Origin of the sequence: Novosphingobium lindaniclasticum LE124 (assembly GCF_000445125.1) — a bacterium.
Classification (GTDB): domain Bacteria; phylum Pseudomonadota; class Alphaproteobacteria; order Sphingomonadales; family Sphingomonadaceae; genus Novosphingobium; species Novosphingobium lindaniclasticum.
Window position 1 is genome coordinate 1 of sequence record NZ_ATHL01000155.1, and the last position, 56,698, is coordinate 56,698.

The 56,698-nt window shown below is 65.4% G+C and carries 53 protein-coding genes and 2 tRNA genes; 32 read left to right on the plus strand and 23 right to left on the minus strand.

Annotated features, from left to right (window positions below):
* Position 1 precedes the first annotated feature (1 nt).
* Together L284_RS46210 and L284_RS46215 are read left to right on the plus strand one after the other, a co-directional pair.
* A tRNA-Asp gene (locus L284_RS46210) sits at positions 2 to 78 on the plus strand.
* A 64-nt stretch (positions 79 to 142) separates the two neighbouring features.
* Positions 143 to 219, plus strand: a tRNA-Asp gene (locus tag L284_RS46215).
* A gap of 103 nt (positions 220 to 322) precedes the next feature.
* Here L284_RS46215 and L284_RS46220 read toward each other — a convergent pair.
* The 4 genes from L284_RS46220 to L284_RS46235 all read right to left on the minus strand — a co-directional run bounded on the left by L284_RS46220 (position 323) and on the right by L284_RS46235 (position 2,089).
* Positions 323 to 538: a DUF2842 domain-containing protein gene (locus L284_RS46220; protein ID WP_021236248.1), complete on the minus strand. Its 216-nt coding sequence runs from the start codon at positions 536 to 538 to the stop codon at positions 323 to 325.
* 1 nt (position 539) lies between these two features.
* Positions 540 to 1,088, minus strand: coding sequence for a 5-formyltetrahydrofolate cyclo-ligase (locus L284_RS46225; protein ID WP_235054618.1), 549 nt, complete (start codon positions 1,086 to 1,088; stop codon positions 540 to 542).
* 361 nt (positions 1,089 to 1,449) lie between these two features.
* Positions 1,450 to 1,806: a cell division protein ZapA gene (locus tag L284_RS46230; protein ID WP_021236250.1), complete on the minus strand. Its 357-nt coding sequence runs from the start codon at positions 1,804 to 1,806 to the stop codon at positions 1,450 to 1,452.
* A gap of 4 nt (positions 1,807 to 1,810) precedes the next feature.
* Entirely contained in the window at positions 1,811 to 2,089 is a 279-nt protein-coding gene (locus L284_RS46235) for a hypothetical protein (RefSeq protein ID WP_152524793.1), read from the minus strand.
* Positions 2,090 to 2,231: 142 nt separating this feature from the next.
* Here L284_RS46235 and tkt point away from each other — a divergent pair, with 142 nt between their 5' ends.
* From tkt to L284_RS46265, 6 genes are all read left to right on the plus strand, one after another.
* Positions 2,232 to 4,220, plus strand: a complete 1,989-nt coding sequence (tkt, locus tag L284_RS46240) for a transketolase (protein WP_021236252.1) — start codon at positions 2,232 to 2,234, stop codon at positions 4,218 to 4,220.
* 16 nt (positions 4,221 to 4,236) lie between these two features.
* Complete coding sequence (gene gap, locus L284_RS46245; RefSeq protein WP_021236253.1) at positions 4,237 to 5,244, plus strand: type I glyceraldehyde-3-phosphate dehydrogenase; 1,008 nt, start codon at positions 4,237 to 4,239, stop codon at positions 5,242 to 5,244.
* 75 nt (positions 5,245 to 5,319) lie between these two features.
* The gene (locus tag L284_RS46250) at positions 5,320 to 5,739 is read left to right on the plus strand and encodes an MOSC domain-containing protein (RefSeq protein ID WP_031343298.1); all 420 of its coding nucleotides are present in this window, start codon (positions 5,320 to 5,322) and stop codon (positions 5,737 to 5,739) included.
* Positions 5,736 to 6,935, plus strand: coding sequence for a phosphoglycerate kinase (locus L284_RS46255; protein WP_021236255.1), 1,200 nt, complete (start codon positions 5,736 to 5,738; stop codon positions 6,933 to 6,935). The genes L284_RS46250 and L284_RS46255 overlap by 4 nt, the downstream gene beginning before the upstream one ends.
* A 172-nt stretch (positions 6,936 to 7,107) precedes the next feature.
* Positions 7,108 to 8,196: an acyltransferase family protein gene (locus L284_RS46260; RefSeq protein ID WP_021236256.1), complete on the plus strand. Its 1,089-nt coding sequence runs from the start codon at positions 7,108 to 7,110 to the stop codon at positions 8,194 to 8,196.
* An 82-nt stretch (positions 8,197 to 8,278) separates the two neighbouring features.
* A complete protein-coding gene (locus L284_RS46265) occupies positions 8,279 to 9,190 on the plus strand; it encodes a fructose bisphosphate aldolase (protein WP_021236257.1) in 912 nt (303 codons plus the stop codon).
* A 67-nt stretch (positions 9,191 to 9,257) separates the two neighbouring features.
* On the opposite strand, the gene L284_RS46270 is transcribed toward L284_RS46265, so the two are convergent.
* Complete coding sequence (locus tag L284_RS46270) at positions 9,258 to 9,824, minus strand: hypothetical protein (protein ID WP_040714449.1); 567 nt, start codon at positions 9,822 to 9,824, stop codon at positions 9,258 to 9,260.
* Positions 9,825 to 9,988: 164 nt separating this feature from the next.
* On the opposite strand from L284_RS46270, the gene thiE reads away from it, so the two are divergent.
* Together thiE and L284_RS46280 are read left to right on the plus strand one after the other, a co-directional pair.
* Entirely contained in the window at positions 9,989 to 10,627 is a 639-nt protein-coding gene (gene thiE, locus L284_RS46275; RefSeq protein ID WP_021236259.1) for a thiamine phosphate synthase, read from the plus strand.
* A 121-nt stretch (positions 10,628 to 10,748) separates the two neighbouring features.
* Positions 10,749 to 11,606: an arylamine N-acetyltransferase family protein gene (locus L284_RS46280; protein WP_407635862.1), complete on the plus strand. Its 858-nt coding sequence runs from the start codon at positions 10,749 to 10,751 to the stop codon at positions 11,604 to 11,606.
* A 136-nt stretch (positions 11,607 to 11,742) separates the two neighbouring features.
* Here L284_RS46280 and moaB read toward each other — a convergent pair whose 3' ends face one another.
* The 3 genes from moaB to L284_RS46295 all read right to left on the minus strand — a co-directional run bounded on the left by moaB (position 11,743) and on the right by L284_RS46295 (position 14,918).
* Entirely contained in the window at positions 11,743 to 12,270 is a 528-nt protein-coding gene (gene moaB / locus L284_RS46285) for a molybdenum cofactor biosynthesis protein B (protein ID WP_021236261.1), read from the minus strand.
* Positions 12,260 to 14,077 carry a lytic transglycosylase domain-containing protein gene (locus tag L284_RS46290; protein WP_021236262.1) on the minus strand — a complete coding sequence of 606 codons (1,818 nt, stop codon included), beginning with the start codon at positions 14,075 to 14,077 and terminating at the stop codon, positions 12,260 to 12,262. The genes moaB and L284_RS46290 overlap by 11 nt, the downstream gene beginning before the upstream one ends.
* Positions 14,078 to 14,144: 67 nt before the next feature.
* Positions 14,145 to 14,918, minus strand: a complete 774-nt coding sequence (locus tag L284_RS46295; protein ID WP_021236263.1) for a uracil-DNA glycosylase family protein — start codon at positions 14,916 to 14,918, stop codon at positions 14,145 to 14,147.
* 92 nt (positions 14,919 to 15,010) lie between these two features.
* On the opposite strand from L284_RS46295, the gene L284_RS46300 reads away from it, so the two are divergent.
* The 7 genes from L284_RS46300 (at position 15,011) to L284_RS46330 (ending at position 23,564) form a co-directional block, all read left to right on the plus strand.
* Positions 15,011 to 16,660 carry an electron transfer flavoprotein-ubiquinone oxidoreductase gene (locus L284_RS46300; RefSeq protein WP_021236264.1) on the plus strand — a complete coding sequence of 550 codons (1,650 nt, stop codon included), beginning with the start codon at positions 15,011 to 15,013 and terminating at the stop codon, positions 16,658 to 16,660.
* A 188-nt stretch (positions 16,661 to 16,848) separates the two neighbouring features.
* Positions 16,849 to 17,661 carry a 4-(cytidine 5'-diphospho)-2-C-methyl-D-erythritol kinase gene (locus L284_RS46305; RefSeq protein WP_031343305.1) on the plus strand — a complete coding sequence of 271 codons (813 nt, stop codon included), beginning with the start codon at positions 16,849 to 16,851 and terminating at the stop codon, positions 17,659 to 17,661.
* Positions 17,658 to 18,410, plus strand: coding sequence for an N-formylglutamate amidohydrolase (locus tag L284_RS46310; RefSeq protein WP_021236266.1), 753 nt, complete (start codon positions 17,658 to 17,660; stop codon positions 18,408 to 18,410). Before L284_RS46305 ends, L284_RS46310 begins: the two co-directional genes overlap by 4 nt.
* Before the next feature lie 158 nt (positions 18,411 to 18,568).
* Positions 18,569 to 20,425, plus strand: coding sequence for a dihydroxy-acid dehydratase (gene ilvD, locus L284_RS46315; RefSeq protein ID WP_021236267.1), 1,857 nt, complete (start codon positions 18,569 to 18,571; stop codon positions 20,423 to 20,425).
* Positions 20,426 to 20,534: 109 nt separating this feature from the next.
* Entirely contained in the window at positions 20,535 to 20,915 is a 381-nt protein-coding gene (locus L284_RS46320; RefSeq protein ID WP_021236268.1) for a hypothetical protein, read from the plus strand.
* On the plus strand, positions 20,887 to 22,305 hold the full coding sequence (locus L284_RS46325) for an NAD(P)H-hydrate epimerase (RefSeq protein ID WP_031343308.1): 1,419 nt from the start codon (positions 20,887 to 20,889) through the stop codon (positions 22,303 to 22,305). The genes L284_RS46320 and L284_RS46325 overlap by 29 nt, the downstream gene beginning before the upstream one ends.
* Positions 22,302 to 23,564: a class I SAM-dependent RNA methyltransferase gene (locus tag L284_RS46330; protein ID WP_021236270.1), complete on the plus strand. Its 1,263-nt coding sequence runs from the start codon at positions 22,302 to 22,304 to the stop codon at positions 23,562 to 23,564. Before L284_RS46325 ends, L284_RS46330 begins: the two co-directional genes overlap by 4 nt.
* A gap of 18 nt (positions 23,565 to 23,582) precedes the next feature.
* On the opposite strand, the gene L284_RS46335 is transcribed toward L284_RS46330, so the two are convergent.
* The 5 genes from L284_RS46335 to L284_RS46355 all read right to left on the minus strand — a co-directional run bounded on the left by L284_RS46335 (position 23,583) and on the right by L284_RS46355 (position 27,142).
* The gene (locus L284_RS46335) at positions 23,583 to 23,846 is read right to left on the minus strand and encodes a hypothetical protein (protein ID WP_021236271.1); all 264 of its coding nucleotides are present in this window, start codon (positions 23,844 to 23,846) and stop codon (positions 23,583 to 23,585) included.
* 75 nt (positions 23,847 to 23,921) lie between these two features.
* Positions 23,922 to 24,152 carry a hypothetical protein gene (locus tag L284_RS46340; protein WP_152524795.1) on the minus strand — a complete coding sequence of 77 codons (231 nt, stop codon included), beginning with the start codon at positions 24,150 to 24,152 and terminating at the stop codon, positions 23,922 to 23,924.
* A gap of 101 nt (positions 24,153 to 24,253) precedes the next feature.
* The gene (locus L284_RS46345) at positions 24,254 to 25,237 is read right to left on the minus strand and encodes a threonine ammonia-lyase (RefSeq protein WP_021236273.1); all 984 of its coding nucleotides are present in this window, start codon (positions 25,235 to 25,237) and stop codon (positions 24,254 to 24,256) included.
* Positions 25,238 to 25,252: 15 nt separating this feature from the next.
* Positions 25,253 to 25,897 (minus strand): class I SAM-dependent methyltransferase, encoded by a 645-nt coding sequence (locus tag L284_RS46350; RefSeq protein ID WP_021236274.1) that lies wholly within the window; start codon positions 25,895 to 25,897, stop codon positions 25,253 to 25,255.
* A gap of 9 nt (positions 25,898 to 25,906) precedes the next feature.
* The gene (locus tag L284_RS46355; RefSeq protein ID WP_021236275.1) at positions 25,907 to 27,142 is read right to left on the minus strand and encodes a DUF3419 family protein; all 1,236 of its coding nucleotides are present in this window, start codon (positions 27,140 to 27,142) and stop codon (positions 25,907 to 25,909) included.
* A gap of 284 nt (positions 27,143 to 27,426) precedes the next feature.
* Between L284_RS46355 and L284_RS46360 the strand changes: the two genes are divergently transcribed.
* The 5 genes from L284_RS46360 (at position 27,427) to L284_RS46380 (ending at position 32,294) form a co-directional block, all read left to right on the plus strand.
* Positions 27,427 to 28,638, plus strand: coding sequence for a saccharopine dehydrogenase family protein (locus tag L284_RS46360; RefSeq protein ID WP_031343310.1), 1,212 nt, complete (start codon positions 27,427 to 27,429; stop codon positions 28,636 to 28,638).
* Positions 28,638 to 29,060, plus strand: coding sequence for a hypothetical protein (locus L284_RS46365; protein WP_021236277.1), 423 nt, complete (start codon positions 28,638 to 28,640; stop codon positions 29,058 to 29,060). Before L284_RS46360 ends, L284_RS46365 begins: the two co-directional genes overlap by 1 nt.
* 6 nt (positions 29,061 to 29,066) lie before the next feature.
* A complete protein-coding gene (locus L284_RS46370) occupies positions 29,067 to 29,417 on the plus strand; it encodes a DMT family protein (RefSeq protein WP_021236278.1) in 351 nt (116 codons plus the stop codon).
* Positions 29,418 to 29,511: 94 nt separating this feature from the next.
* The gene (locus L284_RS46375; RefSeq protein WP_021236279.1) at positions 29,512 to 30,690 is read left to right on the plus strand and encodes a carboxynorspermidine decarboxylase; all 1,179 of its coding nucleotides are present in this window, start codon (positions 29,512 to 29,514) and stop codon (positions 30,688 to 30,690) included.
* A gap of 380 nt (positions 30,691 to 31,070) precedes the next feature.
* Complete coding sequence (locus tag L284_RS46380; protein WP_021236280.1) at positions 31,071 to 32,294, plus strand: type III PLP-dependent enzyme; 1,224 nt, start codon at positions 31,071 to 31,073, stop codon at positions 32,292 to 32,294.
* Positions 32,295 to 32,402: 108 nt separating this feature from the next.
* Here L284_RS46380 and L284_RS46385 read toward each other — a convergent pair whose 3' ends face one another.
* The 4 genes from L284_RS46385 to murI all read right to left on the minus strand — a co-directional run bounded on the left by L284_RS46385 (position 32,403) and on the right by murI (position 36,602).
* Entirely contained in the window at positions 32,403 to 33,503 is a 1,101-nt protein-coding gene (locus L284_RS46385) for an NADH:flavin oxidoreductase/NADH oxidase (RefSeq protein ID WP_021236281.1), read from the minus strand.
* Positions 33,504 to 33,661: 158 nt separating this feature from the next.
* Positions 33,662 to 34,876 (minus strand): 5-aminolevulinate synthase, encoded by a 1,215-nt coding sequence (gene hemA / locus L284_RS46390; RefSeq protein WP_021236282.1) that lies wholly within the window; start codon positions 34,874 to 34,876, stop codon positions 33,662 to 33,664.
* Positions 34,877 to 34,926: 50 nt separating this feature from the next.
* Positions 34,927 to 35,811 (minus strand): hypothetical protein, encoded by an 885-nt coding sequence (locus L284_RS46395; protein ID WP_021236283.1) that lies wholly within the window; start codon positions 35,809 to 35,811, stop codon positions 34,927 to 34,929.
* Positions 35,808 to 36,602: a glutamate racemase gene (murI, locus tag L284_RS46400; RefSeq protein ID WP_235054619.1), complete on the minus strand. Its 795-nt coding sequence runs from the start codon at positions 36,600 to 36,602 to the stop codon at positions 35,808 to 35,810. Before murI ends, L284_RS46395 begins: the two co-directional genes overlap by 4 nt.
* Positions 36,603 to 36,879: 277 nt before the next feature.
* Here murI and plsY point away from each other — a divergent pair, with 277 nt between their 5' ends.
* The 4 genes from plsY to L284_RS46420 all read left to right on the plus strand — a co-directional run bounded on the left by plsY (position 36,880) and on the right by L284_RS46420 (position 41,577).
* Entirely contained in the window at positions 36,880 to 37,467 is a 588-nt protein-coding gene (gene plsY / locus L284_RS46405) for a glycerol-3-phosphate 1-O-acyltransferase PlsY (protein ID WP_021236285.1), read from the plus strand.
* Positions 37,467 to 38,618 (plus strand): DNA-processing protein DprA, encoded by a 1,152-nt coding sequence (gene dprA, locus L284_RS46410; RefSeq protein ID WP_407635863.1) that lies wholly within the window; start codon positions 37,467 to 37,469, stop codon positions 38,616 to 38,618. The genes plsY and dprA overlap by 1 nt, the downstream gene beginning before the upstream one ends.
* Positions 38,619 to 38,785: 167 nt before the next feature.
* Positions 38,786 to 41,401, plus strand: a complete 2,616-nt coding sequence (gene topA, locus L284_RS46415) for a type I DNA topoisomerase (RefSeq protein ID WP_021236287.1) — start codon at positions 38,786 to 38,788, stop codon at positions 41,399 to 41,401.
* Positions 41,398 to 41,577 carry a hypothetical protein gene (locus tag L284_RS46420; protein ID WP_021236288.1) on the plus strand — a complete coding sequence of 60 codons (180 nt, stop codon included), beginning with the start codon at positions 41,398 to 41,400 and terminating at the stop codon, positions 41,575 to 41,577. Before topA ends, L284_RS46420 begins: the two co-directional genes overlap by 4 nt.
* A 3-nt stretch (positions 41,578 to 41,580) precedes the next feature.
* Here L284_RS46420 and L284_RS46425 read toward each other — a convergent pair whose 3' ends face one another.
* The 5 genes from L284_RS46425 to lepB form a co-directional block, all read right to left on the minus strand.
* Positions 41,581 to 42,828, minus strand: a complete 1,248-nt coding sequence (locus L284_RS46425) for a glycosyltransferase family 39 protein (RefSeq protein ID WP_021236289.1) — start codon at positions 42,826 to 42,828, stop codon at positions 41,581 to 41,583.
* Between the two features lie 191 nt (positions 42,829 to 43,019).
* Complete coding sequence (locus L284_RS46430; protein WP_021236290.1) at positions 43,020 to 44,108, minus strand: SGNH/GDSL hydrolase family protein; 1,089 nt, start codon at positions 44,106 to 44,108, stop codon at positions 43,020 to 43,022.
* Complete coding sequence (era, locus tag L284_RS46435) at positions 44,108 to 45,001, minus strand: GTPase Era (protein WP_021236291.1); 894 nt, start codon at positions 44,999 to 45,001, stop codon at positions 44,108 to 44,110. The genes L284_RS46430 and era overlap by 1 nt, the downstream gene beginning before the upstream one ends.
* Before the next feature lie 122 nt (positions 45,002 to 45,123).
* A complete protein-coding gene (gene rnc / locus L284_RS46440; protein WP_021236292.1) occupies positions 45,124 to 45,792 on the minus strand; it encodes a ribonuclease III in 669 nt (222 codons plus the stop codon).
* The gene (gene lepB / locus L284_RS46445; RefSeq protein ID WP_021236293.1) at positions 45,793 to 46,665 is read right to left on the minus strand and encodes a signal peptidase I; all 873 of its coding nucleotides are present in this window, start codon (positions 46,663 to 46,665) and stop codon (positions 45,793 to 45,795) included.
* Between the two features lie 189 nt (positions 46,666 to 46,854).
* On the opposite strand from lepB, the gene pgi reads away from it, so the two are divergent.
* Positions 46,855 to 48,375 carry a glucose-6-phosphate isomerase gene (gene pgi / locus L284_RS46450; RefSeq protein ID WP_021236294.1) on the plus strand — a complete coding sequence of 507 codons (1,521 nt, stop codon included), beginning with the start codon at positions 46,855 to 46,857 and terminating at the stop codon, positions 48,373 to 48,375.
* A 156-nt stretch (positions 48,376 to 48,531) separates the two neighbouring features.
* Here pgi and L284_RS46455 read toward each other — a convergent pair whose 3' ends face one another.
* On the minus strand, positions 48,532 to 49,194 hold the full coding sequence (locus L284_RS46455) for an RBBP9/YdeN family alpha/beta hydrolase (RefSeq protein ID WP_021236295.1): 663 nt from the start codon (positions 49,192 to 49,194) through the stop codon (positions 48,532 to 48,534).
* A gap of 274 nt (positions 49,195 to 49,468) precedes the next feature.
* Between L284_RS46455 and gor the strand changes: the two genes are divergently transcribed.
* The 5 genes from gor (at position 49,469) to scpA (ending at position 56,625) form a co-directional block, all read left to right on the plus strand.
* The gene (gene gor, locus L284_RS46460) at positions 49,469 to 50,815 is read left to right on the plus strand and encodes a glutathione-disulfide reductase (protein WP_031343314.1); all 1,347 of its coding nucleotides are present in this window, start codon (positions 49,469 to 49,471) and stop codon (positions 50,813 to 50,815) included.
* Between the two features lie 272 nt (positions 50,816 to 51,087).
* Positions 51,088 to 52,614, plus strand: a complete 1,527-nt coding sequence (locus tag L284_RS46465) for an acyl-CoA carboxylase subunit beta (RefSeq protein ID WP_021236297.1) — start codon at positions 51,088 to 51,090, stop codon at positions 52,612 to 52,614.
* 101 nt (positions 52,615 to 52,715) lie between these two features.
* Positions 52,716 to 53,897 (plus strand): beta-ketothiolase BktB, encoded by a 1,182-nt coding sequence (bktB, locus tag L284_RS46470; RefSeq protein ID WP_031343315.1) that lies wholly within the window; start codon positions 52,716 to 52,718, stop codon positions 53,895 to 53,897.
* The gene (mce, locus tag L284_RS46475; RefSeq protein WP_021236299.1) at positions 53,894 to 54,331 is read left to right on the plus strand and encodes a methylmalonyl-CoA epimerase; all 438 of its coding nucleotides are present in this window, start codon (positions 53,894 to 53,896) and stop codon (positions 54,329 to 54,331) included. The genes bktB and mce overlap by 4 nt, the downstream gene beginning before the upstream one ends.
* Positions 54,332 to 54,474: 143 nt before the next feature.
* Positions 54,475 to 56,625, plus strand: coding sequence for a methylmalonyl-CoA mutase (scpA, locus tag L284_RS46480; protein WP_021236300.1), 2,151 nt, complete (start codon positions 54,475 to 54,477; stop codon positions 56,623 to 56,625).
* The last annotated feature ends 73 nt before the right edge of the window (positions 56,626 to 56,698 follow it).

Consider the following 56,698-nt stretch of genomic DNA (forward strand, 5'->3'; position numbering starts at 1 on the left):
CGCGGGTGTAGCTCAGTTGGTTAGAGTGCCGGCCTGTCACGCCGGAGGTCGCGGGTTCGAGCCCCGTCACTCGCGCCACTTGGGAAAGATGCTGGTAATCCAGCGACTTGAGGTAGTCTGAAAACCTCACATACATTGCTGCGCGGGTGTAGCTCAGTTGGTTAGAGTGCCGGCCTGTCACGCCGGAGGTCGCGGGTTCGAGCCCCGTCACTCGCGCCACTTCCTTCAGGGAAGTGGAAAGCAATGAACGAAAAAGGCCGGGTCGACGCCCGGCCTTTTCTTTTGCCAGCAGCACATGACCGCAAATGTAAACGCCGGGGAATCATCCCCAGCGCCCGGTCTCCATCCAAATTAAGAACCGTTTCAGCGGCAAGATCCAGATCACCCCCAGCGCGAGGTAGATCGGCGCCTGGAGCAGCACATGCCATCCCCCGATCACCGGCGGCAGGTATCGCGCGATCAGCAGACCGTAGACGCACAGGGCGAAGAGCAGGCCGAGCACCCCGATGGGGATTCGCCAGGTCGGGGTCTCGCGCAAGTCAGATCTCTCCCTCGTAGATGCGCGTAGGCGTCACGATGGCGTCGAGAATACGGTCGTGCGGCTCCACGGGCAGACTGTCGGCCAACTGGCAGTCCCAGGCAAGGCCGATGGCGGGAACGTCGGGATTGGCTTCCAGCCAGCGGTCGTAGTGACCGCCGCCCTGGCCGAGCCTATGCCCTTCCGCCGTGAAGGCGATCAGCGGCACCACGACGATCGCGGGCACCACGGGTTTTGCATCCGCAAGCGGCTGGAGTGCGCCCCAGGGGCCGATCGTGAGCTGTTCCTCGTCGAAGGGATTGCCCCATTCACGGAATTCCATGGCGCTGTCCTTCGCGGCGAACCAGGGGAGCGCAATGCGGCGGTCGTGCTCGGACAGCCAGCGGGCCCAGCCGAAGGCAGGCGCTTCATCGCCGACGGGCGCGTAGAGGCCGATCGTCAGGCCTTCGGGCATCATCTCCGCCACGGGGGCGGGTGGCCGGTTGAGCACGAGGGCGCGCATGCCTTGCGGCAGCGAAGCGACGTGCTCCGCACGCGCGGCCCGGTGCATCTTGCGCAGAACGCTTTTTTCGGATGGCGGCGAGAGAGGAGGCGACGAATCCACCGTGGGTCCCATTCCTGCAGAATCTGGTCAGGGCCGCGACAATAGCACCGAAGGTCGTTCGCGGCATGTCGGAATTCCGGCACTGCTCATGCCGGAAAGATAAAGGCCGGAAGAATCCTTCCGGCCTGGAATGTGGGTGACGGGCCCACCATGGGTCGTTTGCTCGAGAAATCCTCTGACGCCTCGACGTCAGGTGGGGACCATGTGCGTCGGACCACGGTCCGGGCAGGGACAGCCCCCATTGGATTGCTTATAGCCTCAGGGATGTTCTAACGGCTCGTGCCGGGCAGTTCCCGTCACCCCCTAGTTAGGCATTCGGAGCGGGCTGCTCAAGGAGGTCGGCAAGATTTTCGACATGATCGGCGATCCGCGCGAGTACCTCGACCAGAACCGGGGGAATGACTTCGACGGGCTCTGCCGGGGCGGGGGCAGGCGCAGGAGCTGCTGGAACCGGTTGGGACTCGCGCTGGCGCAACTCGTGCAGTTCATCCGCCAGCATGAGCGAGGCGAACAGCAGCATGCGCGGCTCGGTCTGGCCGACGACCCCGGCCTGGGCGAGCTTCTCATCGATCATCTGCGCGAGCTGGGTGACGTGGGCTTCCTCGCCGTCCGCGCAGGCGAGCATGAATTCGCGCCCGCCGATCGTCAGGGTGACATTGGCCATCGTTTCAGGATTTCCCTTGGGCAAGGAGGGCGTCGATCTCGCCGAGCGCGTCCTCGACGGTGCCGCGCAGGCGCTCGTGGCGTTCCTGAAGATCGCGGCTCTGCAATACCGCGCGTTCCAGCCGGGCGAGGGCCGCTCTTATTCTGTCGACTGCCTGCTCGGTCGCGGCCTCGTTGGTCACCTTGTCCATCGCCGTTTCGCTACCGTGAAATGACCAAAAGGCAATCAATCGAGGCGCCTTGTTCACAGGGCTTTCGATCAGACGAGCGGAATGTGCCACCATGCGAAGGACGTCCATATGTACAAGCCCCGATATATGCAGCAGGCCAATCACCCTTAGGCGAACTTGACGGGAGACGGCCTCGCCCTAAAGGGGGTCGGCAAGTTCGAATCGTCCCATTCCTTCCGTTTCCGGAGCTTTCACGATGACCCTTGCTGCTGACCGTCTCGCGCCGATGGCCAACGCCATCCGGGCGCTGTCGATGGACGCTGTCCAGGCGGCCAACAGCGGCCACCCCGGCATGCCCATGGGCATGGCCGACGTCGCCACCGTTCTGTTCTCGAAGTTTCTCAAGTTCGATCCCGCACAGCCCAAGTGGGCCGACCGCGACCGCTTCGTGCTGTCCGCCGGGCATGGCTCGATGCTGATCTATTCGCTGCTCCACCTGACCGGCTACGCCAGCCCGACGATGGACGACATCCGCAACTTCCGCCAGCTTGGCTCGGTCTGCGCCGGTCACCCCGAAAACTTCCTGATCGAAGGCATCGAGTGCACCACCGGCCCGCTCGGCCAGGGTCTGGCCATGGCGGTCGGCATGGCGATGGCGGAGCGCCAGCTCAACGCCACCTTCGGCGACGATCTGGTCGATCACAAGACCTGGGTGATCGCCGGCGACGGCTGCCTGATGGAAGGCATCAACCACGAAGCCATCGGCCTGGCCGGCACGCTGAAGCTCGGCCGCCTGAAGGTGCTGTGGGACGACAACAAGATCACCATCGACGGCGACACCTCGCTTTCGACCAGCGAAGACATTCCCGCGCGCTACCGCGCTTCGGGCTGGGCCGTGTTCGAGTGCGACGGTCATGACTTCGCCGACATCGAACGCGCGCTGGCCGAGGCCGCCGCTTCGGACAAGCCCACGCTCGTCGCCTGCAAGACCGTGATCGGCAAGGGCGCCCCCAACAAGCAGGGTGGCCACGACGTCCACGGCGCCGCGCTGGGCGAAGCCGAAGTGGCCGCCGCGCGCGAGTATCTGGGCTGGACCTCGGCTCCGTTCGAAGTGCCTGCCGAAATCCTCGCAGACTGGCGCTCGCTCGGTGAAAAGGGCGCCGCTGCCCATGCCGAATGGTTCGCCCGCCTGGCCGCATCGGACAAGGGCGAGGAATTCGGCCGCCGCATGGCCGGCGAGCTGCCGGAAACGGACGCGATCCGCGCCAAGCTGGCCGAGTGGCTGGAAGGCGACTCCACCGTCGCCACCCGCAAGGCTTCGGAAAACTGGCTGAACGTGCTGGCGCCCGCGATTCCCGAGATGATCGGCGGCTCGGCCGACCTCACCGGCTCGAACAACACCAAGGCCAAGTGCCAGGAACCGTTCATGCCCGACAACTACGGCGGCCGCTACGTCTACTACGGCATCCGCGAATTCGGCATGGCTGCAGCTCTCAACGGCATGGCGCTGCACGGCGGCGTGATCCCCTACGGCGGCACCTTCCTGATCTTCTCCGATTACTGCCGCAACGCGATCCGCCTTTCGGCGCTCCAGCAGACCCGCGCCATCTACGTGCTGACCCATGATTCGATCGGCCTTGGCGAAGACGGCCCGACCCACCAGCCGGTCGAGCATATCATGTCGATGCGCCTGATCCCGAACCTCTACGTGTTCCGTCCGGCCGACGTGATCGAGACGGCGGAGTGCTGGAACATCGCCCTCGAATCCGAGGACACGCCTTCGGTCCTGGCGCTGACCCGCCAGAACCTGCCCCAGCTGCGCAAGACCGGCGACATGCTCTCGGCCCGCGGCGCCTACACGCTTCGCCATGCCCAGGCCGAGCGCAAGGTGATCCTGATCGCCACCGGCTCGGAAGTTGAATTGGCCGTGAGGGTGAAGGACGAACTGGAAGCGCAGGGCATCGGTGCCGACGTCGTCTCCATGCCGTGCATGGAACTCTTCGCCGCCCAGGACGAAGCCTACCAGCATGAAATCCTGCCCCATGATGCGTCGATCCTGAAAGTTTCGATCGAAGCCGGAACCACCATGGGTTGGGAGCGCTACACCGCACAGAGCCGCAATGGCGGCCTGAACATCGGTCTCGACCGCTTCGGCGCCTCGGCCCCGGCCAAGGACCTGTTCGCGCGCTTCGGCTTCTCGGTCGAAGCTATCGTTCCGAAGATTCTCAACAAGCTCAGCGTTTAAAGAGGAGAATATTGCAATGGCGACCAAGGTTGCGATCAACGGTTTCGGGCGTATCGGGCGCAATGTCGCTCGCGCCATTCTCGAACGCACGGACCATGACCTCGAGCTGGTTTCGATCAACGACCTTGCCGACGCCAAGGCCAATGCTCTCCTGTTCAAGCGCGACAGCGTCCACGGCACCTTCGAAGGCACCGTGGAAGTCGACGGCACCGACCTCGTCATCAACGGTAAGCGCATCCATGTGACGGCCGAGCGCGATCCCGCGAACCTGCCGCACGCCGCCCAGGGTGTGGACATCGTGCTCGAATGCACCGGTTTCTTCACAAACAAGGAATCGGCCTCCAAGCACATCGACGCGGGTGCCAAGCGCGTCCTCGTCTCGGCGCCTGCCAAGGGCGTGGATCTCACGGTCGTCTACGGCGTGAACCACAAGGAACTGACCGCCGATCACGTCGTCGTGTCGAACGCCTCGTGCACGACCAACTGCCTGGCGCCCTTCGCCAAGGTCCTGCACGAGAAGATCGGTATCGAGCGCGGTCTGATGACCACGATCCACTCGTATACCAACGACCAGAAGATCCTCGACCAGATCCACAGCGATCCGCGCCGCGCCCGCGCCGCCGCGATGAACATGATCCCCACCAGCACCGGCGCTGCGGTGGCCGTGGGCCTCGTTCTCCCGGACCTCAAGGGCAAGCTCGACGGTTCGTCGATCCGCGTGCCGACCCCGAACGTCTCGGTCGTCGACCTGACCTTCGTGCCGAAGCGCGACACCACTGCCGAGGAAGTCAACGCGCTGCTCAAAGAAGCGGCCGAGGGCGAACTCAAGGGCGTGCTCGGTTACACCGAGGAACCGCTGGTCTCGATCGACTTCAACCACGACGCCCATTCGTCGACCATCGACAGCCTCGAAACCGCCGTGCTGGAAGGCAAGCTGGTTCGCGTCCTGTCGTGGTACGACAACGAGTGGGGCTTCTCCAACCGCATGGTCGACACGGCCGGCGTGATGGCGAAGTTCCTCTGATGCGCCTGCTCTGAGGACTTGATGGAGGCGGGCCAGCTCATCGGCATCGCGCGGCGTAAGCGGTCGCGCGCACCGATGGAAGAATTGCAGTCCGCCGCCGTAACCGTGGCCGCGGGAGTCCAGGGGGACTTTCGCGGCGCGGTGCGTCCGGGACGCGTGCCTCGCCGCCAGGTCTCGCTGCTCGCAGCCGAGGATTGGCTGGCGGCCCTGTACGATCTGCGACTGGCGGAAGGCGAGCGGCCGCGCTGGCTTGCGCGCCGCGCGAACCTTCTGGTCGAAGGGCTGCGCCTCCCGCGCGACAAGGGCAGCGTGATCGCGATCGGGCAGAGCTTGCGGATCGCGGTAACCATGGAATGCGACCCATGCAGCCGCATGGATGAAGTAGTACCCGGGCTCATGGCCGCCCTCCTGCCGGACTGGCGGGGCGGCGTGCTGGGCACGGTACTGACGGACGGCGCGATTGCCGTCGGCGACGAGATAAGGATCGAGCAATGAGCGCTTTCAAGACCCTGGACGATCTGGGTGACGTGACGGGCAAGGTTGCGCTGGTGCGCGTGGACCTCAACCTGCCGATGAACGATGGGCAGGTCACCGACGATACCCGCATCCGCGCCGCCGCGCCGACCGTGCTGGAACTCGCGGAGAAGGGCGCCAAGGTCCTCCTGCTCGCCCATTTCGGCCGCCCGAAGGGCGAGCGCGTCTCCACCCAGTCGCTGTCGATGGTCGTCGGCGCCGTCGAAAAGGTACTCGGCAAGGAAGTCATGTTCGTGCCCGAGATCGCCGGTGACGTAGTCGGGCAGTCGGTCGGCATCCTGCGCGCGGGCGACATCGCGATCCTCGAGAACACCCGCTTCTGGAAGGGCGAGGAAAAGAACGACCCCGAGCTGGTGAAGGCCGTCGCCGCCAACGCCGACTTCTACGTCAACGACGCTTTCTCCGCCGCCCACCGCGCCCACGCGACGACCGAAGGTTTGGCCCATGTGCTTCCGGCCTATGCGGGGCGTTCGATGCAGGCCGAACTCGAAGCGCTCGACAAGGCGCTCGGCACCCCGGAAAAGCCAGTCGCGGCGGTTGTCGGCGGCGCCAAGGTTTCCTCCAAGCTGGACGTGCTCAAGCACCTCGTGACCCAGGTCGATCACCTGATCATTGGTGGCGGCATGGCCAATACCTTCCTCGCCGCCAAGGGCGTGGACGTAGGCAAGTCGCTCTGCGAGCACGATCTCACCGGAACGGCGAACGAAATCCTCGAAACGGCCGACCAGGCGGGCTGCACCGTGCACCTGCCTTACGAAGTGGTGGTCTCGAAGGAATTCGCCGCCAATCCGCCGAGCCTGCGGACCTGCAACGTCCATGAAGTGGCGGCGGACGAGATGATCCTCGACGTCGGTCCGCTCGCGGTGGAAGCTCTGAGCGACGTGCTCAAGACCTGCCGCACGCTCGTGTGGAACGGCCCGCTCGGTGCTTTCGAAACGGTTCCCTTCGATGCGGCAACGGTCGCTCTCGCCAGGACGGCAGCGGCACTGACGCGCGAAGGATCGCTCGTCTCGGTGGCCGGCGGCGGCGACACCGTGGCAGCGCTCAACCATGCCGGCGTGGCGAACGACTTCTCGTACATCTCGACGGCGGGCGGCGCCTTCCTCGAATGGATGGAAGGCAAGGAACTTCCCGGCGTGGCCGCGCTTTCGGCCTGAGTATTTATCTCCGTCGTCGTCCCGGACCTGATCCGGGACCGCTGGCCATGAACAACCAACTTTGCGTCGAAGCTCTTTAACGCAACGGCGCGCCTGAAGAACTGTCAGCGGTCTCGGATCAGGTCCGGTGACGACGGTGGGAAGATGTCCGTCAGGAACGGACGAGAGGAAGATGTTCACCAAGACTGCCCACCCACCCTGGCATGGCCGTTATGTGACGCTTGACGGCATGCGCGGGATCGCCGCGATGGCGGTCGCGTTGTTCCACTTCAACATCTCCCAGGCGCCGCATGGCTATGTTGCGGTGGACTTCTTCTTCGCTCTTTCGGGTTTCGTGCTCTGCACCAGCTACCTGCCCCGCTGGCAGGCCGGGATGCGCGCCGGGGACTTCATGACGAAGCGCCTGGTACGCCTTTATCCGCTATTCCTCGTCGGCATCGCGCTAACCACGACGGTGGGCCTGGTACGCCACTACACCGGCAGCGATGCCTCCCTGAAGCTTTCCACGATCGCCGTCAGCACCGTGTTCAACGCGCTGATGCTGCCATCGCCGCTCACGGGCACGCTGTTTCCGCTCAACGTGCCGGCCTGGTCGTTGTTCTACGAACTTATCGCCAATCTCGTGATGATCGCGGCGCTGTTCCGGCTTCCGCGTCTTGCGCTTGTGGCGGTCTGCATCGCATCGGCCTGGTGGTTCGCCCCAGCGGTAGTGGACAACGGTTCCGGCAATATCGGCGCGATCTGGAGCGAGTGGTCTCTTGCCTTGGCGCGGACGCTCTACTCCTTTTGCGCGGGCATGCTCATCGCCAAAATGCGCCAACCTGCGCACCGGCCGGCGACGCTTGGCGGTCTCATCTGCCTGGCCGCCATCGCCGCGATGCTCCTGGCCGACCCGCAGTGGATCGGCGTGGCTTACTACGACCTGGCCTGCACGCTGGTGCTCTCGCCGCTGCTCGTGTGGTTCGGCTCGCGCGTCGAACCCTCGCGGAAGCTGGCGCCTGCCGCCTGGTTCGTGGGCGAGGTTTCCTTCGCGCTCTATGCCGTGCACTGGGCGCTGATAGAGCCCATGCGCTACTTCAAAGACGATCTGCAGTACGACGAAGTGCTGATGGCTTTCGTCTTTCTCGGTGCCTGCCTTGCCACCGCATGGTTCTGCGTGCGTTGGATAGACGTGCCCGCCCGCACCCTGATGTCCGACATGCTGCGCCGCCGAAAGGAGGCGCGTCTCTTCGCCGGAACGGATCGCTCAACGGACGGATAGCCTTTTGCCGCAGTTGCGAAACGGAGCCTCGAAGAATAAGCCCGTTTCACGATTGCTAACCCAATCCAGGAGGAGAAAAACCATGGAATTTACAGAGATGACGGCCAAGATGGCCGGCGGCAACGGCTTCATCGCCGCGCTCGATCAGAGCGGCGGTTCGACCCCGAAGGCGCTCAAGGGCTACGGCATCGAGGAAGGCGCCTGGTCGACCGAGGAAGAGATGTTCGGTCTCATCCACCAGATGCGCGCCCGCATCATCGCTTCGCCGGCCTTCACCGGTGACAAGGTGATCGGCGCGATCCTGTTCGAGCGAACCATGGATGGCGAAGTCGCCGGCGTGCCCACTCCGCAGGCGCTGATCGCCAAGGGCGTGGTTCCCTTCATCAAGATCGACAAGGGCCTCGAAGACGAAGCCGATGGCGTGCAGCTGATGAAGCCGATGCCGACGCTCGACGCCCTGCTGGAACGGTCGAAGGCGCTTGGGGTCTACGGCACCAAGGAGCGCTCGGTCATCCACTCGGCCAATGCCGAGGGCATCGCCGCCGTCGTCAAGCAGCAGTTCGAGATCGGCCGGCAGGTTCTCTCGCACGGCATGATGCCGATCATCGAGCCCGAAGTGAACATCAAGAGCGAGACGCGGGCCGCCTGCGACGAGCTTCTCCTCGCGGAGATCCTCAAGAACCTCGACGCGCTGCCGGAAGGTACGCGGGTCATGCTCAAGCTCTCGCTGCCGATCGTGCCGGGAACTTTCGATCCGCTCGTCTCGCACCCCAAGGTGCTGCGCGTCGTCGCGCTTTCGGGCGGCTACGAGCGTCCCGAGGCCTGCGTCGAACTGGCGAAGAACAAGGGCATCATCGCCAGCTTCAGCCGCGCGCTGCTCCAGGACCTGCGCGCGCAGATGAGCGATGCCGAGTTCGATGCCGCGCTCGGCGACGCGATCGACGAGATCTACAAGGGCTCGACCGAAAAGGCAGGCGCTGCTGCGGCTGCCTGATCCGCAGTTTGCAGCTTTTCGCTTCAAGGAGAGGGCGGTGCCGCGAGGCGCCGCCCTCTCTCGTTTCTCAGAGGCCGCCCATGAAGCGGAAGCCGAACTGATAGGCCAGGGGCGCAGGCTTCTTGCCGCCGACGGGGTGGGGCAAAGCGTCGAGCAGATCGAGCTGACCGTCTGCGACTTGCACGGGCTGGCCCAGCGTCATGTCGATCTCGCGGGGGCCGGAGCCCAGGCCCACGCGGACCCGCACGCGCAAGCGTCCGGCCCAGACGCATTGGGTTCCTTCGGCGCAGCGGCTGTCTTCCAGCAGGGCCAGAGGCGTTATCTCCGGCCCATCGACGGAGATGGTCTCGCCGATGCGGGTATAGGCCAGAGGCGGGCCGTCGTAGGGGGCGGGTGGAGGTGATGGCGCTGGCGATTGCGGCGTGTAGAAATCCGTCGGTGGTGGGCCTTCAGGCTGCGGTTGCGGCGACAGAGTGCGGGGATCGGGGCCGCGCACGTCAGGTTCTGGCGGGAGCGGCGCCTCCACCGGCCGGGAAGGTGCTCCACCCGGGGCTTCGGGAATGATCCGGCAGGCGGAAAGCGCGACGAGGGCGGTTACGAGCGAAAGGGCGGTCGATAAGGCGCGTCGTCTCATGATCCTCACTCTGCTTTTGGTCTGCTGGCGAAAGGAGCGCAGCGCGCCTGAACCTCGTCCTAACTATCGCCTCCGCACCGAGGAGAAAGCCTTTTCCTCGTTTGCGGCATTTCCGGGCCGCCAGGTGATTTCACCAAGGCGGAAAATGCTCTAGGGCGTCGGCCATGGACGATATCGAACGCGAACCGACGCAGCTTTACCTGATCTCGCCGCTGGACGTGGCCGGCGCCTTTCCCGAACGCCTGGCGCGCGCGCTCGATGCGGCGCCGGTCGCGGCGTTCCAGTTCCGGGTCAAGGACCTCGACCAGCATGAGGCCGCACGCCTGGCCGAGCCCTTGCAAAAGATCTGCGGAGACCGAGGCACGGCCTTTATCGTCAACGATTCGATCAGCCTTGCGAAGCGTCTCGGCGCCGACGGCGTGCACATCGGCCAGGAAGACGGCACGGTAGAGGAAGCCCGCAAGGCACTGGGCCGCGAGGCGCAGATCGGCGTGACCTGTCACGACAGCCGCCACCTGGCGATGGACGCGGGCGAGGCCGGCGCAGACTACGTCGCCTTCGGCGCCTTCTTCCCGACGACCACCAAACAGGTGAAGCACACGGCGGGGCTGGACCTGCTCGAATGGTGGCAGGCGATCTTCGAAATCCCCTGCGTCGCCATCGGCGGGATCACGCCGGAGAATTGCGGTTCGCTTGTCGCGGCAGGCGCGGACTTCCTTGCGGTGTCGGGCGCCGTCTGGAACGGCGACGAGGTGGCGGCGATCAAGGCCTTCCACGAGGCGATGGCTGCTGTGCAGGGTTGATGGCTACGGCGGACTGCTGCGGGAAATCCACAAGCTTTCCCGCCGTGATCCACCAACCTTCCACAAGCGCTCCACGCGATCTGAACAGCTTATCCACAGGGTTGTCCAGGTGCACCGATCGGTGCAGACACGGTTGATGGACCTCGATCGCTACTTCGCCCGTATCGGCCTTTCGGCGGCGCCTGCGCTTTCGCCTGACGGACTGGCCACTCTCCAAGGCGCGCATCGGCGTGCGATCGGTTTCGAAAACCTCGCGATCCCGCTGGGCGAGGGAATCTGCATCGACAGCAAAAGCGTATTCGAGAAGCTCGTGTTGCGCGGGCGCGGGGGCTATTGCTTCGAGCAGAACCGCCTGTTTTCCGATGTCCTATCCACCTTGGGACTGGTCAACCGGCCGTTGCTGGCGCGCGTGCTGCTGGGGCTGGCGGAGGGCGTCGTGCCGCCCCGCACCCATACCCTGCTCTTGGTCAATCTCGGAGGGGCGGCCTGGATTGCCGATGCCGGGTTCGGCGGCTCCTACGTCCCGCCGCTCCCGCTGGAAGACGGCGCCCAGGTCCAGACCGGCGACGGGGCCTGGCACCGTCTGCTGCGCAGTGGGGAGCGGGGGTCGCTCGGCGGCGAATGGCGGTTGGAGCGGGCGGGGCCGGCAAGCGCCACCGACGGCCGCGCGGCGCCGCATGGAGACTGGCAGGCGCAGTACGTGTTCGATCTTGGCGAAGTGGTGCCGGACGATCTGGAGATGAGCAACCATTGGACTGCGACGCGGGCCGGAACGCGGTTCACGAGCTTTTGCGTGGCCAGCGTGGTGCTGGAAGACGGCTTCGCTTCGCTCAGCGATCGTCAGTTCACGCGCAGCTGCACCGGCGTCAGCGAGTTTCGGCAGATCGAGTCCGCCGCCGAATATGCCAGTCTGCTCAGTGAGACGTTCGGCATCGCGCTGAGCGAGGATGAGGCTGCAAGGCTGCCGATTTTCCGCTGATCGTCTGCGTATTGCGACCTCGCCCTTACGAGCGAAATCTACGCACGAATGGAGAGGGGGGTATGGAAGGTGTGGGCCGGAAGTGACAGAGCGGCAAGCCTAAGCGACCAGCCTCAACAACCGACCTGAGCTGCCCTTACTTCTCCCGAAGCCTCGGCATCAGTTCCACGAAGTTGCAGGGCCGGTTGCGGCTGTCGAGCTGCTCGGCGAGGATACCGTCCCAGCCGTCCTTCACCGCGCCGTTCGAGCCGGGCAGGGCGAAGATGTAGGTACCGCGCGCAACGGCGGCACAAGCGCGGGACTGGACCGTCGACGTGCCGATGGTCCTGTAGGAAAGCCAGCGGAACAGTTCGCCGAAGCCTGGAATGTCGCGCTCCTTCACCCGGTCGATCGCCTCCGGCGTGACGTCGCGCCCCGTCAGGCCCGTGCCGCCGGTGGAGACGATCGCATCAACATGGGGATCGTCGATCCAGGCGTTCAGCCGCGCCGCGATCACCTCGGCATCGTCGCGCTCGATCGCGCGGTCGGCCAGCTTGTGACCGGCATCGAGTACGCGTTGGACGAGAATGTCGCCCGAGGTATCGTTCTCCGGTCCCCGGGTGTCGGAAACGGTCAGGACGGCAATCTGGATCGGCTTGAAGACACGCTCAAGATCAATGGCCACGCAATATCGCTCCGTTCGCGGACATGCGAACGGCCTGCGAACCGGAAAGTCCCGGGAACGTCGGCCACATGTCCTGCACGAGCGCCATGCGGCTTTCGGACTGACCGCCGGCCTGCCGCTCGTACATCCAGTAGTTGCGCAGCACTATGTTCACGTAGCCGCGCGTTTCCCAGTAGGGCAGCGATTCGATCCACAGCAGCGGATCGCCCTGGCAGTTCACTTCGGTATTCCAGCGCCGCACCGGCAGCGGCCCGGCGTTGTAGGCGGCCATGACCTTGGGCAGCAGGCCCTGGGTGCCGGGATCGCTCCGCAGCGTTTCGAGATGGCGCTGGCCGAAGGCGAGGTTCACTTCCGGCTTGTTGAGATCGGAGGCATTGCCGTTGTAGCCGAGCGAGCCGGCATGGTCGCGGGCCGCGGCGGGCATGATCTGCATCAGGCCGCGCGCCCCGGCCGGGCTGACGACGCTTGTCTGGAAGATCGATTCCTGGAGGGCATGGGCGTAGACCAGCGCCGGATCGACTCTCCAGCCGCCGACCGGCGTCCACTTCGGTGTCGGGAAGCGGCTTGCGGGCTCGGGCTTGCCACCGAAGGGCGCGTTGTAGGCCATCCACAGCTGGGTCGAAGGCAGGCCGAGATCGCGGGCGAGGCGCGTGATCGAGGCGTACTGGTCGGGCGTGCCGATCCGGGCCTGGTGGCGCAGCACTTCGTCGGCAAGGCTGTCCTTGCCGATTTCGGCCAGTTCCACGGCGGTGCGAACATTGGTGTTGCCGCGCAGCACCTGCCAGTCGTTCTGGGTGAAGTCGGCGGCGGCATGCTGCTCGGGCAGCTTCATGCCGAGCTGCTCGGCGGCGAGCATGCCGTAGAGCGTCTCGTCCCGCGCGGCGGCGAGGCGTAGCGCCGCCGAGGCGTGTTCGGGCTTGCGGCAGCGGATCAGGGCGCGACTGCGCCAGTAATGCGCGGCGCTGGTCAGTTCGGCGTTCTCGGAAGATTTGGCGGTCCTGTCGAAAGCATCCGCCGCGCCGTCGCAGTCGCCCAGGCGCCAGGCCGCGAGACCGGCCGTCCACCAGGCCTCGCCCACCCAGGGGCCGGTCCCCATCGCGGCAAGTTGCGCCATCTGATAGGCCTGCGCGTCCTGGTTCTCGATATAGAAGCTCCAGGCCACCTTCTGGCGCCATTCGGCCCGCGACGAGGGGCTGAGCCCGGCGTCGATGCCGTCAAGCAGCACCCGCGCACCCGTGGGATCGTCGGCCTTGATCCGGTCGTTGATGCCGCTGGCGATCATCGCCGGCATGGAGCCGTCGTCGATCGAGGAAGGCCGGACGCGCTTCACCATCGTCGGCAGGCGGGCGAACTGCTGCTCGGCGGGAAGCGAAGGAACGCTGACCGCGCCGCGCTTCAACGCAAGGCGGCTGATCTGGTCGGCGCCCGGCAGCTCGGTGCCCTGCGCCAGCCACGACTGCAGCGCGGGAAGCTCGATCTTGGGCGAGCCCGCCGCAAGGTAATAAGCCGCGCGCAGCTGCTGGTGGAGCGGCCCGTCCGCCCGGTCCGAGAGCATGCGCTGCACGGTGGACCAGTCCTTGGAATCGACCGCGTCGAACGCCTGCTTGTAATAGGTGCGGTCGTCCTGGCTCAGCAGCGAGGGAACCGCCGTATTGTCCGCGCGCGAGCGGAAGTATTCCACGGCGGCGCTGTTGGCGAAAGCCGGGCTTACGCCTGCGGCGGATAGGACGGCGAGAACGGCAAGGGCGGCGCTGACGCGACCTGCTTCCTTGCGGTTTCTCTCCCTGCCGGATCGTTTCAAATTCATTCCCCGCATGGTGCGACCGCTTGCCGTCGAAGATCGCCCGTTCAGGACGTCCAAGCCTTCGGCACGGTTAATTTCTTGTGTCCGTTTCAGACTTTGTCCACTCCAGCCAGGCGTTCCAGAAGCTCGCCTTCGCGCGCGGTTGTTGCATCAGCGCGGCGAGACCCCACCCGGCCAGAAGCGGTATAACATGTCCTTCATGCTGAAATTGTCTTAAAACGGCAGCGCGTTGCGGCAATTCGTGGCCGATGAGCGACAGGACGTTTCCGCCGAGCACCACGAGCCGCTCCGGCGAGACAAGGTTAACGTGACGCACGAGCGCATCGCCCAGGCCCCGACTCTCCGCACCGCGCCAATCGGGCAGGGGGTCATGACGGGGCAGGGCACTGGCGATATAGACATCCTCGCGCCGGGTACCGAAGGCGCCGAGCATGGCATCGAGCAGCTTGCCCTGCGGGCCGGTCAGCAGGTCATCCCGATCCTGCGGCTCGGGAGTTTCGACCACGATCATCAGCGCGGCTCCGGCTTCGCCGCGCGGGGCGATGCGGCCGGCCGGGCCGCTGTCGTCGAGCAGCGATTCGCGCAGCCACCAGTCGCGGAAGGCGGGAAGGTCGGCGGGCAGCAGGGCTGGGTCGATGCGCGTGGGCATCGGGGGGGGCGCCTCTACCTCCACCGGCGGCCGGCGGCGCGGCGGCAGGCGCTCGCCGTTCTCGTCCTGCTCGTCGGCGGGCACGATCCATTGGCGGGGCGCGTCGAGGAAGTCGAAATCGACTCCCGCCTCGCGCCACCAGTTCAGCGCACCTGTGATATCGTCCAGAATTTGCCGATTTGGAACCTGATCCATCGGCGGGGTCTTGACCTCTTGCCTTCCACCAATCAAGGCAATTCGAAGAAATTAATCGAGCGACTAAATTAGGGGCCGGCTCAGTGGACACCATGATTGAACGCGAAGAGATGCCGTACGACGTTGTCGTCGTGGGCGGCGGGCCTGCGGGACTGGCCACGGCGATCCGGCTGAAACAGGTCGATCCGGAGCTTTCCGTCTGCGTGCTGGAAAAGGGCTCGGAGATCGGCGCACACATTCTTTCGGGCGCGACGATCGATCCCAAGGCGCTCGACGAACTGCTGCCGAGCTGGCGCGAGGACGGCTGCCCGTTGGCCGAGACGCCGGTGACGGACAACTGGCACTGGCACCTCACCAGGAAGAAGAAGTTCGCGCTGCCGCATCTGGTGATGCCGCCGTTCATGTCGAACGACGGCAACTACACCGGTTCGCTGGGCAACCTGTGCCGCTGGCTGGCCGAACAGGCCGAGGCGCTGGAGATCGAGATCTTTCCGGGCTTCCCGGCCGCCGAGATCCTCTACGACGAGGCAGGCGCGGTCATCGGCGTGCAGACCGGCGACATGGGCATCGATCGCGAGGGCAATCCCAAGGGCGACTTCCAGCCGGGCATGAACCTGCTCGGCAAGTATACCGTGTTCTGCGAAGGGGCGCGCGGCCACCTGACCAAGCGGCTCAAGGCCAGGTATGATCTGGAGGCCGAGTGCCAGCCGCAGATCTATGGCCTCGGCATCAAGGAACTCTGGGACGTTCCGGCCGACAAGCACGTCCCCGGCCGGGTGATCCACACTCAGGGCTGGCCGATGAGCGAAACCGACAGCTGGGGGGGCGGCTTCCTCTACCACCAGGCCAACAACCAGGTGGCGCTCGGCTTCGTGACCGCGCTCGATTACAAGAACCCTTACGTCTATCCCTTCGAGGAATTCCAGCGTTGGAAGCAGCACCCGGAGATCCGCGCGATCCTGGAAGGCGGCAAGCGCGTCGCCTATGGTGCGCGCGTGATCAACGAGGGCGGCTGGCAGTCGGTGCCGATGCTCGCCTTCCCCGGCGGCGTTCTGGCGGGCTGCTCGGCCGGTTTTGTCAACGTGCCGCGCATCAAGGGCACGCATACCGCGATGAAGAGCGGCATGCTGGCGGCCGAGGCCATCGCTTCGGCAATCAAGGCCGGACGCGAGCAGGATACGCTGGGCGAATACGATACCGCCGTGCGGGAAAGCTGGATGGCCAAGGAACTGAAGCTGGTCCAGAACGCCGAGCCGATGGTCGCCAAGTGGGGCGGCGAGATCGGCACGGTTCTGGCGGGCGCCGACATGTGGCTGCGCACGCTGTTCGGCTTCGGCCTTGCCAAGCCGATGAAGCATCACACCGATGCCTCGACGCTCCAGCGGGCCGACCTCTACCAGCCGATCGCCTATCCCAAGCCCGACGGCGTGATCAGCTTCGACCGCCTGACCAGCGTGTCCTACTCCTTCACCAACCACGAGGAAGACCAGCCGGTCCATCTGAAGCTCAAGGATGCCGCCGTTCCGACCGCGATCAACCTGCCGCTCTATGCCGGGCCGGAAGCGCGTTATTGCCCGGCGGGTGTCTACGAATTCGTCGATCCCGACGGTTCGGGCATGAAGCTTCAGATCAACGCGCAGAACTGCGTCCACTGCAAGACCTGCGACATCAAGGATCCGACGCAGAATATCGAATGGGTCACGCCGGAAGGCGGCGGCGGACCGAACTATCCGAACATGTGAACGGCTGAAGCTGGCGCCGTCCCGGACTCGATCCGGGACCGCTGGCCGAGCCGCGCCTTGCTCGCCATGTCGTGCCTGAAGGATTGCCAGTGGTTCCGGATCGATTCCGGGACGACGTCATGGCCTTACCCAAGGTTGCTGGCGCTATCGCCTTGCCTCTCCGCTCGCGCCGCGCCATGGACGGAGCGATGATTTCCGAAACCGCCTATGCCAAGATCAACCTCGCGCTTCACGTCAGAAGGCGTCGCGAGGACGGCTATCATGAGCTGGAAACCCTGTTCGCCTTCGTCGATGCCGGGGACCAGCTGACGGCCACTCCGGCCGAAGCGGATCGCCTGACCACCCACGGCGAGTTTGCCGCGAAGATCGACGATCCTTTCGGCAATATCGTCGCCAAGGCGCTGACGGCGCTTCCGCGCGGGAAGGGCTGGGCGGTCGATCTCGAAAAACGCCTGCCGGTGGCCGCCGGTCTCGGCGGCGGCTCGGCCGATGCCGGCGCGGTGTTCCGCATGGTCGAGCGTGCGCACGGCCTTCCCGACGATTGGCATGACCGCGCCGCGCGGCTGGGCGCCGATGTGCCGGCCTGTGTGCTCTCGCGGCCCTGCATCGGCACCGGCACCGGCACCGATCTCGCGGAAGTGGCCCAAAACGATCTCGAAGGATGCCCGGTGCTGCTGGTCAACCCCCGCTTGGCGGTGCCGACCGGGCCGGTGTTCAAAGCCTGGGACCAGCGCGATCGCGGCCCCATGCCGACCGGAACATTGCGGGACATCGCGCTGGCGGGACGCAACGACCTGGAGGCTCCGGCCATCGCCATCTGCCCCGTCATCGCCGATGTGCTTGCGGCGCTGCGGGCGACAGCGCCGTTCCTGGCCCGTATGTCCGGCTCCGGAGCGACGTGCTTCGCGCTTTACGAGAGTCAGGAAGCCTTAAGCCTTGCTGCGGCAAGTATCGCGGCGAAGTACCCTGCGTGGTGGCAATTATCCGGGAAACTGCGTTGACGACCGCTGTAACGACCCCTTCCGCGACGAAGACCGAACTTTACAGGTTGCTCGGCACGCCGGTGAAGGGCGGCGTTCTGGTCATCGCGGACCACGCCTCGAACCATGTGCCGGAAGGGATCGATCTTGGCATCCCCGCCGAGTTGATGAACCAGCACATCGCCATCGACATCGGCGTGGCGGAAGTGGCGGAACGCATGATGGCGCCGGGCACTGCGGCGTGGCTCGCGGGGATCAGCCGTCTCGTCTGCGATCTCAATCGCGACGTCGGCATGCCCGGCATGTTCCCCCAGGTTTCGGACGGCTATGCGATACCGGGGAACCGGATTGGCGACGAAGGCCGGGCAGCGCGCGTGGCGGAATATTTTCATCCCTACCACGCCGCGCTCGAAAGCTTGCTGGCAGAAACGACGCCCGCGCTGATCGTCTCGCTCCACAGCTTCACGCCGGGTCTTGCGACCTGCGACAAGCCGCGTCCGTGGGAAATCGGCATTCTCTACAACAAGGACGAACGCGCCGCGCGCATCGCCATACCGCTGCTGGAAGCGGAAGGGCTGACCGTAGGCGATCAGGAGCCTTACTCCGGCCGCGTTCTCAACGCGTCGATGAACCGGCACGCCGAACAGCATGACCGAGCCTACCTCAGCATCGAGATCCGACAGGACCAGATCGCGGATGCTGCCGGCCAGGCGCTCTGGGCCGATCGGCTGACCAGGCTGTGCCGCGCCGTAGTTTCCAAGCTGGACTGATTTTTCAGCCGACCGGTTCGGTTTGCGCATGATCATAAAAGTGAAAAGCGCATTTCTGGAAATTTTATACCTCGCAAAAGCCGCATTCTTGGCGTAGGGGCGCGACGAGGCGACGCTCGCGCAGCGCCGCGCCCATGACAAATCCCGGAGTTCGCACAATGCCCGCCTATCGTTCACGCACTTCCACCCACGGCCGCAACATGGCGGGCGCGCGTGGCCTCTGGCGCGCGACGGGCATGAAGGATGCGGACTTCGGCAAGCCGATCATCGCCGTGGTGAACTCGTTCACGCAGTTCGTGCCCGGCCACGTCCACCTCAAGGATCTGGGCCAGATGGTCGCCCGAGAGATCGAGGCGGCCGGCGGCGTTGCCAAGGAATTCAACACCATCGCGGTGGATGACGGCATCGCCATGGGTCATGACGGCATGCTCTATTCGCTGCCCAGCCGCGACCTGATCGCGGACAGCGTGGAATACATGATCAACGCCCACTGCGCCGATGCCATGGTCTGCATCTCCAACTGCGACAAGATCACCCCCGGCATGCTGATGGCCGCCATGCGCATCAACATTCCCGTCGTCTTCGTCTCGGGCGGGCCGATGGAAGCGGGCAAGGTGGTGCTGCGCGGCAAGGAACAGGCGCTCGACCTGGTCGACGCCATGGTCGCCGCCGCCGACGAGAGCTACACCGACGAGGAAGTCCAGGCGATCGAGCGTTCGGCCTGCCCGACTTGCGGTTCGTGCTCGGGCATGTTCACCGCCAATTCGATGAACTGCCTCACCGAAGCCCTGGGCCTCTCGCTGCCGGGCAACGGCTCCACCCTGGCGACGCACTCCGACCGCCAGCGCCTTTTCCTGGAAGCGGGCCGTCTGGTGGTGGACCTCTGCCGCCGCTACTACGAGCAGGAGGACGAGAGCGTCCTGCCGCGCTCCATCGCCAGCTTCGGCGCGTTCGAGAACGCCATGAGCCTGGACATCGCCATGGGTGGTTCGACCAACACCGTGCTGCATCTGCTGGCCGCCGCCGTCGAGGCCGGGGTGGACTTCACCATGGAGGACATCGATCGCCTCAGCCGCAAGGTGCCGTGCCTGTCCAAGGTCGCGCCGGCGAAGAACGACGTGCACATGGAGGACGTCCACCGCGCCGGCGGCATCATGGCGATCCTCGGCCAACTCGACCGGGCGGGCCTGCTGCATACCGACCTGCCGACCGTTCATGCGCGCACCCTGGGCGACGCGCTGAACCATTGGGACATCTCGCGGACCAACGCGCCTTCGGTGCAGGAATTCTTCAAGGCCGCGCCGGGCGGCGTGCCGACGCAGACCGCGTTCAGCCAGAGCCGCCGCTGGGAGGAGCTCGACCTCGACCGCGAGAACGGCGTCATCCGCAGCAAGGAACATGCGTTCAGCCAGGATGGCGGCCTTGCCGTGCTCTACGGCAATATCGCGCTGGACGGCTGCATCGTGAAGACGGCGGGCGTGGATGACAGCATCCTCAAGTTCACCGGCACAGCGCGCGTCTACGAATCGCAGGATGCAGCGGTTGCGGGCATTCTCGGCGGACAGGTCGGCGCCGGTGACGTCGTGGTTATCCGCTACGAAGGACCTCGCGGTGGGCCCGGCATGCAGGAAATGCTCTATCCCACCAGCTACCTCAAGTCGAAGGGCCTGGGCAAGGCTTGCGCGCTGCTGACCGATGGACGTTTCTCGGGCGGCACTTCGGGTCTTTCGATCGGCCATGCCTCGCCGGAAGCGGCCGAAGGCGGCGCGATCGGTCTGGTCGAGAACGGCGACACGATCGAGATCGACATCCCCGGCCGCACCATCAACCTGATGGTCTCGGACGAAGTGCTGGCTCACCGCCGCGCACAGCAGGAGGCGCGCGGCGCCGATGCCTGGTCACCGGTCCACCCGCGCCCGCGCAAGGTGTCGGCAGCGCTCCAGGCCTATGCGGCGATGACCACCAGCGCCGCCAAGGGCGCGGTGCGTGACGTGACCCAGCTCAGGCGCCGCTAAGCAGCCGGATATTCGTCGTCCCGGATCAGGTCCGGCACGACGGTGTCCCATTTTGGCTTGCCTTGCACTTGGCGTTGGCGCCGGGCTCAAGCCGCCTGTAGCAGGGCGCATGGCCACAAAACTTCTCATCGTCCTGCCGCTCGCCCTAGCCGCGGCCGCCTGTTCGTCCGACAACGCGGTGCCGGAGCGGGCGGAGGGCGGCGAACACATTGATTGCGCCGTGGCCGGTTCGGCACAGCTCAAGCCGGTCTGCGCCGTGGAGAGGGTAGAGGCCGAGGGCCGGCTCGAACTCGTGGTCCATCACCCTGACGGTGCGTTTCGCCGGTTCTCCGTGATGACCGACGGCAGCGGGCTGGTGGCTGCCGATGGCGCCCAGGCGGCGATAACAAGGCTGGACGGAGACCGGCTCGACGTTACCCTTGGGGCGGACCGTTATGTGTTCCCCGCCAGGAGGAAGCCCGATGCCCGAGAGCCCAAGCCCGCACGATAATCAGATCCTCACTGCCGCGCAGATGCGGGGTGCGGAAGAGGATTTGATCGCGGCGGGCTCGTCGGTCGATGCCTTGATGCAGCTTGCAGGAAGCGGCGCGGCGGAGTGGATCTGGCGGCTTTGTGCCGGGGGCAAGGTCACGGTGCTCTGCGGGCCCGGCAACAATGGCGGCGACGGCTACGTCCTAGCAGAATGGATCCGCGCGCGAGGGGGCCATGTCACGGTTATCGCGGCGGGCGATCCGAAGACGGATGCGGCGCGCAGCGCGCGAGAACGATATCAAGGGCCGGTCTCAGGGCCGGAGAGCGCCGATTTCTCCGGCGGTCAGGTCTTTGTCGACTGCCTGTTCGGCAGCGGCCTCGCTCGCCCGCTCTCGGCCGAACACGTCTCGCTCCTCATCCGGCTTGCCGAGGCGCATCGGCAGCGCGTCGCGGTGGATCTGCCGAGCGGCGTGCAGTCCGATACGGGCATGGTGCTGAACGAAGTGCTGCCAGCCTACGATCTGACCATTGCTCTGGGCGCCTGGAAATATGCGCATTTCCTGATGCCGGCCTCGGCAAAGATGGGAACCTTGCGGCTGGTGCCGATCGGCGTCGGTGCCGTGGAGGGCGCAGCATATGCCGTCACCCGGCCTCGGCTCTCGCTGCCCGCTGCCGACAGCCACAAGTATCGGCGCGGATTGCTGGCGGTGGTAGGCGGGGCAATGCCGGGAGCGGCGGTTCTGGCCGGCCTTGCCGCGCAAGGGGCGGGCGCGGGTTACGTCAAGCTCTTCGCCGACAGCAAGCGCAACGTGCCCGCCGATCTCGTGGTGGATCAGGGCGCGCTCAGCGAGGTGCTGACGGACGATCGCAATACGGCGGTGCTGGTCGGGCCGGGACTGGGCCGCGATTCCGTTGCGAGGGAGCGACTGGCGATCGCCCTGGCCGATGCGGCTCCGGTCGTCATCGATGCCGATGGCCTTGTCCTGCTCGGCCCGCGTCTTCTGGCGGAGCGAAAGGCGCCGACCCTGGTGACGCCGCACGATGGAGAGCTGCTGGCGCTGGAACGCGCGTTCGGATGCGGCGGCAGCGGGAGCAAGCCGGATCGTGCCCTGGCGCTTGCCAAGGCGGGCGCCATGGTCGTCGTGGCGAAAGGGCCCGACACGGTGATCGCTGCGCCCGATGGTCGTCTGGGCTGCGCGCCGCGCGCCACGCCATGGCTTTCCACGGCGGGGACCGGCGATGTCCTTGCCGGCTGTATCGCCAGCCGGCTCGCCACCGGCGCCGACGGATTTGCCGCCGCCTGCGAGGGCGTGTGGCTCCATGGCGAGGCGGCGCGGCGCTGTTCGCCTGCCTTTACCGCCGGCGAGCTTGGACAAATGGTGCCGGCTGCGCTAGCGGCCTGCCTGTGACTACCGGAACCGAAGAAATCCTGAGAATCGCCTCCAAGGGCGACGGCGTAACTGCGAGCGGCCGCTTCGCCTGGGGCGCTGCGCCGGGCGACCTCCTGCACGAGGACGGTACGCTCGAATGGGGGCCGCACCATGTGCAGTCGGCCTGCACGCATTTCGGCCGTTGCGGCGGCTGTCAGCTTCAGCAGCTCGACGAGGAGAGCCTGACGGCTTTCGTGGAAGGCCGCGTGGCCAATGCCTCGGCTTCGCAGGAGCTTGGGGCGGAAACGATAACGCCGCCGTACCTCTCGCCGCCGGGCGCACGCCGGCGGGTGTCGCTGCGCGCGGAGAGTTCGGGCGGCCGCGTGGTCATCGGTTTTCGCGAGGCGAAGTCGCACCGGCTGGTCGAGCTGGCGGAATGCCCGGTGATGGCGCCGGAACTGTTCGCGGTGCTGAACCCGCTGCGTAAGCTGCTGATCACCATGGGCAAGGCCGCGCCCGCGAAGAAGGGCGGCCGCCCCGGCAAGTCGAACAAGCACCAGCAGGCGCGCATGGCCGCCGATATCGAAATGACGCTCACCGACCAGGGCGTGGACCTGGGCGTGAAGGGCCTCACCGCCGAGGGTCTTGCGGCGACCGAGGCCATGCTGGATTTTGCGCGCGAACATGGCCTCGCCCGTCTGACGATGGACGGCGGCTACGGCTTCGAAACGGTGTGGGAGCCGGTGCCGGTGACGATCACTCTCGGCGGCGTCCAGGTGCCTTTTCCGCCCGGCTCGTTCCTTCAGGCCACGCGCGACGGCGAGGAAGCCCTCGTGGAAGCGGCTCGCGGTTGGTTGCACGGTGCGGCCACCGTGGCGGACCTGTTTTCCGGCCTGGGCACTTTCGCGCTGGCTCTGGCCGGGCCGCAGACCCGCCTGTTCGCCGCCGAAGCGGCGCGCGACACGCATCTGGCCTGCAAGGCCGGCGCCGACCGGGCGCAGTTACCCGTGTTCTGCGCGCACCGCGACTTGTTCCGCAATCCGCTCCAGCCCGACGAACTGAGCAAGTTCGACGCCGTCCTGCTCGACCCGCCGCGCGCCGGCGCGCGCGAGCAGGTGGAGTGCATCGCCAATTCCTCGGTGAGCCGCGTCGTCTACATCTCGTGCAATCCGTCGAGCTGGTCGCGCGATGCGGCCCGCCTGGTGGAAGCGGGCTTCAGGCTGGTGGAGCTGCGACCCGTCGGCCAGTTCCGCTGGTCCACGCATGTGGAACTGGCGAGCTACTTCGAGCGCGATTGACGCTCCAGGGCGAGAGGATCAGCCCGCGTCCTGCGCCTTGGCCATCATGTCCATGAAGTCACGCGCGGCCTCGCGGTCGTCCTCGTCCTCAAAAGCGATGTCGAGATCCGGCGACGCGTTGAAGAGGTAGAGCAGCGACCACAGGGCGAAGCGGCGATTGCGATCCTCCTCCATGCCGAAATCGACACGCATTCGCTCGATGCCGGCCTCCAGCGCGGAGGGCGCGATCGTCGAAAGGTCGTCGGTGCCGAAATAGCGGCGGAACTGATCGTCTAAGTCCATCTGGCAGCGCTAGAGCATTTTCCTCTTCGGTGGAATTGTGAAGGCGCAAAAATGCACGGACGGAGCGGGTGTGCGTCAGGATCCCTTGTCGCGTTCCGCCAGCTGGGCCGCGACAAGCTGGTAGATGACGAGCGCCCATAGGCTGCCGATCATGCCTACGAAGAACGTGGACCAACTCAGGCCCCAGTCAGTGTCGAGCAGATTGTCAGCCAGCGCCGCCAGAGTGAGCAGCACGAGCAGGGTTTCCAGCACCACAAAACCCCACCGCATCGAAGAGACCGAATGTGACATGGGATGGCTGCTCATGCTTTCCCTCTCGCCCGGATTTATCGCCTTTCGTGCAAGAATAGTACAAGAAGCTCGGTCCAGCCATATGGAATATCGAGACCTCATATCGATCCGAAAGGCTATCGCTCTAGTCGTGACTCCAGCACCTTCGCGAACGCACCAGGATCGGTGTTGCCGCCTGACAGGATCACGGCGGTACGATCCGTTAGCTGAATTTTACCCGCAAGCACTGCAGCAAGCGCCGCCGCGCCGCCCGGTTCGACGACCAGCCTCAATCTGTCGAATGCAAGGTTCTGTGCCGCGCGAACTTCAGCGGGTGTCGCCACCAGGCCGAAGCGGCAGCGCTCTTTCAGGATCTCGAAGTTGACCGGCCAGGTTGCCGGCGTTTGCAGCGCGTCGCAGGAAGTGGGCGGGGCATCGTCCGCCACGCGCAGGATTTCGCCGGCTTCCAGGCTGCGGCGCACATCGTCCCAGCCTTCCGGCTCCACCGGGATCACGGTAGCGTGCGGAAGCGCCAGCGCTAGGCCGGCTGTCAGTCCGCCGCCGCCGCAAGGGACGACGACGAGGTCCGCTCCGCCGAGGCCCATCTCCGCCATCTGCGCGGCGATTTCAGCCCCGCAACTGCCTTGTCCCTCGATGATCCAGGGGTCGCCGAAAGCATGGACGAGTGTGGCGCCGGTATCCGCACAGAGCCTTGCCGCCACTTCGTCCCGATCCTCGCCGCCGGGACGGTCGTAAAGCACGACGTCCGCGCCCATAGCACGGGTGTTGGCCAGCTTCACGGCAGGCGCATCGACCGGCATCACGATCCTGGCTGCAATCCCCAGCCGCCGCGCCGCCCAGGCGACGCCTTGGGCATGGTTGCCGCTGGACACGCCGACGATGCCTCGCGCGCGCTGCGCTTCGCTGAGTGCCGTGAGGCGATGCCAGGCGCCGCGTATCTTGAAGGAGCCGACCGGCTGGAGGCTTTCAGCCTTGCACCAGACGGTGCGGCCTTCCACTTCGAGCGGAAGCAGCGGGGTTCGCGGCAGGATCTCGGCGATCTTGCGCGCGGCAAGCGCGACGCCATCGGCGGTGGGGTGGTGATCGGTACTCTGCGTCATGCCTGAGGCATAACCTCAGCGGGTCAGGCGCACCATCTGATAGTAGCCGAGCGGTCCACGCCGGCATTCGAACCGCAATCCGTTATCCTCCGCCAGTTGGGCGGCGACAGCCGGCAGGTCTGGACGCGGGCTGACATGGAACTTCGCCAGCCACGCGCGCAGACCGGCTCGCAAAGGGGAGGGCAATCCCGCGAGGTCGCCAAAATCGACGACGTTAAGCACGCCGCCGGGGGCAAGGGCTGCCGCAGCCCGTTCCAGCGCGTCCTGCCAGCCGGGGATCATCGAAAGCGTGTACGATAGTACGACACGGTCGAAACCGGAGCGGCCGAACAGAGCGTTCGAATCGAAGCGGGTGGCGTCGCCCAGGGCAAGTCGCGCCTCATTCCCCAGGCGCGCGCCCGCGCTCTTGAGCATCTCGCCGGATATGTCGAAGCCGTGGCACTGCACATCCGGCCAGGCCCGAGCGATCCGTTCGAGATTGCGTCCGGTGCCGCAGCCCACTTCCAGCACGCCCATGCCGGGCGCCGCATCCAGTTCGCGAATCAGGCGGTCGCGGCCGAACAGGTAGTATTTGCGGGTGAAATCGTAGATGTGGCGCTGGCCGCGATAGACTTTGTCCATCAGCGCGGCATGGTCGTGCGATACGGCGGTTCCGGTCACGGGGCAGCCTCAGCGCAGCACGTAGAGGTGAACGCCGCCGTAGATCGACGAGCGATCCGCGCGCGTCGCCGCCAGCGATTCCGCCTCGCGGTACTCCCAGCGTGCCAGCACGTCTTCGGGTACGCGGCCTGGCAGGAGCGTCGGCTCGGCGGCGGTGCGGAAAAGGACCCGAGAGCCGGGGCGGGCAGTGCGCGTGATCTCGCTCCAGAGTTCGGTCAGTTGGGCGTCGCTCATCCAGTCCTGCGCGTCGAGCAGGATGTAGCGGTCCAGCGAGGCCTCGGCGCTTTCCTTGAGAACCTGGGTGAAGTTCGCATGGCGCAGATTGAGACGGTTCAGCCGCTCGCGGACGAGCGGCACATTGGCCTCCTGGAGATAGGGCGGCAGCGGCGCCTGGGCCTGGCGGCCATAGCCGCGCCCGAAAGCCTGCCAGGCGAAGTAGTTGTCGCCCAGCGGGAAGTGGCAGGCAAGCTTCTCAAGCCGCGCGCGCAGGACGTCCGCCATGCGATTGCCGCCAGCCAGGGCGTCGTACTGGGCGGGCGGAATGCCGAGGCCGAACAGCGAGGCGGGCTGATCGGTCAGCCAGCGCACCAGCTTGCGCTCGAAAATCGGGGCGAAGCGCTCGTCGAAAACGCGGCGCTGTTCTTCCAGGGTTTCCGCGCCCAGGATCTCGCTGGGATCGATCTTGTAGAGCTTGGCGAGCACATGCGCGGCGCCGATGAAGTGGCCGAGCAGGCCCTGCTTGTAGATGCCGCGCGCGAAGCCGCGGATGCGGCGACGTCCGACCAGATCGCGGCCTTCCCAGTAGCGGCGAGTCGCCTCGTCGAGATGCGGCGCAAGGCGGTCACGATAGGTCTCCAGATTGCCGGGTTGGTCGGCCTCGGCAATGAAGCGGCGCAGATCGGCGTAGTCCGTGAGGTTGTGGATAGCGGCGATCTTGAGGCGGCCGAGCGCGATATGCGCGGTGTTGAGATCGACGCAGGTGATCGCCGCCGGATCGGCGGTGAGATAGGAAAGCGCGTTGCAGCTTCCGCTGGCGATCGTGATGATCCGGCTGTCCGGTCCGATCTGGAGCGCTTCCATGTCGGCTACCGGATCTTCCCAGATCTGCGCATAGACTAGCCCCTTGAAGGCGAGCGCGAAGGCCTTGTCGAGCAGGCGGGCGCTGCGGCTCGTCTCGTGGCGGACGACTGCCTTGCCGATGAGGTCGGACGCAGGCCTCGCGTGAGGGTGCTGAGCAGGAGGCATCGGAAATTCCTTGGCCGCGAGGAAAAGGTTTAGGTTCGTCGCATTGCCTCCGCCGGGTGACCGCCCGATGACGGGACGATGGCGGATTATGACACTCTTGGCCGAGTGCGCTCGTCACATCCGTGACGAGCTTGCGGCCGGTGCCGCACAAAAACGGGCGGATGCCCGTTTTTGCCCGACCGTCAGGTTCGGACGAACGAATCAACGAAACTCGAAGAGTTGAGTTGTCACACAGGGCCTCTATATGCGGCTGCTCGCGAGCATCGCGCTAAGGAGACAGATTGGTGAGCAAGGTTCTGGTGATCGGCGCAGGCGGCGTCGGTTCGGTCGCGGTCCACAAGATGGCGATGAATCCCGACATCTTCTCGGACATTCACCTCGCCAGCCGCACGGTTTCCAAGTGCGAGGCGATTGCCGACTCGGTCAAGGAGCGCACCGGCGTCTCGATCAGCACTTATGCGATCGACGCCGACGACGTGGCGGCGACCAGCGCGCTGATCCGCTCGATCGGGCCTAAGCTCGTCGTCAACCTCGCGCTGCCGTACCAGGATCTCGCGATCATGGACGCGTGCCTGGCGACCGGCGTGAACTACATGGACACCGCGAACTACGAGCCCAAGGACGTGGCCAAGTTCGAATATCACTGGCAGTGGGCCTATCAGGAGCGCTTCAAGGAAGCGGGCCTCACCGCGCTGCTCGGTTCGGGCTTCGATCCGGGCGTCACTTCGGTCTTCGCGATGTGGCTCAAGAAGCACAAGCTCAAGACCATCCGCACGCTCGACATTCTCGACTGCAACGGCGGCGACCATGGCCAGGCCTTCGCGACGAACTTCAACCCGGAAATCAACATTCGCGAAGTGACCGCGCCTGCGCGCCACTGGGAGAACGGCGAGTTCGTCGAGACCCCGGCCATGGGCAAGAAGGTCGAGTTCGACTTCGAGGCCGTCGGCCCGAAGAACATGTACATGATGTACCATGAGGAACTGGAAAGCCTCGCGAAGTTCATCCCCGAAATGGAGCGCGCACGCTTCTGGATGACCTTCGGCGATGCCTATATCCAGCATCTGACCGTGCTGCAGAACGTGGGCATGACCCGCATCGACCCGGTGATCTACAACGGCGTCGAGATCATCCCGCTCCAATTCCTGAAGGCCGTCCTGCCCGAGCCTGCCTCGCTCGGCCCGACGACCAAGGGCAAGACCAATATCGGCGACATCGCCACCGGCGAGGCGCTCGACGGTTCGGGCGAGAAGACGTTCTACATCAAGAACATCTGCGACCATGAAGAGGCCTATGCCGAAACCGGCAACCAGGCCGTCAGCTACACGACCGGCGTTCCGGCGATGATCGGTGCGGCCATGTTGCTGACCGGCAAGTGGAGCGGCGCCGGCGTGTTCAACATGGAGCAGTTCGATCCCGATCCCTTCATGGACATGCTCAACCAGCATGGCCTGCCCTGGACGGTCGAGGAACTCGACGGGCCTCTGGCGTTCTGATGCGCGGCTTGCGGACCGTCCTCGTCGCTGCCTTCGGCGCTTTCGCGCTGGCCGGCTGCGCGCCGCAGGACGGTCCGCAGCCACCGATGCCGCCTGCTGGGGGCGAACCGGCGCAGAACCAGAGCTATGACGACGGACTGGGGCGCGGCATGAACGCGGCGGATCGCGCGGCCTGCGAGGCTGAAGGCGGCACCGTGCAGCGCCGCGGCAGGCTGGGCATGGAGCAATGCGTCCATGCCTATGCCGACGCGGGCAAGCAATGTACCGACTCCGCGCAGTGCCAGGGCAAGTGCGTCGGCAGCGCGGGCGCGGTTTCGCCCGACAAGGCGGCCAGCGGCATCTGCCAGGCCGACGACCGGCTCTACGGCTGTTACGCCGAAGTCAGGAACGGCAAAGCCGTCGCCGCGATCTGCGTCGACTGAGCGGCCATGAACTGGACTTTCGTAGCGCCCGTGGCCCTGCTTGCGGGCTCCAATCTCTTCATGAACACGGCGTGGTATCTGCATCTCAAGATGCCCGGCAAGGCGCTGTGGGTGGCGATCGCCATGAGCTGGGGCATCGCCTTCCTCGAATATTGCCTTGCCGTGCCCGCCAATCGCATCGGCAGCCAGGTCTATTCGCTGGGGCAGCTGAAGGTGCTGCAGGAGGCGATGTCGCTGACCGCCTTCGTGCTGGTGGCCTGGGCACTGTTCGGCCAGAAGCCTGGGCTGAACGAGATCGTCGGCTTTGCGCTGGTCGGGGCAGGGGCGTGGTTCATCTTCAAGGGCCCGTTCGGCTGACGCATTCTTGAAGCCTGTGGGCGCAAGAGCCATCTGCCAGTGTCATCTGCAAATTTGGCTCGCCCAACGAGCCACTCAAAAGGATTGAACGAACATGGAAACCCGCGCCGGCGATCCGGGAGCTTTTGCCCACTTCGATCTGTCGCGCGTCGACAGCCCAAGCTTCGTCGTCGATGCCGCCAAGCTGCGCGACAACTTGCGCATCCTGGCCGATATCGGCGAGCGTTCCGGCGCCAAGGTGCTTTCCGCGCTCAAGGCTTTCTCCATGTGGTCGACGGCGCCGATCGTGGGGGAATATCTCGACGGCGTCTGCACGTCCGGCCTGTGGGAAGCGCGCCTCGCCTCCGAGTTCTACGATGGCGAGATCGCGACCTATTGCGCCGCCTACAAGGAGCAGGATCTCGATGAGATCCTGCGGCTCTCGGATCATGTGATCTTCAATTCGCCCATGCAGATCGAGCGCTTCTGGCCGCAGATCGAAGCGGCGCGCGCGCGCGGTGAGGATTTCGATATCGGTCTGCGCGTCAATCCGATGCATGCCGAAGGCGAAGTGCCCAAGTACGATCCTTGCGCGCCGCATTCGCGCCTGGGCTTCCCGATCGATCAGCTCACCGAAGAGCATATGGGCATGATCGACGGCATTCACATGCACACCCTCTGCGAGCAGGACTTCGAGCCGCTGCGCCGGACCTGGGACAAGGCCTTCGATTACCTGGAGCCCTTCTTCGGCCAGTTCCGCTGGATCAATCTTGGCGGCGGGCACCATATCACCCGTTCCGATTATCAGCGCGACGAACTCGTCGAGTTCCTGATCGATCTCCAGGAGGATACCGGCGCCGAAGTCTACATCGAGCCAGGTGAGGCCGTGGCGCTCGATGCCGGTATTCTCGTAGGAACGGTGCTGGATGTCGCGCACAACGGCATGCCCGTGGCCATCGTCGACGTTTCCGCGACCTGCCACATGCCCGACGTGATCGAGGCGCCTTATCGGCCGGCCATGTTGGGCGAGAAGCAGGAAGGCGAGGGCGAAGCGGTACGTCTGGGCGGTCCATCCTGTCTCGCGGGCGACGTGATCGGCGATTACGTACTGCCGGTGAGGGTCGAAGCGGGCGCGCGCTTCGCCTTCCTCGACCAGGCACACTATTCCATGGTCAAGACCACGACTTTCAACGGCGTGCCGCTGCCGTCGATCTGGCTGTGGGATTCGGAAACGGACTCGCTCGAATGCATTCGCCGCTTCGACTATGAGGATTTTCGCGGCCGTCTGAGCTGATAACCGGCGGTCGAGCACTGCGGGACGGCTCGACCCGTCCCGCGATTGCCTCTTCCGGCCCCCGTTTGCCCGACTCGAGAGAACCGGATTGCCCCCAGCGCATTTGAGACATGAAACCCGCTTCGTTCGGCTGTCATCTTCCGCGGTGCGGCTGGTTGGAGTTTTCTCAACCAACTGTTTGTAAAACGGCAATAAAGTTGAGTGGAGAAACGGCATGAACTCTCGCGCGCTCCCCTTATGTGACGTTTCTGTGAAAGGGGTGCTTTTTCACTTGCGATTCAGCTTGGGGGGCCTATATCCCGCCCCTCGCTGCCCCATGGGGACTTCCAAACCGCAAGGCAGCTCTTGTCGTTAACAATTCCGTTTGGGGGTCCCTTGAGTTGCTCGAATTTCTTGACGCACCGGCCGTAGCGCGCGCAATCGCGCCCGACGAACCCGTTATCCTCAACCGCCCGCATGCTGCTGCGCGCGCGGCCCGTTTCTTCGCCACGAAGTTTCCGGGCAAGGCGCTCTATGCGGTGAAGGCGAATCCCTCGCCGGATCTCATCAAGATCCTCTGGGCGAACGGCATCACGCACTACGACGTCGCTTCCATCGGTGAAGTGCGGATGGTTCGCGGGGCCCTGCCCGACGCGACCCTGTGCTTCATGCACCCGGTGAAGACCGCCAGCGCCATCCGCGAAGCCTATTTCGAACACGGTGTGCGCACCTTCAGCCTCGACACGATCGAGGAAGTCGAGAAGATCCTCGACGCGACCACCGATGTCGATGGCAATCGCGCCGCGGACTTGCGCCTCTGCGTGCGCCTGCGCGTCTCTTCCGAGTACTCGGAACTGAGCCTGGCTTCGAAGTTCGGCGTGGACCTGGCCGATGCGGGTGAACTGCTCCAGGCGACCCGTCAGGTTGCCGACTGGCTGGGCGTATGCTTCCACGTCGGTTCGCAGGCGATGACGCCGTTCGCCTACGTCCAGGCACTCGAGCGCGCCCGCGCCGCGATTGCCGACGCCGGTGTCGTCATCGACATGATCGACGTCGGTGGAGGCTTCCCCTCGGTCTATCCAGGCATGGAGCCGCCGCCGCTGGAAGACTACTTCCAGGTGATTCACCGCCACTTCGAAGCCCTGCCGATCGCCTATAACGCCGAACTGTGGTGCGAGCCCGGTCGCGCGCTGTCGGCCGAGTACAGCTCGATGATCGTCAAGGTCGAGAAGCGTCGCGGCGACGAACTCTACATCAACGAGGGTGCCTATGGCGCGCTCTACGATGCCGCCCATGTCGCCTGGCGCTTCCCGGTGAAGTGCATCTCGCGCGAGATGGCTGTGGGTGGTGAGCGCTCGGACGATCTCCAGGGCTTCTCGTTCTACGGCCCGACCTGCGACGATGCCGACTTCATGGAAGGCCCGTTCATGCTTCCCGCCGACATCAAGGCGGGCGACTGGATCGAAGTGGGCATGCTCGGCGCTTATGGCGCGGCCATGCGCACGGCATTCAACGGCTTCGGCACCGGCGAAGTGCTGAACGTCTCGGATGAGCCGATGGCGAGCCTCTACACCGGTGAGCGCAAGGACCCGCGCGTGTCGGACAATGTGGTGTCGTTGCGCTGATCTGAGCGGAACGGTTACAGAAAAGCCCGCCGGGAGCGATCCCGGCGGGCTTTTTCGTATCTGAGGCCGTCGTCCCGGATCAAATCCGGGGCGACGAGGAGGCCGGCTTCAAGCCTGTTTGAACAAGTCCTTGTACACACGGGGCTGACAGCGCAGGAACTGCGGGGCCGCCTTGACCGTGGCACCCAGAGCAGCAGCGGCGTGCCAGGGCCAGCGGGGGTCGTAGAGCACGGTGCGGGCAAGGCCGATCATGTCCGCCTCGCCGGTCGCAACGATCGCTTCGGCCTGCTCGGGCTCGGTGATGAGGCCCACGGCGATCACCGGCATGGAGACGGCTTCCTTCACCTTGCGTGCCAACGGCACCTGGTAGTTGGGACCGACGGGGATCTTCTGCCCGGCATCCAGTCCGCCGCTGGAAACATGATAGGCCGCGCAACCGCGCGCTTCGAGCGCCTTGGCAAAAGCGACGGTCTGCTCGATGTCCCAGCCGCCTTCGGCCCAGTCGGTGCCCGATACGCGCATGGTCACCGGCCGGTCCGCCGGGAAGGCGGCGCGCACGGCGTCGTAGACCTCCAGCGGGAAGCGCATGCGGTTTTCCAGGCTGCCGCCATACTCGTCCGTTCGCTTGTTGGAGAGCGGCGAAAGGAACTGGTGGAGCAGGTAGCCGTGCGCGCCGTGGATCTGGACCGCATCGATGCCGAGGCGCGCAGCCCGCCGGGCGGCATCGGCAAAGGCGTCGCGGATGCGCGCAAGCCCCGCTTTGTCGAGTGCTTCCGGCGGGTTTTCGTCCGGCAGGAAGGGGAGAGCGGAGGCGGATACGGTCTGCCAGCCGTTCTCGGCGTTCGGCGCAATCTGCTTGCCGCCGTCCCAGGGTTTGGCGGTGCTGGCCTTGCGGCCGGCGTGCGCCAGTTGAATGGCGATGGGCATGTCGGACCAACGGCGCACGCTTTCCAGAACTTTGCCCATGGCCTGCTCGGTTTCGTCGTCCCACAGGCCGACATCGGCATAGGAGATGCGGCCTTCCGGACTGACGGCGGACGCCTCGATCGTAAGAATGCCCGCACCGGACTGGGCCAGGTTGCCGAGGTGCATGGCATGCCAGTCCGTCATCCGCCCGTTCTCGGCAGAATACTGGCACATCGGCGCAATGACGATGCGATTGGCGAGAGTGAGGTTGCCGATGGTGATCGGCTCGAACAGCTTGGCCATGGAAGTCCTTCTGGTCATTCTGTCGCGGGAAAGACGCGTGGGAGAGCGCGCGGAGCGACGGGGTGAACTTGGGGACGGTCCGGCAAATGAAAAGGGCTCCGCCGCTTTCGCGGGGAGCCCTTTCGATAGAAATTATAGCTGTTGCGGTAGCTTGCCGATCAGGCCGCCAGACGCATCTCCAGGCGTTCCCAGATCTCGACGAGCGCTTCGGTAAGGCTGCGCATCATGTCGTCGGTATGGGCCGGGCCGGGCGTGAAACGCAGGCGCTCGGTGCCGCGCGGTACCGTCGGGAAATTGATCGGCTGCACATAGGCGCCATATTCGGCGAGCAGGATGTCGCTGATCTTCTTGGCCTTGACCGGGTCCCCGACCATGAGCGGCACGATGTGCGTGGTCGAAGCCATGACCGGCAGGCCGGCGTCGCGGAACATCTGCTTCATCGTCGCGGCCGAGCGTTGCTGACCCTCGCGCTCCGCGCTGGAGCTCTTGAGGTGCTTCACCGAGGCGAGCACGCCCGCCACCAGCACTGGTGAGAGCGATGTGGTGAAGATGAACCCCGGCGCGTAGGAACGGATGCAGTCGATGATCTTCTGGTTGGTGGCGATGTAGCCGCCCATCACGCCGAACGCCTTGCCCAGCGTTCCTTCGATGATGTCGATGCGGTGGGCCGCCTCGTCACGGTCGGTGATGCCGCCGCCGCGCGGGCCGTACATGCCCACGGCGTGGACTTCGTCGATGTAGGTGAGGGCGTTGTATTTCTCGGCCAGATCGCAGATCGCGTGGATCGGCGCGACGTCCCCGTCCATCGAGTAGACGGACTCGAAGGCGATCAGCTTGGGGAGGGCTGGGTCGGTGGCGGCCAGCAGTTCCTCGAGATGTTCGAGGTCGTTGTGGCGCCAGACCCGCTTCTCGCACCCCGAATTGCGGATGCCGGCAATCATCGAGGCATGGTTCAACTCGTCCGAGAAGATCACGCAGCCCGGCAGCAGCTTGGCCAGCGTCGAAAGCGTGGCGTCGTTCGAGACGTAGCCCGAGGTGAAAAGCAGCGCGCCTTCCTTGCCGTGCAGGTCGGCCAGCTCGCTTTCGAGTTCGATGTGGTAGTGCGTGTTGCCGCCGATGTTGCGGGTGCCGCCGGAGCCGGCGCCGACGTCGTGCAGCGCTTCTTCCATGGCCTCGATCACCTTGGGATGCTGGCCCATGGCGAGATAGTCGTTGGAGCACCAGACGGTGATCGGCTTGGGGCCGTTGTGGCCGGCGAAGCAGCGGGCGTTGGGATAGGCGCCCTTGTTGCGCAGGATATCGATGAAGACGCGGTAGCGGCCTTCCGAATGGAGGCGCTCGATCGCCTGATCGAAAATGTGTTCGTAGTTCACCGAGGCTCTATCCTGCCGTTCGCCTTGCAAGGGCTGCTGCCCAGGGGCTTTTACCCCGTTGCTGCGGGCAAATACATGATCGGCCGCGACATGACCAGCGGCTTGTCCCGTTGACTGTGATCGATCTTTGCAAATCCACTTGCAACACCCGCGATGTTTCGTGGCTCATGCCCGGAGACCACGATCATCGCCGGAGCGGCCTTTTTCAGGGCCTTGATCGTCTTGAGCCAGGATACGGTTATCCGACGCTCGTCGCTGTCGCGCATGGTTCCCAGGGAGCGCGCCGGAGGGCGGTTCTCCAGCCAATTGGTGTCCAGCGGCGCGACATCGCCGGTGAACAGATACTCACGGCCATCTTCGAGGCGTGCGTAGACCATCATCGCGCGATTCGGCAGCCCTTTCAGCGGGATGGCGACCACGCCCGGCGCCACGGCGCGCGGTTCTCCATTGCCGAAGTCGGGAAGGGGATCGGCATCGGGCGAGGTCAGGGCCGGGTCACCGCGATGGAGCGGACCATCCAGCAGCAGAAGTTTCAGAGTGGCAGTCTCGGCGCGCCGGTCTACCCGCTTCTGGGCGGCCGGGTCGAAGTCCCGGAGATTTCCGTCCTTTGCGGCGCGGGGCGTGGTGCCCGCATCGATCAGGATCGGCGGCCGGTTCCTTGCGGTCAGCTCGAACACGCGCACGGGCAGGCGGACGGGCCGGAGGCCGCTGCCCGCCGCGATCTGGTTGTAGAAGGCCTTCCGATAGCCGATCACCTCCTGCCGCACTTCCCGAGGGGCTTCTCCGGGGATCTCATCCGCCAGGGTACGGAGCTGGGTGAGCGAAAGCGGCAGGGGTTTGGCGCCGGGAGCGCTGCTGTCGAACTGGAACCAATAGAGCGGCACCCCGATCAGCAGCATCAGGATGAGCAGCAGCAGGTTGAGCCGCGGCGTCAAAACCTTCCGCCTTCGGGCAGGCCGTATCGTGTCAGCGCCTTCTCGTAAGCGCCCGGAAATTCGCCTTGTCCCGTGAACAACGCGCGGTCCGGCTCCCGGCGGAGGTACTCCTGACCTTCGGTAAGCTGCGCGATGCGCCGGGCGATGCCGCTTGCGCCGTGCACGAACTTCACGCCGGGCCCGAAAGCCTGCGCCAGTTCCTCTTCGAGCAAGGGGAAGTGCGTGCAGGCCAGCACCACGGTGTCGATGTCCGAGCCCCCGGGCATGGCGCGCAGGGCCTGGGCCGCGTTGTTTATGGCGGAGAGATCGACGCTCTCGCCCCGAAGTTTCGCCTCTGCCGCTTCCACCAGGCCGGGGCCGCCGTAGCGCAAGAGCCGTTTGCCGCCGGCGAATTGCTGCTCCAGCCGATCGACGTAGGCCTGCCGGATCGTCGCCTGCGTGCCGAGAAGGCCGATGACGCCGGTCTTGGTCATGGCGGCGGCCGGCTTGATGGCGGGCACGGTTCCGACGACAGGAACTTCAAGCACTTCGCGCACCATGCCAAGCGCGATCGTGGACGCCGTGTTGCAGGCGATGCAGACCAGGCGCGGTGCGAAGCGTTCGGTCATCCGGCCAAGCAACCCGGCGACCCGCGCGGTGACCTGCGCCTCGCTCTTGGTGCCATAGGGCAGGCCGGCCATGTCGGCGGCATAGATCACCGGCGCCTGCGGCAGTACCTTGCGCAACTCTCCCAGAACGGTGAGACCGCCCACGCCGGAATCGAACAGCAGGATCGGCGCTTCGGCATCGATGTCGGCCGCGCGGACGCAAGGCCCTTCCTGCAAAGACGAGGTGGTTGGCGACGGGGCAATCGGACTGGCGAGCGCTTGCGGAAGTGGGGAGGACATCGTTCTTTCCTGGACCTTGCCTCCTGTTAATCAGTCGAGGCCGTCAAGGGCAATGATCAATGCTGCAGGCAGTTCGCCATTTGCGCGCAAATCGGTAAGGTCGCGCCAGAATGGAGGCTTTAGCGGGCTCTCGCCGCCTGCGCCTCTGGCGGATTTTCAAAGAGGCTCTAAGAGGCGAGTCATGGATTGGATTTTCGCCCTCTTGCTGGGTTACGCTCTGGGTTCGGTACCGTTCGGCCTGCTGATCACGCGCCTGGCCGGTGCCGGGGATCTGCGTTCGATCGGTTCCGGCAATATCGGCGCCACGAATGTTCTGCGGACCGGGCGAAAAGGACTGGCCGCGGCCACGCTGCTGCTGGACTTGCTGAAGGGTCTGGCAGCCGTGCTGATCGCCAGCCGGTTCCTGCCGGAATGGACCTGGCTCGCGGCGCTGGGCGCCTTCGTCGGCCATTGCTTTCCGGTTTGGCTGGGGTTCAAGGGCGGGAAAGGCGTCGCCACCACAGCGGGTATCGCCTTCGGCCTCGCCTGGCCGGTCGGACTGGCCTATGCGGTGACCTGGATCGGGCTCTTGCTGTCGGTGCGCATTTCATCCGTAGCCGGGATGACCGCCGCCGTAGTCGCGCCGATCGCCGCGTTGCTGCTGGGACGCCATGATGCGGCCGGCGTATTGGCGATCATCGCCTTGCTCGTGCTGTTCCAGCACCGCGAAAATCTGGCTCGCCTGCGGGCCGGCACCGAGCCCCGGGTAGGAAGCGGCAAGAAGCCGTGATCGACGCGGGGGCAGCGGAGCAGACCGATAGCGCCATCGCGGCGAGCACCTTGCTGTCGCAGGATGAGGCTTTCGCACGCATCCGCCTCCTGCGCTCGCCGAACATCGGTCCCGTCACCTATCGGCAACTGCTGTCCCGGTTCGGAAGCGCGGGGGCGGCGCTTGGCATGCTGCCCGATCTTGCGGGGCGAGCAGGGCGGCCCTACCAAGCCGCTTCCGAACGGCGCGTCCAGGCGGAGATCGCCGCGACTCGCAAGGCCGGCGGCCGTTATCTCTTTCACGATTCCCCAGACTATCCGGCCTTGTTGGCCCATTCGGAGGGCGCTCCGCCGATCCTGACGTTTCGCGGGAATACGGCGCTTCTGGATCGCCCGATGGTCGCGATCGTCGGCGCGCGCAATGCCTCGGCGGGCGCGATCCGCCTGGCGCGGGACTTTGCCTACGGCCTCGCCGCCGCCGGTTTCACGGTGGTGTCGGGCCTGGCACGGGGAATCGACGGCGCGGCGCATGCGGGAGCGCTGGCGGGCGGCGGAACCGTAGGCGTGATCGCCAGCGGGATCGATATCGCCTACCCGCCGGAGCATGCCGAATTGCAGAAGCGGGTCGCCGACCAGGGTCTCCTGCTTGCCGAGCAGCCGCCGGGAACGGAGCCGCTTGCGCGCCACTTTCCCACGCGCAACCGCATCATCGCGGGCTTGGCGGCCGGCACTCTGGTAGTGGAGGCCGCACCCAAGTCCGGATCGCTCATCACGGCGCGGCTGGCGGGCGAAATGGGGCGCGAAGTCATGGCGATCCCCGGCTCCCCGCTCGATGCCCGCTCGCATGGCTGCAACCAGCTCATTCGCGACGGCGCCATATTGGTGCAGTCCGTAGAGGATGTGGCCGAATTGCTGTCGGGTTTCGACGGCCTGCCGAAATTTCCGCCACGGGGCGTCACCGCGACAGTGGAGGACTGGCGACTGGCGTCCTCGAAATCTGCCGAGGATGGAGACTCCGCAGTCGCCAGCCTCCTGACCTCGGCGCCGGTCGCGGTCGACGAACTGATTCGCCAATCGGGCGCAAGCGCGCCTTCGGTCCATATGGCACTGCTGGAACTGGAGATCGGCGGGAAGCTCCTGCGGCATGCGGGGGGCAGGGTGAGTCTGGCCTGAAACCGCGTCTTCCGGCTCAGCGGCGCTAAAACGGAACGAACTGAAATCATCCTGCCATATTCTCCACGCTTGACGAGGGGGCCAATCGCTTCCCACCCTATGCGTACACGTATATGCGCGTGCGTAGGGCACGCAGGCGCGCTCAGGGGCACACAGAGTCTGAAAGAATGCAGCTAGTCATCGTAGAATCGCCGGCGAAGGCGAAAACCATCGAGAAGTACCTGGGCAAGGACTACAAGGTCCTCGCCAGCTACGGCCACGTCCGCGACCTTCCGCCGAAGGACGGCTCCGTCCGCCCGGACGAGGGCTTCGAGATGGACTGGGAGCTTTACGGCGACAAGCAGAAGCAGGTGAAGGCGATCACCGACGCCGCGAAGGGGGCTGACCGCCTGATCCTCGCGACCGACCCTGATCGTGAGGGCGAGGCGATTTCCTGGCACGTCCGCGAACTTCTGGCCAAGCGCAAGGCGCTGCCCAAGGACGTGCAGCGCGTCACTTTCAACGCGATCACCAAAGACACCGTCACCAAGGCCATGACCCAGCCGCGCGAGCTGGATCAGGACCTGATCGACGCCTATCTGGCGCGCCGCGCACTCGATTACCTGTTCGGCTTCACGCTTTCGCCGGTGCTCTGGCGCAAACTGCCGGGTGCCAAGTCGGCGGGCCGCGTGCAATCCGTGGCGCTGCGCCTGATCGTCGATCGCGAACGCGAGATCGAGGCGTTCACGCCGCAGGAATACTGGTCGGTCGCGGCGCAGATGGCGCATGACGGCACCGACTTCACCGCCAAGCTGGTGGCGTTCGAGGGCAAGAAGCTCGATCGTCTCAGCATCGGCGAGGAAGGCACCGCGATGCGGGCCAAGGCTGCAGTCGAAAGCGGCGCCTTCAAGGTAGAATCGGTCGAGACCAAGCCGCACAAGCGTAACCCGCAACCGCCGTTCACTACCTCGACGCTGCAGCAGGAGGCCGCGCGCAAGCTGGGATTCTCGGCCAGCCAGACCATGCGCGTGGCGCAGACGCTCTACGAAGCGGGCGCGATCACCTACATGCGTACCGACGGCGTGCAGATGGACCCGAGCGCGATTTCGGCCGCTCGTGCCGCGATCACCGACCGGTTCTCGGGCCACTACCTGCCCGACCAGCCGCGCATTTACCAGACCAAGGCGAAGAACGCGCAGGAGGCCCACGAGGCGATCCGCCCGACCGACTTCACCAAGGACCGCTTCGGCTCGGGCGACGAAGCGCGCTTATACGACCTGGTCTTCAAGCGCGCCATGGCTAGCCAAATGGCCTCCGCCGCGCTGGAACGCACCACCGTTACCTTGCGCGACGGCACCGGCCAGCACGAACTGCGCGCTTCGGGCCAGGTCGTGAAGTTCCCGGGCTTTCTGGCCGTCTACGAGGAAGGCCAGGACAACAAGTCGGACGACGACGATTCGGGCCTGCTGCCGTTCATGAAGGCGGGCGACATGCCCGCCAAGAAGGGCGTCACCGCCGAACAGCACTTCACCCAGCCACCGCCGCGCTTCTCGGAAGCCAGCCTCGTCAAGCGCCTGGAAGAACTCGGGATCGGTCGTCCTTCTACTTATGCGGCGACGATCCAGGTCATCAAGGACCGCAACTACGTTCGCACCGAGAAAAACCGTTTCTTTGCAGAGGAATCGGGCCGGCTTCTCACCTCGTTCCTCGAACGCTTCTTCCAGCGCTACGTCGCCTACGAATTCACTGCGGGCATGGAAGACGAGCTGGACGACGTTTCCGGCGGCCGCCAGGAATGGAAGGCGCTGCTTGAAGCCTTCTGGCGGGATTTCAAACCCAAGTCCGACGAGGTCATGGAGAAGAAGCCTTCGGAAGTGACCGAGGCGCTCGACGAATTCCTGTCCGACTACCTGTTCCCGCCCAAGGCCGACGGCAGCGATCCGCGCCTCTGCCCCAAGTGCGGTGAAGGCCGTCTCTCGCTGCGCGGCGGGCGCTACGGCGCCTTCGTCGCCTGCTCGAACTACCCGGAATGCAAGTTCACCCGCAAGTTCGCGCAGCCCGGCGGCAGCGCGGAGGGCGGTGACGACGAAGGCTTGGGCAAGGATCCCGAAACCGGCCTCGAGATCGTCCGCCGCTCGGGGCGGTTCGGTCCCTACATCCAGCTCGGCGAAGGGAAGGAGGCGAAGCGCGCCTCGATCCCGAAGGATATCGACGAACTGACGCTGGAATGGGCGATCAAGCTGCTCAGCCTCCCGCGCACGGTGGGCCAGCACCCCGAAAGCGGCAAGGACATCACTGCCAGCATCGGCCGTTACGGTCCCTATCTGGCGCATGATGGCAAGTATGCGCGCCTGCGCTCCACGGCGGAGGTGTTCGACACCGGCATGAACATGGCCGTGACCAAACTGGCGGAAGCCGCAGCTGGCGGCGGGCGCGGTTCGCGCGCGCCAGCGGAACCGATCAAGGTCCTCGGCGCGCATCCGACGTCCGGCGGCGAGATCAAGGTGCTGGCGGGCCGCTATGGTCCCTACGTCACCGATGGCACCACCAACGCCACGTTGCCGCGCGACCAGAAGCCGGAGGACCTGACGGCCGAGCAGGCGATCACCCTGCTCGACGAGAAGGCCGCCAAAGGTCCGGTCAAGAAGAAGGCTGCGCCGAAGAAGTCAGCCGCCAAGAAGGCGCCTGCGAAAAAGGCAGCCGCCAAGGACGCGGGGGACAAGCCCGCTGTCAAGAAGACGGCCGCGAAAAAGCCTGCCGCCAAGAAAGCGCCTGCCAAGGCCAAGAAGGAAGCCGCCGAATGAGCGACAAGATCGCCAAGCACAAGCAGCCCTGGAAGCCCGAGGAACTGCAAAAGCTCCAGACCCTGGCCGGAAAGGGCAAGGGTCTGAAGGAAATCGCCAAGGCCCTCAACCGCACCGAAGAATCGACCAAGGACGCCGCGCGCCAGCACGGTTTCGGAATCGCCAAGGCGCGCTGAAGTTCAGCGCTTCAAGCGGTAGAGCGCGCTGTCGCCCTCGTAGACATAGAGGCAGCGGCCGCGGAGTTCGCGCGCGACGGCGGCGCTGGCGCTCGCGAATGCCGCTGCGGTGCCGCGCTCGCGGACTTGCAGCGCCGGAACCACGAGCGCGCCGAGCAGGCCGAAACCCAGCAGTAGTCTGCCGTACCACCGCTCGCCGGGAGCCGTGCGTCCGAGCGCCGGCGCGGCGAGCACACAAAGCGGGACGAGGACCGGGCCGAGGTAGTGGTCGTACCAGGTTCCGAACGCAAGGAACCCGAAAAGCGCGACCATGGCCCAGATCCGGATGCCGGTGAGCATGACCGGATCGGTTTCCGGCCTGGCGGGCAGGCGCGAGGGGGCTAGCAGGACTGCCAGAGCGAAGGGGATCAGTGCCAGGCTTTCCTTGGCAAGCTGGGCGAAGGCGTCGGCATGGTCGACGCTGCGGCCGAAGATCGAGAGGAAGTTGGCCTGCAGGAAGGCTTCGCCATGGCCGTTCGCCGCGTAGCCCGTCCAAACCAGAAGCGTCGGCGCGAGGGCGGCGAGAGCCCATGCCGCACCCGTCATGGCGAGACGCGGCAGGCTCCAGCCATCGACCCGTCCGCGCGCGAGCAGCATCAGGCCGAAAGCCAGACCCTCGAATACGGCACTATACTTGATCTCCAACGCGAGCCCGACGAGAAGCATCGCCGCCATTCCGCGTCGGAACAGCGAACGATCTTCGCTGCGGCAGCGCGCCGCGAGCACGAGGCAGGCGGCGAGAGCGACCGGCAGATTATAGAATACCGGCGACTGCCCCAGCGCCACATTGAACATGGGCTGATAGAGCAGATAAGCGATCCCGGCCGCTTGTGCGGCGGGTGGCGGCGCGATCCGGCGAGCCAGGCGCTCGATGACGAGGGCTGTCAGTACGGAGAAGATCAGCCCGGCGATCTGATAGGTCAGCACCGGCTCGAACGGGAGCGCGAAGACGCCGCGATAGAGCAGGAACAGGCCGTAGGGCTTGCGATCCCAGATATCGACGAAGGGCAGCGCGCCTTCCGCCATGCGCTGGCCGACCAGCAGATAGAACTGCTCGTCGGACTGAAACGCCGGCTTGCCGAGCATCGGGATGCGGAGGGCAAGGCCGAGAGCGAAGAACAACAGCGGCGAGGCGACAGCGGGCCGAGGTCGGCGCGCCAAGCCCGTGCGGGCGACGATCCGGCTTGCCGCCGCCCGTGTGCTTGCGATCATCGTTCGCCCTTTCGCGCCCGCCCTCGATACTGCTGGCTTAGAGCATTTTCTAATCAGGTGGAATCACCTGACGACTCGGAAAATGCGTCGAACCAGACAGTTAGAGTGGTCGATCCGATGCAGTCGGATCGGAAGCCGCTCCAGGCGGCGTCATGGCGCGCGAAGGTTACGGTTTCGAGACTTCGGGCACCTCAGCGCCGCGAGCGACCGGTGCCCGGCGCAGCGATGGGCTTCGCCGTGGGAGCCGGCGAGGGCTTGGCCGTGGGAGAGGCCTTCGAGGGTGACGCTGGCGTGGCGGGCACGGCGGGAGGCACGACGACCGTCGGCGTTCCCGAAGGGATGGACTGCGGCTGGAGGGTAAAGCCCGGCTTCGCCTGCTTCACTCCGGCACGGGTCAGCCACCAGCCGATATCGTTGGCGGTCGCCTGCATTCCGGCGAAGTTGAGGTGCCACTGGAGCCCCTGGCTACCGTCGTAGCCCTCCGGCGAGCCGATCATCCAGGGCACGGTATCGCAGGGCGTGTGCGTGGCCGAGGACTGGTTCATTTCCACGACGATGGCGCCGTAAGCCTGGGCCACGCGGCCGGTGATCTCGGAGAGTCGCTGGCCGATGCGGCGGGTGATCGCCGCATGTTCCTCGCTCACCGGGGTAGCTGGGCAAAGCCCGCCGGGCTGCGGCAGCGGGGTCAGATACTGCACGAAGACGAGACGCGCGCGAGGCGCCACGGTGCGAATGCGCCGCGCGATCTCCATCATCTGCATCTCGTCACGCGCGTAGTCGACTTCGGTGGGCACTTTCACCGTGCCGCAGGCCGCGCGCTTGTTGCCGGCCGGAGCCTGCCGGGCGCGGTGGAGGCAGGTCGCGGTGAAGAGGTTGCCGATGTAGTTGAGATCGTTGCCGCCGATCGTCACCGTCACCAGCCGGGTCTGCGGAGTGACCGCCTCGATCTGCGGCGGGATGTCGCCCCAGGGGCCGAGCACGTTGTTCGTCGTCGCGCCCGAGCAGGTACGGTCGGTGAGGATCATCCCGAAGCGCTCGGCAAGGAGCGTCGGGTAATTGTTCATGCTCTGGCCGCAGCGTGCGGGCGCGCCGCTCTTGGCAGGCGGTAGCATGGGGCCGGCGGCGAAGGAGGAGCCGATGGCGACGTAGCGCTGGCCGGCCAGGCTTTCCTCCACCGCGGCGACCTGTTCGCTCTCCGCCGCGCGGGCGATCGCAGGCGCGGACAGGGCGCCGAGAAGCATGGCTGCCCGCGCAGCCCTCATCGACGAGAGGCGCTTCATTACTTGACCCAGTCCAGCCCGATTTCTTCGTAGATGTCGCGCGTGTCGGCCCAGTTTTCCTCGACCTTGACGTGGAGGAACAGGTGGACCTTCTGGCCGAGCACTTCGGCCAGTTCCTTGCGCGCGGCCTCGCCGATCGCCTTGATCTTGGAGCCGCCCTTGCCGAGCACGATGGCGCGCTGGTTGTCGCGGGTGACGACGATCTGCTGGCGAATTTCCACCGAGCCGTCCTTGCGCTGCTCGTAACCTTCCGGGCGCACGGCGGCGTCGTAGGGTAGCTCCTCGTGAAGCTGGCGGTAAAGCTGTTCGCGGGTGATCTCGCAGGCGAGCAGGCGTTCGCTGGCGTCGGAGACCTGGTCCTCGGGATAGTGCCAGGGACCTTCGGGCATCAGGCCGGCGAGGTGCGTCTTGAGTTCCGGCACGCCGTCGCCCGAGAGCGCGGAGACGAAGAACACTTCGTCGAACTGGACCTTGCCGGTCAGTTCCTGGGCCAGGACCAGCAGCGGTTCCTTGGCGCCGGCATCGACCTTGTTGATGACCAGGATCTTGCGCTCCGGACGCAAGGCCAGCGCTTCGAGCAGCGGCTCAAGCTCGTGGCGGCGCTTCTTGATCGGATCGACCACCAGCAGCACCGCGTCGGCCTCCTGCGCGCCTTCCCAGGCGGCGGCGACCATGGCGCGGTCGAGGCGGCGGCGGGGCTCGAAGATGCCGGGGGTGTCGGCAAGGATGATCTGCACCTCGTCCGCCAGGGCAATGCCCATCAGGCGGGCACGGGTGGTCTGCGCCTTGGCCGAGGTGATGGCCACCTTCTGGCCGACGAGCGCGTTGACCAGCGTGGACTTGCCTGCATTTGGCGCGCCGATCACGGCGACGAGTCCGCATTTTTGAGTCATCGATATTCCCTTTGGTCAGGCTTCGCGCCTGCGATCTTCAGCTTTTTCGGCCCGTTCCACGGCAATAACACACGCGGAACGAAATGGTGTCCTTCGTCGCGCCGGTCAGGCGGGGCGTGACGTCATCCGAATTTTCTCATGAATTCCTCGGCAGCGCGAGTCTCCGCGTCCTGCTTGGAATTCGCCGTGGCGCGCGCGGTGCCCACGTTGTGGACGGCTACTTCCACCGTGAACTGCGAGGCATGGTCCGGCCCCGAGCGTTCGACCAGCTTGTATTCCGGCATGCGGCGGCGATTGCCGGCGGCCCATTCCTGGAGCGCCGACTTGGGATGCTTGCGCTTCCCCGCCTTCCCCTGCATCGATTCGGCCCAGAGCTTGCGCACCATCTGGCGCGCGGCTTCAAAGCCCCGCTCGGTGAAGCAGGCGCCGATCAGCGCTTCCATCACGTCGCCCAGAATATTGTCGCTGTCGAGCCCCCCGTCGTCGCGGGCCTGCTTGCCGAGACGCATGTGCGGCCCAAGCCCGATCTGGCGCGCGACCTGGGCGCAGGTCTGGCGGCTGACGAGCGCGTTCAGGCGCTGTGAAAGCCGGCCCTCTGCTTCCTCGCTGTGTTCGAAAAGCCATTCGGCGACCGAGAGGCCGAGAACCCGGTCGCCAAGGAATTCCAGTCGTTCGTAATTGCGCTTCTCGCCGGTGCTGCCGTGGGTGAGCGCGGAGAGCCAGAGCGCTTCGTCGGCAGGCGCGGCGCCCGAGATGTCGGCGAGGAAACTGCGGTCTTTTGCTTCAAGCACTCAGATCACGCTCCCGATCCGGCTCCAGCGCGCGGCGGTGAACCAGGTCCAGGGCTTGAGCCATTCGGCGTCGCCGTCGGTGGAGAACATCATCAGAGCGGCCTTGCCCACCAGGTTGTCCTGCGGGACGATGCCGATGCCCTGGCCCTCGATCGCCGGGAAGCGGCTATCGAGCGAATTGTCGCGGTTGTCGCCCATCAGGAACATGTGCCCTTCGGGAACGATGTAGACCCCGGTGTCGTCCTGCGGCGTCCGGCCGAGGTCGAGCACGTTGTAGCTCTTGCCGTTGGGCAGCGTCTCGCGGAACTGCGGGTAGTTGCAGACCGGGCCGCCTTCCGCATCCTTGCCTTCGAACTCGGGCGCGTAGCAGTGGGTGTTCGCAGTGACCGGCAAAACGAAGTCGGGCTGCTTGACGCGCGGCACGGCCTTGCCGTTGAGGAAGACCTGTCCGGCCTTCACTTGCACTTCGTCACCCGGAAGGCCGATCACGCGCTTGATGTAGTCCACATCGTTGCCCGGAGGGGCCTTGAAGATCACCACGTCGCCGCGCGCGGGCTGGCTGGCGAAGACCCGGCCGGGGATCAGCGGCAGGCTGAAGGGCAGCGAATACTTCGAATAGCCGTAGGACCACTTCGAGGCGAACAGATAGTCGCCGTTCAGCAGGCGCGGCAGCATCGACTCGCTCGGAATGTTGAAGGGCGAGATGATGAAGCTGCGCAGCACCACCACGCCCAGCACCAGCCAGAGCAGGAAGGAGAAGAAGCCTTCATCCTTCTTCGCATCCTTCTTGGCGTCCTTTGGGGAAGGCTGGCGGTCGGGCGCCGGCGGCGCTTGCTTCACGGGGCCGGAACTCGCGGTTTCGATGTCGCTCATGGCTCGAACCCTTGTTGCGCGCGGCGCCTTACGTCAAGTGAGATACACAGTGAAGACATGCCTGGATCGACGAAAAACGTCATAGCCCTGACGTGGGCCGCTGCGCAGACTTGCGAACAAGAATGACCTTGGCCTTCCGGCGCCTGCTGGGCATAAGGCTTGGCCCCAACCCGAACAAAGGAATATGGCATGAGCGAAGCGGTATGGAACAAGCTGAAAGGATTGCCCAAACCGACGCTTGCCGAGCTTTTCGACGCCGATGGCGGCCGGCTCGACCTGCTGGCCACGCGTTTCGAACTCGGGGATGAGACCTGCCCCGGCGCGATCCGGTTCGACTGGTCGAAGACGCACCTCGACGCTGCGCATATCGCCGCTTTCGAGGAACTGGCCGAAGCTACGGACTTCGCCGGTCGGCGGGCTGCCCTCTTCGCAGGCGAGATCGTCAACCCGACCGAAGGCCGCGCGGCCGAGCATACTGCGCAGCGCGGCGTCGGCAGCGAGGAAAGCGTGGCGCTCGCCTTCGAGAACCATGCCCGCATGGCCGCCATCGTCGAGGCCATCCATCGCGGCGCCATGGGCGAGGTGAAGCACTTGATCCATGTCGGCATCGGCGGTTCGGCGCTGGGTCCGGCCTTGGCGATCGACGCGCTCGCGCGCGACGGGGCGATGGTCGAAGTTCATGTCGTGTCCAATATCGACGGCTGCGCGCTGGAAGCGGCCTTCGCGAAGTGCGACCCGGCAACGACCATGCTGGCGGTCGCTTCGAAGACCTTCACCACCATCGAGACGATGACCAATGCGGAAAGCGTCCTGTCCTGGATGCGCGAGCACGGGGTTCAGGATCCCTATGGCCGCGTCGTCGCACTGACCGCGGCGCCCGAGAAGGCCATCGAATGGGGGGTGGACGAGACGCGCATCCTGCCGTTCTCGGAAAGCGTGGGCGGTCGTTACTCGCTGTGGTCGTCGATCGGTTTTCCGGTCGCCATGGCGCTGGGCTGGCCGGATTTCGCCGAGTTTCTCGACGGTGCGGCGGCGATGGACATTCATTTCCGGGACACCAATGGTCTTGCCAACTTGCCGCTGCGCGCGGCTTTCGCCGACCAGTACTATACGCGCCTGCGGGGCTGCCAGACGCGCGCGGTGTTCGCCTATGACGAACGCCTGGCGCTGCTGCCGGACTATCTCCAGCAGTTGGAGATGGAATCGAACGGCAAGAGCGTGAAGGTCGACGGCTCGCCGGTGGACGGCCCGACCGCACCGATCACCTGGGGCGGCGTCGGCACCGATGCCCAGCATGCCGTGTTCCAGCTCCTTCACCAGGGCACCAACCTGGTGCCGGTGGACTTCATCGCCGCGATCGCGCCTGGCGACGATCTCAATCCCGCGCATCACCGCATCCTGCTGTCGAACTGCTTCGCGCAGGGCGCCGCACTGATGGCGGGCAAGGCGAGCGAAGATCCGGCGCGCGCCTACTCGGGCGATCGTCCTTCGGCGACGATCCTGCTCGACGAAGTCTCGCCCGCCACTTTCGGCGCTCTGATCGCCTTCCACGAACACCGCACGTTCGCCAATGCCGTGCTGATGGAGATCAATCCCTTCGACCAGTTCGGCGTGGAGCTGGGCAAGGAGATCGCCAAGCAGATCGAGAAGGGCGGCACCGCGTTCGACCCTTCGACCGAAGCGCTGCTCCAGCTTGCGGGCATCGCCTGAGAGGCTCTATGTAAGATGTGCGGGAGGGAGTGATCAATCGCTTCCTCCCGCGCTGCGACCCTCAACGTCTCGTCATTGCTTCGCTACGCTCGCAATGACGAAAGAGGGCTGCTCGCACACCCCTGAGACGGCTTTGCCGTGACCCAGGACGGAGCCTTAGCGACTTCTCCAGTCGCCGTTTCGCCCTTCAAGCCCTTCCCAATCCGAGGAGAGCGGGGCACGCGCCGGCTGCGCAGAGATGCTGCCGCCGGTCAACTGCCGTAGCAGGCGCTTGCCGTCTTCCCAGCTGCCGATCTTCGAATCCGCGTTGATGTGGCCGGTGTCGCCCGCATCGACGAACTGGCTGCCCCATTGGCGGGCCAGCAGGCGGGCGGTTGGAAAGCCGATCCAGGGATCGTTGCGGCTGGCCACCAGGATCGACGGGAAGGGTAGGGCATCGCTCGGCGTCGGCGCGAAGCCGTTGAGCCGGTCGTCGCGCGGGAAGAAGTCCACTTCGGGCGGCGCGACGAGCAGCGCGCCGAGCACCGGCGAGGACGGACCGGGCTGCTCGAATTTGGCCCACCACGCCGTCAGCAGGCAGCCGAGGCTATGCGCCACCAGCACGACCGGGCGGCCCGCGCGCTGAACCGAGTGGTTGAGGCGATTGATCCAGGTATTGCGATGTGGCTTCTCCCAGAGTCCGAGATCGACGATCTGGGCATTGTCCATCTCTTCCGCCCAGCGGCGCTGCCAGTGGCCCGGACCGCTGCCGTCGAGGCCGGGGATTAGCAGAACGAGGGGTTCCTTTTCGCGGGTCTCGCGCGTTTGCGTCTTTGCCATTCTCTCGTCTCCTGACTCGAGGAGTGTTGGTCCGCCGGCGCAGGCTGTCCTGTAGGGAGCGGCAGTGATATGCCTTCTATAAACTCAACTGAATTAGTCGACAAATGAATTGCGCTCGGCCGGGCGGGCGTTTCGACAGTTCGTTACTTGGGGGCGGTAAAGGTGGGCTTCGTGGCCGGACGGCGTTTGGAGCGAACAGCCGTTGGCAATCGGCGCCAATCTGCCCCATATGCGCCGTGCCCGGACGCAAGCCGGCGCAGCAGGAGCCAAGTGCATGTCAGAATACGACTACGACCTCTTCACCATCGGTGCAGGATCGGGCGGCGTGCGCGCCAGCCGGATCGCGGCGGCGCACGGCGCGCGCGTGGCGGTGGCCGAGGAGTATCGGGTCGGCGGCACCTGCGTGATCCGGGGCTGCGTGCCCAAGAAGATGCTAGTCTACGGCGCGCACTTCGCTGAGGATCTGGAAGATGCCCGCCATTTCGGCTGGGACATTCCGGAATGCCATTTCGACTGGATCAAGCTGCGCGACAATGTGCTGGGCGACGTCGACCGCCTCAACGGAATCTACACGCAGACCCTGGAGAACAACAAGGTCGAGATCTTCCACGAACGCGCCACGATCACCGGTCCGCACGAAATCACCCTGGCCAGCGGCGAGAAGAAGACCGCGAAAATCATCCTTATCGCCACCGGCGCCCGTCCGCTGATCCCGTCCTGCCCGGGCCACGAGCACGGCATTACCTCGAACGAGGCCTTCCACCTCGACGCCTTGCCCAAGCGCATCCTGATTGCGGGCGCCGGGTACATTGCCAACGAGTTCGCGGGCATCTTCCACCAGTTCGGCTCGAAGGTGACGCTGATCAACCGCTCGGACCAGTTGCTGCGCGGCTACGACGAGTCGATGCGTGACCGCCTGCTCCAGATATCGCTGACCAAGGGGATCGATTTCCGCTTCAACGCCGACTTCCGCGGGATCGAGAAGAATGCCGATGGCTCGCTGACTGTCGCGATGACCAACCACGAGCCGCTCGAGGTCGATTGCGTTCTTTTCGCCACCGGCCGCGTGCCCAATGTCGAAGGTCTGGGCCTGGAGAACGTCGGCGTGGAACTCGACGAGAAGAACGCGGTTCGGGTCGACGAATATTCGAAGACCAACGTCGATCACATCTACGCCGTGGGCGACGTGACCAACCGCGTCCAGCTGACCCCGGTGGCGATCCGCGAAGGCCATGCCTTTGCCGACACCGTGTTCGGCGGCAAGCCGACGACCCTCGACTACGGTTGCATTCCCTCCGCCGTGTTCAGCCATCCGCCGATCGGCGCGGTGGGCCTGACCGAGGCTCAGGCGCGTCAGAAGCTCGGCTCGGTGGAGATCTACACCAGCGACTTCCGCCCGATGAAGAACGTGCTCGCACAGCGCAACGAGCGCTCGCTCTACAAGATGGTTTGCGAGGGCACGACCGGGAAAGTGGTGGGCCTGCACATGATCGGCCCCGATGCGCCGGAGATCATCCAGGCGGCGGCGATCGCGGTGAAGGCGGGCCTGACCAAGGCCGACTTCGACGCCACCGTGGCCGTGCATCCCACGATGTCGGAAGAACTCGTCCTGATGAAGTAGGGCGGGCTGCTTCCCAGGTTCGACGCAAAAAAAAGGCGTCGCTGCCGTTCTGGCGGCGACGCCTTTTTCCGTGGCGACGCCGGCGCACGATAGCGCAGCTGCGCCGCGCTGGCGATCTAACCCCCATCAAACTCATCGGTGGGGCGAAATTCGCGCGAACCTGATCTTTCTGTCATTTAACCGATCGATTAAAACTATTGACCTCCCCCTCCCAACCTGCCTAGCAGGGGCAATAATTCGTGCCGTCAAGGTCACTTGCCAAGGGAACCCGGATGTCCGCCAATATCGCCGAAATGGAGAAGCGCCGCGCCGCTGCGAAGCTGGGCGGGGGGGAGAAGCGGATCGACGCGCAGCATGCCAAGGGCAAGCTTACCGCGCGCGAACGTCTCGACATCCTGCTCGATGAAGACAGCTTCGAGGAGTTCGATCTCTACGTCGAGCATGACTGCACCGACTTCGGCATGGAAAGCCAGAAGATCCCCGGCGACGGCGTGGTCACCGGATCGGGCACGATCAACGGCCGCCTCGTCTTCGTGTTCAGCCAGGACTTCACCGTGTTCGGCGGCTCGCTCTCGCACCGCCACGCGCAGAAGATCTGCAAGCTGATGGACAATGCGATGAAGGTCGGCGCGCCCGTCATCGGCCTCAACGACTCCGGCGGTGCCCGCATCCAGGAAGGCGTGGCATCGCTCGGCGGCTATGCCGAAGTGTTCCAGCGCAATGTGCTCGCCTCGGGCGTGGTGCCGCAGCTATCGCTGATCATGGGCCCCTGTGCGGGCGGCGCGGTCTATTCACCGGCGATGACGGACTTCATCTTCATGGTGAAGGATAGCTCCTACATGTTCGTCACCGGGCCGGACGTGGTGAAGACCGTCACCAACGAAGTCGTCACCCAGGAGGAACTGGGCGGCGCGGTGACGCATTCCAGCAAGACCTCGGTGTCAGACCTGGCGCTGGAGAACGATATCGAGGCGTTGCTGGCGGCGCGCGATTTCTTCGATTTCCTGCCGCTGAGCAACCGCGAGGACGTGCCCGAACGGCCCTGCGCCGATCCGTGGGACCGCGCCGAGGAAAGCCTCGACACCGTTATCCCGCCCTCGGCCAACCAGCCTTACGACATGCACGAGGTGATCCGGAAGACGCTCGACGAGGGCGACTTCTTCGAGGTCCAGCCGCTCCATGCCGGCAACATCATCGTCGGTTTCGGCCGGATCGAGGGCAAGACCGTGGGCGTCGTCGCCAACCAGCCGATGGTGCTGGCGGGCGTGCTGGACATCAACTCGTCAAAGAAGGCCGCGCGTTTCGTGCGCTTCTGCGATGCCTTCAATATCCCGATCATCACCTTCGTGGACGTTCCGGGCTTCCTGCCGGGCACCGACCAGGAGCACAACGGCATCATCAAGCACGGCGCCAAGCTGCTGTTCGCCTATGCCGAGGCGACCGTGCCGAAGATCACCGTGATCACCCGCAAGGCCTATGGCGGCGCCTACGACGTCATGGCCTCCAAGCACTTGCGCGGCGATCTCAACTACGCCTGGCCTACCGCCGAAATTGCGGTGATGGGCGCCAAGGGCGCGGTGGAGATCATCTTCCGCGGCCTCTCCCCCGAAGGCATTGCCGAGAAGACCAAGGAATACGAAGACCGCTTCGCCAACCCCTTCGTGGCGGCGAGCCGGGGCTATATCGACGAGGTTATCTACCCGCATTCGACTCGCAAGCGCATCGCTTTGGGCCTGCGCAAGCTGCGGACCAAGAGCCTCGAAAATCCGTGGAAGAAGCACGACAACATTCCGTTGTGATGGCGTCACGGATTGCGAGCCTTCTCTTTTAGAGAGTTCCGCAATCCCCGACAGGTCGCGAAGACGGCCTTTATCGAGAAATGAAGTTGGGAAGTCAGGTCATGGAAGACATCTACATCGTCAGCGGCGTGCGCACGGCAGTCGGTGATTTCGGCGGCTCGCTGAAGTCGTTCATGCCTTCCGATCTCGGCGGCAAAGTCGTCACCGAGGCGCTGGCCCGCGCGGGCGTTGCTCCAGAGGACGTCGGCCATATCGTCATCGGTCAGGTCATGCCCACCAGCGCCAAGGACGAAATGCTCAGCCGCGTGATCGGCATCAATGCCGGCGTGCCGTTCGAAGTGCCTTCGTTGACGCTCAACCGCCTGTGCGGATCGGGCGTGCAGGCGATCGTGTCTGCCGCGCAGATGATGAAGCTGGGCGAGGCGGGGATCACCGTCGCGGGCGGCGCGGAATCGATGTCGAACGTGCCCTACCACGACCACGGCGTGCGCTGGGGCAAGAAGATGGGCGCGAACACGCAGGAAGACGCGCTGACCGTCGGCCTGTCGGATGCCATCGGCGGCTACCACATGGGCATCACGGCGGAGAACGTGGCTGAGCGCCACTGCGTCACCCGTGAGGACATGGATGCGCTTTCCGCGACCAGCCACCAGCGCGCCGCGCGCGCTATCGCGGAAGGCCGTTTCAAGGACCAGATCCTCCCCATCGAGGTGAAGACGCGCAAGGGCGTCACCATCTTCGATACCGACGAGCACGTTCGCGCCGATACCACGGCGGAGACGCTGGCCGGCATGAAGCCTGCCTTCAAGAAGGACGGCACGGTCACGGCGGGCAACGCTTCCGGCATCAACGACGGCGCCGCCGCCGTGGTCCTGGCGACCGCGTCCGAGGTCGATAAGCGCGGCCTTAAGCCGATGGCGAAGATCCTCGCCTGGGGCCATGCGGGTGTCGAGCCTGCCTACATGGGCGAAGGCCCGATGAAGGCAGTGCCGGTGGCGCTGGAGCGTGCGGGGCTTTCGCTCAACCAGATCGACGTGATCGAGAGCAACGAAGCTTTCGCCGCGCAGGCGGCGGCGGTGTCGAAGGTGCTCGGCTTCGATCCCGAGAAAGTGAATCCCAATGGCTCGGGCGTTTCCATCGGTCATCCGGTCGGCGCCACCGGCACGATGCTTGCCATCAAGTGCATGTATGAGTTGAAGCGCACCAGCGGGAAGTATGGCCTCGTCACCATGTGCATCGGCGGCGGGCAGGGCATCGCCCTCGTGCTCGAGAATGTAGCGTGAAGCTCGGTCGTCTCAACCATATCGGCATCGCGACGCCCGATCTCGACGCTTCGATCGCGTTCTATCGCGATGTGATGGGCGCAACCGATATTACCGAGCCGTTCGTGCTGGAAAGCCAGCAGGTTCGCGTCTGCTTCGTCAATACGCCCGGAGAAGAGGGCACGGCCGGAACGCAGATCGAATTGCTCCAGCCGACTGCGGCGGACTCGGCTGTGGGCAAGTGGCTGGAGAAGAACCCGCTCGGGGGGCAGCATCACATCTGCTACGAAGTGCCGGACATTCACGCCGCCAAAACTTGGTTCGAGGGGCTGGGCAAGCGCGTGCTGGGTGAGCCGCGCATGGGCGCGCACGGAACGCTGATCTTCTTCGTCCACCCCAGGGACATGGGCGGCCAGCTCACCGAGATCATGGAAACGCCCAAGGGTGCCCACTGAGTTTCAAGCTCGTCCCGGACCTGATCCGGGACCGCTGGCCGTGAACGGCCCACCTCGCGGCAGGGCGCTCTTCTGACAGCGTCCGCCTAAAGACAGACACCGGTCCCGGATCAAGTCCAGGACGACGATGCAGGAAGCCGAAGATGGCAGACATCAACGACTGGAAGGCCGCCGCCGAGAAGGAGGTCAAGGGCAAGGACCTGACCTGGAACACGCCCGAGGGTATTGCGGTAAAGCCGCTCTACACCGCCGAGGACGTGACCGTCGATCCGGGCCTTCCCGGTTTCGCGCCGTTCACGCGCGGCGTGCGCGCATCGATGTATGCCGGTCGTCCCTGGACCATCCGCCAGTACGCGGGCTTCTCCACGGCCGAGGAATCGAACGCCTTCTATCGCCGCAACCTTGCGGCGGGCCAGAAGGGGCTGTCGGTCGCCTTCGACCTTGCCACCCATCGCGGCTATGACAGCGACCATCCGCGCGTCGTGGGTGACGTGGGCAAGGCCGGCGTCGCCATCGATTCCGTCGAGGATATGAAGATCCTGTTCGACGGCATTCCGCTCGACAAGATGTCCGTTTCCATGACGATGAACGGCGCGGTGATCCCGATCCTGGCCTTCTTCATCGTTGCCGGTGAAGAGCAGGGCGTCGACCGCAAGCTGCTCGACGGGACCATCCAGAACGACATCCTCAAGGAGTTCATGGTCCGCAACACCTACATCTACCCGCCCGAGCCTTCGATGCGGATCATCTCGGACATCTTCGGCTACACCAGCCGCGAGATGCCGAAGTTCAACTCGATCTCGATTTCCGGCTACCACATGCAGGAAGCCGGGGCGACGCAGGTGCAGGAACTGGCCTTCACCATCGCCGACGGCGCGGAGTACGTGAAGTACGGCGTCGCATCGGGCCTCGACATCGACAAGTTCGCAGGGCGCCTCTCGTTCTTCTTCGCCATCGGCATGAACTTCTTCATGGAAGTGGCCAAGCTGCGCGCCGCGCGCGTGCTGTGGCACCGGGTGATGACGCAGCTTGGCGCCAAGGACGAGCGGTCGAAGATGCTGCGCACCCACTGCCAGACTTCGGGCGTGAGCTTGCAGGAGCAGGACCCCTACAACAACGTGATCCGCACCACGATCGAGGCCATGGCCTCGATGCTGGGCGGCACCCAGTCGCTGCACACCAATGCGCTGGACGAGGCGATCGCGCTGCCCACCGATTTCTCGGCCCGCATCGCCCGCAACACCCAGATCATCATCCAGGAAGAGACCGGCATGTGCAATGTCGTCGATCCGCTGGGTGGGTCGTATTATATTGAATCGCTGACGCAGCAGCTGGTCGATCAGGCCTGGGAGATCATCGAGCGCGTGCAGGCAGAGGGCGGCATGGCCAAGGCCGTTGCCGCCGGCTGGCCCAAGGCGATGATCGAAACCGCCGCCGCCGCCCGTCAGGCGCGCGTCGACCGCGGCGACGACGTGATCGTCGGCGTCAACAAGTACCGCCTCGCCAGCGAAGACCTGCTGGAGACGCTGGAAGTCGACAACGCCAAGGTCCGCGAAGGCCAGATCGCCCGCATCAACAAGATGAAGGCGGAGCGTGACGAGGCGGCTTGCCAGGCTGCGCTCAAGGCCCTGCGCGATGGCGCTGCCGCGCCTGCCAGCATCGAGAACAACCTGCTCGCTCTCGCCGTGGAGTGCGCCCGCGCCCGCGCCACGCTGGGCGAGATCAGCTCGGCCATGGAAGACAGCTTCCAGCGCTACGGCACCCAGCCGACCCCGGTAAAGGGCGTCTACGCCGCGCCTTACGAGGGCGACAGCCGCTGGCAACAGGTGCTGGACGGTGTGGCTGCGGTGGAGCGCCGTCTCGGCCGCAAGCCCAAGGTGCTGGTCGCCAAGATGGGCCAGGACGGCCACGATCGCGGCGCCAACGTCATCGCCTCCGCCTTCGGGGACATGGGCTTCGATGTCGTGTCGGGTCCGCTGTTCCAGACTCCGGAAGAAACCGTGGTGCTCGCTCTCGACAGCGCGGTCGACGTGGTCGGCGCATCCAGCCTTGCCGCCGGGCACAAGACCCTGATTCCCGAACTGATCCAGAAACTGCGCGAAGCCGGTCGCGGCGACATCAAGGTCATCGCGGGCGGCGTTATCCCGCCGCAGGACTACGAATATCTGCGTAACGCCGGTGTTCAGGGCATCTACGGCCCCGGCAGCAACGTCGTCGAATGTGCCGCCGACGTCCTGCGCCTGCTCGGCCACAACATGCCGCCGCTCGGTTCTTCGCTGGAAGCGGCGGAATAAGGATGGCCACGCTGGATCGACGCCGCGCTTGCCCCTATGACCGGGGTTTGGCCGCGCCTGATCCCGCGCGCAC

Bases quoted from the DNA above. Each gene is read 5' to 3' on its own strand.
- L284_RS46325 (WP_031343308.1), top strand. From the start codon at position 20,887: ATGCCCGAGAGCCCAAGCCCGCACGATAATCAGATCCTCACTGCCGCG.
- L284_RS46270 (WP_040714449.1), bottom strand. From the start codon at position 9,824: ATGAGACGACGCGCCTTATCGACCGCCCTTTCGCTCGTAACCGCCCTC.
- era (WP_021236291.1), bottom strand. From the start codon at position 45,001: ATGACTCAAAAATGCGGACTCGTCGCCGTGATCGGCGCGCCAAATGCA.
- L284_RS46385 (WP_021236281.1), bottom strand. From the start codon at position 33,503: ATGGCCAAGCTGTTCGAGCCGATCACCATCGGCAACCTCACTCTCGCC.
- scpA (WP_021236300.1), top strand. From the start codon at position 54,475: ATGGCAGACATCAACGACTGGAAGGCCGCCGCCGAGAAGGAGGTCAAG.
- L284_RS46235 (WP_152524793.1), bottom strand. From the start codon at position 2,089: ATGGTGGCACATTCCGCTCGTCTGATCGAAAGCCCTGTGAACAAGGCG.
- L284_RS46250 (WP_031343298.1), top strand. From the start codon at position 5,320: ATGGAAGAATTGCAGTCCGCCGCCGTAACCGTGGCCGCGGGAGTCCAG.
- lepB (WP_021236293.1), bottom strand. From the start codon at position 46,665: ATGAGCGACATCGAAACCGCGAGTTCCGGCCCCGTGAAGCAAGCGCCG.
- L284_RS46260 (WP_021236256.1), top strand. From the start codon at position 7,108: ATGTTCACCAAGACTGCCCACCCACCCTGGCATGGCCGTTATGTGACG.
- ilvD (WP_021236267.1), top strand. From the start codon at position 18,569: ATGCCCGCCTATCGTTCACGCACTTCCACCCACGGCCGCAACATGGCG.
- L284_RS46345 (WP_021236273.1), bottom strand. From the start codon at position 25,237: ATGACGCAGAGTACCGATCACCACCCCACCGCCGATGGCGTCGCGCTT.
- L284_RS46225 (WP_235054618.1), bottom strand. From the start codon at position 1,088: ATGCACCGGGCCGCGCGTGCGGAGCACGTCGCTTCGCTGCCGCAAGGC.
- topA (WP_021236287.1), top strand. From the start codon at position 38,786: ATGCAGCTAGTCATCGTAGAATCGCCGGCGAAGGCGAAAACCATCGAG.
- L284_RS46335 (WP_021236271.1), bottom strand. From the start codon at position 23,846: ATGGACTTAGACGATCAGTTCCGCCGCTATTTCGGCACCGACGACCTT.
- L284_RS46290 (WP_021236262.1), bottom strand. From the start codon at position 14,077: ATGAATTTGAAACGATCCGGCAGGGAGAGAAACCGCAAGGAAGCAGGT.
- L284_RS46305 (WP_031343305.1), top strand. From the start codon at position 16,849: ATGATTTCCGAAACCGCCTATGCCAAGATCAACCTCGCGCTTCACGTC.
- thiE (WP_021236259.1), top strand. From the start codon at position 9,989: ATGGACGATATCGAACGCGAACCGACGCAGCTTTACCTGATCTCGCCG.
- L284_RS46430 (WP_021236290.1), bottom strand. From the start codon at position 44,108: ATGAAGCGCCTCTCGTCGATGAGGGCTGCGCGGGCAGCCATGCTTCTC.
- L284_RS46265 (WP_021236257.1), top strand. From the start codon at position 8,279: ATGGAATTTACAGAGATGACGGCCAAGATGGCCGGCGGCAACGGCTTC.
- plsY (WP_021236285.1), top strand. From the start codon at position 36,880: ATGGATTGGATTTTCGCCCTCTTGCTGGGTTACGCTCTGGGTTCGGTA.
- L284_RS46455 (WP_021236295.1), bottom strand. From the start codon at position 49,194: ATGGCAAAGACGCAAACGCGCGAGACCCGCGAAAAGGAACCCCTCGTT.
- L284_RS46420 (WP_021236288.1), top strand. From the start codon at position 41,398: ATGAGCGACAAGATCGCCAAGCACAAGCAGCCCTGGAAGCCCGAGGAA.
- pgi (WP_021236294.1), top strand. From the start codon at position 46,855: ATGAGCGAAGCGGTATGGAACAAGCTGAAAGGATTGCCCAAACCGACG.
- gor (WP_031343314.1), top strand. From the start codon at position 49,469: ATGTCAGAATACGACTACGACCTCTTCACCATCGGTGCAGGATCGGGC.
- L284_RS46295 (WP_021236263.1), bottom strand. From the start codon at position 14,918: ATGGATCAGGTTCCAAATCGGCAAATTCTGGACGATATCACAGGTGCG.
- tkt (WP_021236252.1), top strand. From the start codon at position 2,232: ATGACCCTTGCTGCTGACCGTCTCGCGCCGATGGCCAACGCCATCCGG.
- L284_RS46370 (WP_021236278.1), top strand. From the start codon at position 29,067: ATGAACTGGACTTTCGTAGCGCCCGTGGCCCTGCTTGCGGGCTCCAAT.
- L284_RS46320 (WP_021236268.1), top strand. From the start codon at position 20,535: ATGGCCACAAAACTTCTCATCGTCCTGCCGCTCGCCCTAGCCGCGGCC.
- L284_RS46465 (WP_021236297.1), top strand. From the start codon at position 51,088: ATGTCCGCCAATATCGCCGAAATGGAGAAGCGCCGCGCCGCTGCGAAG.
- L284_RS46255 (WP_021236255.1), top strand. From the start codon at position 5,736: ATGAGCGCTTTCAAGACCCTGGACGATCTGGGTGACGTGACGGGCAAG.
- L284_RS46230 (WP_021236250.1), bottom strand. From the start codon at position 1,806: ATGGCCAATGTCACCCTGACGATCGGCGGGCGCGAATTCATGCTCGCC.
- L284_RS46375 (WP_021236279.1), top strand. From the start codon at position 29,512: ATGGAAACCCGCGCCGGCGATCCGGGAGCTTTTGCCCACTTCGATCTG.
- bktB (WP_031343315.1), top strand. From the start codon at position 52,716: ATGGAAGACATCTACATCGTCAGCGGCGTGCGCACGGCAGTCGGTGAT.
- L284_RS46425 (WP_021236289.1), bottom strand. From the start codon at position 42,828: ATGATCGCAAGCACACGGGCGGCGGCAAGCCGGATCGTCGCCCGCACG.
- gap (WP_021236253.1), top strand. From the start codon at position 4,237: ATGGCGACCAAGGTTGCGATCAACGGTTTCGGGCGTATCGGGCGCAAT.
- L284_RS46340 (WP_152524795.1), bottom strand. From the start codon at position 24,152: ATGAGCAGCCATCCCATGTCACATTCGGTCTCTTCGATGCGGTGGGGT.
- L284_RS46300 (WP_021236264.1), top strand. From the start codon at position 15,011: ATGATTGAACGCGAAGAGATGCCGTACGACGTTGTCGTCGTGGGCGGC.
- L284_RS46355 (WP_021236275.1), bottom strand. From the start codon at position 27,142: ATGCCTCCTGCTCAGCACCCTCACGCGAGGCCTGCGTCCGACCTCATC.
- L284_RS46365 (WP_021236277.1), top strand. From the start codon at position 28,638: ATGCGCGGCTTGCGGACCGTCCTCGTCGCTGCCTTCGGCGCTTTCGCG.